The sequence below is a fragment of the Rhizobium moroccans genome (assembly GCF_057559155.1).
Map to the genome: position 1 here is coordinate 1 of NZ_JBHFJG010000013.1, position 54950 is coordinate 54950.

Annotated in this window: 60 protein-coding genes, 1 tRNA gene and 1 pseudogene; 30 read left to right on the forward strand and 32 right to left on the reverse strand. The window is 62.0% G+C overall.

Annotated elements, in window-relative coordinates:
* Positions 1–91: 91 nt before the first annotated feature.
* Together ACE04I_RS09630 and ACE04I_RS09635 are read left to right on the forward strand one after the other, a co-directional pair.
* On the forward strand, positions 92–922 hold the full coding sequence (locus tag ACE04I_RS09630) for a carbohydrate ABC transporter permease (RefSeq protein WP_046792238.1): 831 nt from the start codon (positions 92–94) through the stop codon (positions 920–922).
* Positions 923–926: 4 nt separating this feature from the next.
* Positions 927–1985 (forward strand): ABC transporter ATP-binding protein, encoded by a 1059-nt coding sequence (locus ACE04I_RS09635; RefSeq protein ID WP_046792239.1) that lies wholly within the window; start codon positions 927–929, stop codon positions 1983–1985.
* A gap of 17 nt (positions 1986–2002) precedes the next feature.
* On the opposite strand, the gene ACE04I_RS09640 is transcribed toward ACE04I_RS09635, so the two are convergent.
* The 3 genes from ACE04I_RS09640 to ACE04I_RS09650 all read right to left on the reverse strand — a co-directional run bounded on the left by ACE04I_RS09640 (position 2003) and on the right by ACE04I_RS09650 (position 4378).
* A complete protein-coding gene (locus ACE04I_RS09640; RefSeq protein ID WP_046792240.1) occupies positions 2003–2614 on the reverse strand; it encodes a transglutaminase-like cysteine peptidase in 612 nt (203 codons plus the stop codon).
* Between the two features lie 498 nt (positions 2615–3112).
* On the reverse strand, positions 3113–3724 hold the full coding sequence (locus ACE04I_RS09645; RefSeq protein ID WP_046792241.1) for a PilZ domain-containing protein: 612 nt from the start codon (positions 3722–3724) through the stop codon (positions 3113–3115).
* 78 nt (positions 3725–3802) lie between these two features.
* Positions 3803–4378 (reverse strand): PAS domain-containing protein, encoded by a 576-nt coding sequence (locus ACE04I_RS09650; RefSeq protein WP_052760313.1) that lies wholly within the window; start codon positions 4376–4378, stop codon positions 3803–3805.
* A 228-nt stretch (positions 4379–4606) separates the two neighbouring features.
* On the opposite strand from ACE04I_RS09650, the gene ACE04I_RS09655 reads away from it, so the two are divergent.
* Together ACE04I_RS09655 and ACE04I_RS09660 are read left to right on the forward strand one after the other, a co-directional pair.
* Entirely contained in the window at positions 4607–5365 is a 759-nt protein-coding gene (locus ACE04I_RS09655) for a rhomboid family intramembrane serine protease (protein ID WP_052760314.1), read from the forward strand.
* Between the two features lie 93 nt (positions 5366–5458).
* The gene (locus tag ACE04I_RS09660; RefSeq protein WP_046792242.1) at positions 5459–5893 is read left to right on the forward strand and encodes a CBS domain-containing protein; all 435 of its coding nucleotides are present in this window, start codon (positions 5459–5461) and stop codon (positions 5891–5893) included.
* Between the two features lie 4 nt (positions 5894–5897).
* On the opposite strand, the gene ACE04I_RS09665 is transcribed toward ACE04I_RS09660, so the two are convergent.
* The 3 genes from ACE04I_RS09665 to folE all read right to left on the reverse strand — a co-directional run bounded on the left by ACE04I_RS09665 (position 5898) and on the right by folE (position 8056).
* Positions 5898–6857, reverse strand: a complete 960-nt coding sequence (locus ACE04I_RS09665; RefSeq protein WP_046792243.1) for a patatin-like phospholipase family protein — start codon at positions 6855–6857, stop codon at positions 5898–5900.
* A 107-nt stretch (positions 6858–6964) separates the two neighbouring features.
* Positions 6965–7426 (reverse strand): phosphoribosyl-AMP cyclohydrolase, encoded by a 462-nt coding sequence (gene hisI / locus ACE04I_RS09670; protein ID WP_046792244.1) that lies wholly within the window; start codon positions 7424–7426, stop codon positions 6965–6967.
* Positions 7427–7441: 15 nt separating this feature from the next.
* Entirely contained in the window at positions 7442–8056 is a 615-nt protein-coding gene (gene folE / locus ACE04I_RS09675; protein WP_046792245.1) for a GTP cyclohydrolase I FolE, read from the reverse strand.
* A gap of 296 nt (positions 8057–8352) precedes the next feature.
* Here folE and ACE04I_RS09680 point away from each other — a divergent pair, with 296 nt between their 5' ends.
* From ACE04I_RS09680 to thrS, 5 genes are all read left to right on the forward strand, one after another.
* Positions 8353–8796: an iron-sulfur cluster assembly scaffold protein gene (locus tag ACE04I_RS09680; protein WP_046792246.1), complete on the forward strand. Its 444-nt coding sequence runs from the start codon at positions 8353–8355 to the stop codon at positions 8794–8796.
* A gap of 4 nt (positions 8797–8800) precedes the next feature.
* Complete coding sequence (gene yidD / locus ACE04I_RS09685; RefSeq protein WP_046792247.1) at positions 8801–9157, forward strand: membrane protein insertion efficiency factor YidD; 357 nt, start codon at positions 8801–8803, stop codon at positions 9155–9157.
* A 3-nt stretch (positions 9158–9160) separates the two neighbouring features.
* Positions 9161–9580 carry a DUF2267 domain-containing protein gene (locus tag ACE04I_RS09690; RefSeq protein WP_487207001.1) on the forward strand — a complete coding sequence of 140 codons (420 nt, stop codon included), beginning with the start codon at positions 9161–9163 and terminating at the stop codon, positions 9578–9580.
* Between the two features lie 4 nt (positions 9581–9584).
* Entirely contained in the window at positions 9585–10106 is a 522-nt protein-coding gene (locus ACE04I_RS09695; RefSeq protein ID WP_487207002.1) for a DUF1697 domain-containing protein, read from the forward strand.
* Positions 10107–10231: 125 nt separating this feature from the next.
* Positions 10232–12235 (forward strand): threonine--tRNA ligase, encoded by a 2004-nt coding sequence (thrS, locus tag ACE04I_RS09700; RefSeq protein WP_046792250.1) that lies wholly within the window; start codon positions 10232–10234, stop codon positions 12233–12235.
* Positions 12236–12344: 109 nt separating this feature from the next.
* Here the strand turns inward: thrS and ACE04I_RS09705 are convergent, their stop codons facing one another.
* The gene (locus ACE04I_RS09705) at positions 12345–13337 is read right to left on the reverse strand and encodes a hypothetical protein (RefSeq protein ID WP_046792251.1); all 993 of its coding nucleotides are present in this window, start codon (positions 13335–13337) and stop codon (positions 12345–12347) included.
* Positions 13338–13444: 107 nt separating this feature from the next.
* Here ACE04I_RS09705 and ACE04I_RS09710 point away from each other — a divergent pair, with 107 nt between their 5' ends.
* The 3 genes from ACE04I_RS09710 (at position 13445) to ACE04I_RS09720 (ending at position 15865) form a co-directional block, all read left to right on the forward strand.
* Complete coding sequence (locus ACE04I_RS09710) at positions 13445–14032, forward strand: nitroreductase family protein (protein WP_046792968.1); 588 nt, start codon at positions 13445–13447, stop codon at positions 14030–14032.
* Positions 14032–14640, forward strand: a complete 609-nt coding sequence (locus ACE04I_RS09715) for a flavin reductase family protein (RefSeq protein ID WP_046792252.1) — start codon at positions 14032–14034, stop codon at positions 14638–14640. The genes ACE04I_RS09710 and ACE04I_RS09715 overlap by 1 nt, the downstream gene beginning before the upstream one ends.
* A 94-nt stretch (positions 14641–14734) precedes the next feature.
* A complete protein-coding gene (locus ACE04I_RS09720) occupies positions 14735–15865 on the forward strand; it encodes a DUF2336 domain-containing protein (RefSeq protein WP_137326813.1) in 1131 nt (376 codons plus the stop codon).
* A gap of 47 nt (positions 15866–15912) precedes the next feature.
* Here the strand turns inward: ACE04I_RS09720 and ACE04I_RS09725 are convergent, their stop codons facing one another.
* Positions 15913–16317, reverse strand: a complete 405-nt coding sequence (locus ACE04I_RS09725; RefSeq protein WP_046792254.1) for a hypothetical protein — start codon at positions 16315–16317, stop codon at positions 15913–15915.
* 121 nt (positions 16318–16438) lie between these two features.
* On the opposite strand from ACE04I_RS09725, the gene ACE04I_RS09730 reads away from it, so the two are divergent.
* Positions 16439–16897: a GNAT family N-acetyltransferase gene (locus tag ACE04I_RS09730; protein ID WP_046792969.1), complete on the forward strand. Its 459-nt coding sequence runs from the start codon at positions 16439–16441 to the stop codon at positions 16895–16897.
* Here the strand turns inward: ACE04I_RS09730 and ACE04I_RS09735 are convergent.
* Positions 16875–18095, reverse strand: coding sequence for an AI-2E family transporter (locus ACE04I_RS09735; protein ID WP_046792255.1), 1221 nt, complete (start codon positions 18093–18095; stop codon positions 16875–16877). The genes ACE04I_RS09730 and ACE04I_RS09735 overlap by 23 nt on opposite strands.
* Before the next feature lie 191 nt (positions 18096–18286).
* Positions 18287–20341, reverse strand: coding sequence for a DNA topoisomerase IV subunit B (gene parE, locus ACE04I_RS09740; RefSeq protein WP_046792970.1), 2055 nt, complete (start codon positions 20339–20341; stop codon positions 18287–18289).
* Positions 20342–20536: 195 nt separating this feature from the next.
* Between parE and ACE04I_RS09745 the strand changes: the two genes are divergently transcribed.
* The 4 genes from ACE04I_RS09745 (at position 20537) to pyrG (ending at position 24687) form a co-directional block, all read left to right on the forward strand.
* Entirely contained in the window at positions 20537–21421 is an 885-nt protein-coding gene (locus ACE04I_RS09745) for an alpha/beta hydrolase (RefSeq protein ID WP_046792256.1), read from the forward strand.
* 153 nt (positions 21422–21574) lie between these two features.
* Entirely contained in the window at positions 21575–22348 is a 774-nt protein-coding gene (gene tpiA, locus ACE04I_RS09750) for a triose-phosphate isomerase (RefSeq protein WP_046792257.1), read from the forward strand.
* Between the two features lie 102 nt (positions 22349–22450).
* The gene (secG, locus tag ACE04I_RS09755) at positions 22451–22921 is read left to right on the forward strand and encodes a preprotein translocase subunit SecG (protein WP_082118200.1); all 471 of its coding nucleotides are present in this window, start codon (positions 22451–22453) and stop codon (positions 22919–22921) included.
* Between the two features lie 128 nt (positions 22922–23049).
* Complete coding sequence (pyrG, locus tag ACE04I_RS09760) at positions 23050–24687, forward strand: CTP synthase (protein WP_082118201.1); 1638 nt, start codon at positions 23050–23052, stop codon at positions 24685–24687.
* 36 nt (positions 24688–24723) lie between these two features.
* On the opposite strand, the gene ACE04I_RS09765 is transcribed toward pyrG, so the two are convergent.
* Positions 24724–25815: a citrate synthase/methylcitrate synthase gene (locus ACE04I_RS09765; RefSeq protein WP_046792260.1), complete on the reverse strand. Its 1092-nt coding sequence runs from the start codon at positions 25813–25815 to the stop codon at positions 24724–24726.
* 63 nt (positions 25816–25878) lie between these two features.
* On the opposite strand from ACE04I_RS09765, the gene ACE04I_RS09770 reads away from it, so the two are divergent.
* A complete protein-coding gene (locus ACE04I_RS09770; RefSeq protein ID WP_245282023.1) occupies positions 25879–27033 on the forward strand; it encodes a citrate synthase in 1155 nt (384 codons plus the stop codon).
* Positions 27034–27052: 19 nt separating this feature from the next.
* On the opposite strand, the gene ACE04I_RS09775 is transcribed toward ACE04I_RS09770, so the two are convergent.
* The 10 genes from ACE04I_RS09775 to ACE04I_RS09820 form a co-directional block, all read right to left on the reverse strand.
* The gene (locus tag ACE04I_RS09775) at positions 27053–28267 is read right to left on the reverse strand and encodes a molybdopterin molybdotransferase MoeA (RefSeq protein WP_046792261.1); all 1215 of its coding nucleotides are present in this window, start codon (positions 28265–28267) and stop codon (positions 27053–27055) included.
* A 3-nt stretch (positions 28268–28270) separates the two neighbouring features.
* Positions 28271–28762: a cyclic pyranopterin monophosphate synthase MoaC gene (gene moaC / locus ACE04I_RS09780; RefSeq protein WP_046792262.1), complete on the reverse strand. Its 492-nt coding sequence runs from the start codon at positions 28760–28762 to the stop codon at positions 28271–28273.
* On the reverse strand, positions 28762–29577 hold the full coding sequence (gene trpC, locus ACE04I_RS09785; protein WP_046792263.1) for an indole-3-glycerol phosphate synthase TrpC: 816 nt from the start codon (positions 29575–29577) through the stop codon (positions 28762–28764). The genes moaC and trpC overlap by 1 nt, the downstream gene beginning before the upstream one ends.
* 7 nt (positions 29578–29584) lie before the next feature.
* Positions 29585–30601, reverse strand: a complete 1017-nt coding sequence (trpD, locus tag ACE04I_RS09790; RefSeq protein ID WP_046792264.1) for an anthranilate phosphoribosyltransferase — start codon at positions 30599–30601, stop codon at positions 29585–29587.
* A gap of 12 nt (positions 30602–30613) precedes the next feature.
* Positions 30614–32503 (reverse strand): peptidylprolyl isomerase, encoded by a 1890-nt coding sequence (locus tag ACE04I_RS09795; RefSeq protein ID WP_046792265.1) that lies wholly within the window; start codon positions 32501–32503, stop codon positions 30614–30616.
* Between the two features lie 115 nt (positions 32504–32618).
* Entirely contained in the window at positions 32619–33533 is a 915-nt protein-coding gene (locus ACE04I_RS09800; protein ID WP_046792266.1) for a DUF72 domain-containing protein, read from the reverse strand.
* Positions 33534–33595: 62 nt separating this feature from the next.
* Positions 33596–33943, reverse strand: coding sequence for a DMT family protein (locus ACE04I_RS09805; protein WP_046792267.1), 348 nt, complete (start codon positions 33941–33943; stop codon positions 33596–33598).
* A 90-nt stretch (positions 33944–34033) separates the two neighbouring features.
* Positions 34034–34756 carry an endonuclease III domain-containing protein gene (locus ACE04I_RS09810; protein WP_046792268.1) on the reverse strand — a complete coding sequence of 241 codons (723 nt, stop codon included), beginning with the start codon at positions 34754–34756 and terminating at the stop codon, positions 34034–34036.
* Positions 34757–34802: 46 nt separating this feature from the next.
* Positions 34803–34961: a hypothetical protein gene (locus ACE04I_RS09815; RefSeq protein WP_170986349.1), complete on the reverse strand. Its 159-nt coding sequence runs from the start codon at positions 34959–34961 to the stop codon at positions 34803–34805.
* Between the two features lie 168 nt (positions 34962–35129).
* Positions 35130–35291 (reverse strand): hypothetical protein, encoded by a 162-nt coding sequence (locus tag ACE04I_RS09820; RefSeq protein WP_170986348.1) that lies wholly within the window; start codon positions 35289–35291, stop codon positions 35130–35132.
* Between the two features lie 235 nt (positions 35292–35526).
* Between ACE04I_RS09820 and ACE04I_RS09825 the strand changes: the two genes are divergently transcribed.
* Entirely contained in the window at positions 35527–35700 is a 174-nt protein-coding gene (locus ACE04I_RS09825; protein ID WP_046792269.1) for a DUF1328 domain-containing protein, read from the forward strand.
* 84 nt (positions 35701–35784) lie between these two features.
* Here ACE04I_RS09825 and ACE04I_RS09830 read toward each other — a convergent pair whose 3' ends face one another.
* Both ACE04I_RS09830 and ACE04I_RS09835 read right to left on the reverse strand, forming a co-directional pair.
* Positions 35785–36192: a GFA family protein gene (locus ACE04I_RS09830; RefSeq protein WP_487207003.1), complete on the reverse strand. Its 408-nt coding sequence runs from the start codon at positions 36190–36192 to the stop codon at positions 35785–35787.
* Between the two features lie 215 nt (positions 36193–36407).
* Positions 36408–37061 carry an alpha/beta hydrolase gene (locus tag ACE04I_RS09835; protein ID WP_046792270.1) on the reverse strand — a complete coding sequence of 218 codons (654 nt, stop codon included), beginning with the start codon at positions 37059–37061 and terminating at the stop codon, positions 36408–36410.
* 204 nt (positions 37062–37265) lie between these two features.
* Here ACE04I_RS09835 and ACE04I_RS09840 point away from each other — a divergent pair, with 204 nt between their 5' ends.
* The gene (locus ACE04I_RS09840; RefSeq protein WP_046792271.1) at positions 37266–37874 is read left to right on the forward strand and encodes a gamma carbonic anhydrase family protein; all 609 of its coding nucleotides are present in this window, start codon (positions 37266–37268) and stop codon (positions 37872–37874) included.
* A gap of 260 nt (positions 37875–38134) precedes the next feature.
* A complete protein-coding gene (locus tag ACE04I_RS09845; RefSeq protein ID WP_046792272.1) occupies positions 38135–39070 on the forward strand; it encodes a hypothetical protein in 936 nt (311 codons plus the stop codon).
* Between the two features lie 120 nt (positions 39071–39190).
* Here the strand turns inward: ACE04I_RS09845 and ACE04I_RS09850 are convergent.
* Positions 39191–39280, reverse strand: a tRNA-Ser gene (locus tag ACE04I_RS09850).
* Positions 39281–39614: 334 nt separating this feature from the next.
* Positions 39615–40358: a DUF1236 domain-containing protein gene (locus ACE04I_RS09855; protein ID WP_137326811.1), complete on the reverse strand. Its 744-nt coding sequence runs from the start codon at positions 40356–40358 to the stop codon at positions 39615–39617.
* Positions 40359–40893: 535 nt separating this feature from the next.
* Here ACE04I_RS09855 and ACE04I_RS09860 point away from each other — a divergent pair.
* The 8 genes from ACE04I_RS09860 to ACE04I_RS09895 all read left to right on the forward strand — a co-directional run bounded on the left by ACE04I_RS09860 (position 40894) and on the right by ACE04I_RS09895 (position 48938).
* Positions 40894–41874: a septal ring lytic transglycosylase RlpA family protein gene (locus ACE04I_RS09860; RefSeq protein WP_046792273.1), complete on the forward strand. Its 981-nt coding sequence runs from the start codon at positions 40894–40896 to the stop codon at positions 41872–41874.
* Between the two features lie 67 nt (positions 41875–41941).
* On the forward strand, positions 41942–43114 hold the full coding sequence (locus ACE04I_RS09865) for a D-alanyl-D-alanine carboxypeptidase family protein (RefSeq protein ID WP_082118231.1): 1173 nt from the start codon (positions 41942–41944) through the stop codon (positions 43112–43114).
* Between the two features lie 75 nt (positions 43115–43189).
* On the forward strand, positions 43190–43867 hold the full coding sequence (gene tmk, locus ACE04I_RS09870; RefSeq protein WP_046792275.1) for a dTMP kinase: 678 nt from the start codon (positions 43190–43192) through the stop codon (positions 43865–43867).
* Positions 43864–44892, forward strand: coding sequence for a DNA polymerase III subunit delta' (locus tag ACE04I_RS09875; RefSeq protein ID WP_046792276.1), 1029 nt, complete (start codon positions 43864–43866; stop codon positions 44890–44892). Before tmk ends, ACE04I_RS09875 begins: the two co-directional genes overlap by 4 nt.
* Before the next feature lie 107 nt (positions 44893–44999).
* On the forward strand, positions 45000–46559 hold the full coding sequence (gene metG / locus ACE04I_RS09880; RefSeq protein ID WP_046792277.1) for a methionine--tRNA ligase: 1560 nt from the start codon (positions 45000–45002) through the stop codon (positions 46557–46559).
* Between the two features lie 7 nt (positions 46560–46566).
* A complete protein-coding gene (locus ACE04I_RS09885; RefSeq protein ID WP_046792278.1) occupies positions 46567–47349 on the forward strand; it encodes a TatD family hydrolase in 783 nt (260 codons plus the stop codon).
* Positions 47350–47352: 3 nt separating this feature from the next.
* Complete coding sequence (locus ACE04I_RS09890) at positions 47353–48180, forward strand: MBL fold metallo-hydrolase (RefSeq protein WP_487207004.1); 828 nt, start codon at positions 47353–47355, stop codon at positions 48178–48180.
* A gap of 350 nt (positions 48181–48530) precedes the next feature.
* Positions 48531–48938, forward strand: a complete 408-nt coding sequence (locus ACE04I_RS09895; protein WP_046792280.1) for a hypothetical protein — start codon at positions 48531–48533, stop codon at positions 48936–48938.
* 69 nt (positions 48939–49007) lie between these two features.
* Here the strand turns inward: ACE04I_RS09895 and ACE04I_RS09900 are convergent, their stop codons facing one another.
* Positions 49008–49592 carry a J domain-containing protein gene (locus ACE04I_RS09900; RefSeq protein ID WP_046792281.1) on the reverse strand — a complete coding sequence of 195 codons (585 nt, stop codon included), beginning with the start codon at positions 49590–49592 and terminating at the stop codon, positions 49008–49010.
* A gap of 120 nt (positions 49593–49712) precedes the next feature.
* Positions 49713–50867, reverse strand: coding sequence for an MFS transporter (locus tag ACE04I_RS09905; RefSeq protein ID WP_170986294.1), 1155 nt, complete (start codon positions 50865–50867; stop codon positions 49713–49715).
* A gap of 140 nt (positions 50868–51007) precedes the next feature.
* Between ACE04I_RS09905 and ACE04I_RS09910 the strand changes: the two genes are divergently transcribed.
* A complete protein-coding gene (locus ACE04I_RS09910; protein WP_046792283.1) occupies positions 51008–51433 on the forward strand; it encodes a DUF4864 domain-containing protein in 426 nt (141 codons plus the stop codon).
* Between the two features lie 21 nt (positions 51434–51454).
* Here the strand turns inward: ACE04I_RS09910 and tgt are convergent, their stop codons facing one another.
* The 5 genes and pseudogenes from tgt to ACE04I_RS09935 all read right to left on the reverse strand — a co-directional run.
* Positions 51455–52576, reverse strand: coding sequence for a tRNA guanosine(34) transglycosylase Tgt (tgt, locus tag ACE04I_RS09915; protein ID WP_046792284.1), 1122 nt, complete (start codon positions 52574–52576; stop codon positions 51455–51457).
* Positions 52573–53658, reverse strand: coding sequence for a tRNA preQ1(34) S-adenosylmethionine ribosyltransferase-isomerase QueA (gene queA, locus ACE04I_RS09920; protein WP_487207005.1), 1086 nt, complete (start codon positions 53656–53658; stop codon positions 52573–52575). The genes tgt and queA overlap by 4 nt, the downstream gene beginning before the upstream one ends.
* Before the next feature lie 70 nt (positions 53659–53728).
* Positions 53729–54238, reverse strand: coding sequence for a peptidylprolyl isomerase (locus tag ACE04I_RS09925; RefSeq protein WP_046792286.1), 510 nt, complete (start codon positions 54236–54238; stop codon positions 53729–53731).
* A gap of 44 nt (positions 54239–54282) precedes the next feature.
* Positions 54283–54849: a peptidylprolyl isomerase gene (locus ACE04I_RS09930; RefSeq protein WP_046792287.1), complete on the reverse strand. Its 567-nt coding sequence runs from the start codon at positions 54847–54849 to the stop codon at positions 54283–54285.
* Positions 54850–54876: 27 nt separating this feature from the next.
* Positions 54877–54950: pseudogene (locus tag ACE04I_RS09935) on the reverse strand (pantetheine-phosphate adenylyltransferase); the annotation flags it as partial.

Below are 54950 nucleotides of genomic sequence, written 5' to 3' on the forward strand. Positions count from 1 at the left end.
GCCATCGCGCTGGTGCTGCTCGTGCTGCTGCTCGCCTATTCGATGCTGATCATCCTGCTGCGGCAGACGCTGTTGAACAAGGATTGAGACCATGAAGCGATCCGTCCTCCCGACCATCGCGCATAGGCTGGCGATCCTCTGCTACATCGCCTTCGCGCTCTTCCCGCTCTTCTGGCTTCTCAAGGTTTCGGTGACGCCGAACGATCTGCTCTATTCGGAGGGCGTGCGGCTCTGGCCCACGCGCACCACCTTTGAACATTACGCGTTCGTCCTGCGGCACAGCGCCTTCCCGACCTTCTTCAAGAACAGCCTGATCGTTTCCGCCTCCACGGCGATCGCCGTGACGATCTGCGCCTCGCTTTCGGGATACGCGCTCTCGCGCTTCAGTTTCCGGGCGAAATACTGGATCGTCGCGCTGATGCTGCTGACGCAGATGTTCCCGCTGGTCATGCTGGTCGCGCCGATCTTCAAGATCCTCTCGCCGCTGGGGCTGACCAACAGCCTGACGGGTCTCATCGTCGTCTATACCGCCTTCAACGTGCCCTTCGCGACCTTCCTCATGCAATCCTTCTTCGACGGCATTCCGAAGGATCTGGAAGAGGCGGCGATGATCGACGGAGCGACCAAGTTCACGGCGTTCAGGCAGATCATTCTGCCGCTGACATTGCCAGGGATCGCTGCGACACTCGGTTTCGTGTTCACGGCCGCCTGGAGCGAACTCCTCTTCGCTCTGATGCTCATCAACGGCAACGATGCGGCGACTTTCCCGGTCGGCCTTCTCACTTTCGTCTCGAAGTTCTCCGTCGATTTCGGGCAGATGATGGCGGCCGGCATATTGGCGCTCATTCCGGCGGCGCTCTTTTTCCTTCTCATTCAGCGGTATCTCGTCCAGGGCCTCACGGCCGGTGCGGTCAAGGGGTAGTCACATGGCGTCCATTCAGATCGAGAATCTTGAAAAGTCCTACGGCCACGTCTCCGTGCTGCATGGCATCGACCTCGATATCCGCGACGGCGAGTTCATCGTGCTGGTGGGGCCGTCGGGCTGCGGGAAATCCACCCTGCTGAGGATGATCGCCGGCCTGGAGAATGTCAGCGCCGGAGAGATCCGCATCGCCGGCGGCCGGGTCAACGAGCTGCATCCGAAGGACCGGGATATCGCGATGGTGTTCCAGTCCTACGCGCTCTATCCGCATATGAGCGTCGCCGGCAACATGAGCTACAGCCTGCGTTTGCGGAAGGCGGCGAAGGAGAAGATCGAGCAGGCGGTCGGGGGAGCTGCCGCCAAGCTGGGACTGGAACCGCTTCTGGAGCGTCGGCCGAAGGCGCTATCGGGAGGGCAGCGCCAGCGTGTCGCGATGGGACGCGCGATCGTGCGCCAGCCCAAGGCCTTCCTGTTCGACGAGCCGCTCTCCAATCTCGATGCCCGGCTGCGCGAGCAGATGCGGGCGGAAATCAAGAAAATGCACGCCGATCTGAAGGCGACCTCGATCTACGTGACCCACGACCAGATCGAGGCCATGACGTTGGCGGACCGGATCGTCGCCATGCATGGCGGGATCGTGCAACAAGTCGGGAGCCCGCTCGAACTCTACGACAGGCCGGCCAATCTCTTCGTTGCCGGCTTCATCGGCTCGCCGGGAATGAACTTCCTCGATGTGTCCCATGCGGACGGGGCGGTGACGCTGAAGGACGGAACGCGCATTCCGCTCGAGGCTTCCTTGAAGGCGGAGAGCGAGGCGGGCCTGACGCTCGGCATCCGCCCGGAGCATGTCGCGATCTCGACCGACGGCGCCGGCATGGAAGCCCATGTGGAGCTGGTGGAGCCGACCGGGTTCGGCATCATCCTGCATCTTTCCCTGCATGGACTGCCGTTCAAGGTCTTCACCCTCGACCGCGAGGCGATGCAGGCCGGGCCGGAGGTTTTCGTCAGGTTCCCGCCGCAGCATCTGCATCTGTTCGGCGCTGACGGAAACCGTATCGGGTGATCCTCAGCCCTAGATGATTACTGCCCGACGCTGCCGACGGCGGTTGCGCGGCCATCCTGGAGCTTGACCCAACGGGCCGGATCATTCGAGGCCTGGCGCTTCAGATAGGTGTATTCGGTATCCGACCAGAGCAGAACCTTGTTGCGCATGTTGTCGAGCACGTAATCGCCGCGGTCGGTGCGGACGGTCAGCACCGCATGCCCTTCGCCGTTCGGCTGAAGCACGACGGTGATCAGCAGGTCGGACGGATCGAAGCCCTTCTTGATGAGCATCTTGCGCTTGAGCAGGACGAAATCCTCGCAATCGCCGACGGTGCGCGGATAGGCCCAGCGTTCCTCGACGCCATAGATTTCCTGGTCGGTCATCGGCTGGATCGAAGTGTTGACGGTATAGTTGATGTCGAGCAGCGCGCGCCACTTCTCTTCGGTCAGCCGCATCGGGCCGGCATCCTCATAGCTGGTGTCGCATTCGCTCGTGTAGGTCTGGCAGAACTCGTAATGACCGATCGGCGGGCTGGCTTCGCCGATGACGCGCATCGTGCCGACCGGCGCCGCGAAGGACGAAGATGCGCTTACGAAAGCGATGAGAGCGGCAACAAATCCGAGCTTCAGTGCCTTGCGATCGGTCATTTTCTTGTCTCCCCGTTCATGGGAAGACAATCGCAGGCAGGGTTTGAGCGAGCGCAAAATATAGTAGTAGAATCAAATCCTTATTTGAATCGAAGTTTCATAAAATTTGAATCGATCGGGTTGCGAACTGGAAAGGAATTCAAAATGGGCCCGGATGGCAGTCGGCAATTGGTGACACTGATCCGGCACGAGTGCCCTCGCTATCGCTTTGTATTCACGGGATTTTCTTCTGCTTTCGTGAGATGCGCTCGCGCGGCGGCGGCTCGTTGCGAACGCAACGGCAAGGGCGTGGGAGACCTCGAAATGGGGGCTTCATGCGGCCGCAAACCGGTTTCGGGAGAGGAAAAACCCCGAAAAAAAGTTTCGAAAAGGCACAAAAAATTTTGCTGGAGCCGTTTCGGGACAGTCAGACAGCAGTTCGACTGCCTCTAATGGAGACAGTCTATCGTCGAGCAATAGGGGGAAAAGGGGGCGCCGCGATCAGGCGGCGATCGTTCCTCAGAGGAACTGGGTGAGGGATTCGCGCGGCTGGATCGAATTGAACTCGACCGCCACGCCTTCCAGGAAATGGCGCACCACACGGCCGCGCATATTGCCGAGCTGGACCGGGGTGCCGATCGCCGGGCGGATGTCGATGTCGATCGCCGCGCCGGAAAGCGAAAGGTCCATGATGCGGCAGGAATAGCGGCGGCCGTCATCCAGCAGAAGTTCGGCCCGGCTGTTGCGGGGCGTCAGGCGATCGTGGCGGCGATCCTCAGGCAGGCCGAGCTCATGCTTGTTGGCGATCCAAGTGAGCTGGGCAGCGAGCTTCTCGCGCTTGCGCTCCGTCGCCGTGATCGACATGACGAAGCCGTTGCCCGACAGGCTCAGCACGCTGCCTTCCAGCCGGCCGATGTGATCGAGATAGGCGATCACCCGTTCGTTGACGGCGGGCCGCGCTTCGCAGGCGAAGGCGACGTCTCCCGGCGACATATCGATAACGCTGCAGGGAAATTCCTCATGATTGGAAAGCATCAACCGGCCGGCAATGTTTACGACCACCCGCTGGAACGCCCGCTGGTTCGGCATGTGGTGCGAGGGAGCGTTCTGGGCCGGCTGAAACGAATACATTCGAGAAGACTTTTCCATTCGCAACTATAACAAACTTCATACCGCGGCGCGGTTAACAGAAGGTTTTGCGGACGTGTTTCAAGTCGTTCCGTTGTCGAGCAGGCGTGTTGAAAGAAAACGCAGGAGCGCTCGGGCAGGCCCCGGATCATCGGTTGAGGATGACGCGGGCTCCCGATCTGCTTCGAGAAAATTCCAACCCTGAAGCGAGAGTCCTGAAAGCGGGCGCGTGACGGGAGGAGCAGGCGAGGCCTGCGGCAGGAACGAGCCCAACAGGCGGTCGGCCGTTTCGCCGGAACGGAGCGGCAGCAACAGGACCTCGAACCCGATTGCAGTCTCGCCGTTTCGTGTCCGGCCATCGAGGATCGCGGGCTGCTCAAGGCGCATGACATCGCGTGCGATCTCGGCCGGATCGGGGTCCCCATCCCACAAGCCGGAAAAGGCAGCGCCGCGGAGTTCGCGGCCGAAGATTTCGCAAATGCGCGTTCCGGCAAGACGGAACTCCGGCGCGCCTTCGGCACCAGGCGTCAGGATGAACAGATAGGGCAGAAGGCGGCGCAGTGCCGTGGGATCGATCTCGCTCCTCAGGGGAGCAGAACGATCGCCCTTGATGCGGAGCCAGTAATCGTAAACCTTCCGGGTTGCCTCATTGCGCATGCTTCTGCCTGTCTCGTTTCGAACCAGATCGCGGGGCGAACCGTGTCCTTTGCCGCTCGCGGAGCGAAATCCATGCCATCTGCGGCATGTGATGGTTAACCGGCGATTGCCGATGCCGGAACATACCCCGCTTCCGGAGATTTCGGCGGGCGCCGGATAGCGCCGCCGGCGCTTCCCTTTCGTCGGTGGGTCCTATATGGCTAGCGAAGTTGACGAGAAAGGGACGGAATGAGCGACAGGCCGGACATGGCCGAGGAGCCGCATGAGGAGCATGCTCCCGAGCGCGAATCGGTTCCGATATTCAACCTGCCGCGCAGCCTTGTGGTGACGATAGCGGTGCTTGCGGCGCTCTATGTCATCGAAGCCTTTTTCCTCAGCGAGGACGCCCGCACCTTTTTGCTGTTCCAGCTGGCTTTCACGCCGCTTCGCTACGTCTATCCGCTGGCCGAACAGGGGTTCCAGTGGCTCTGGACGCCGGTGACCTATTCGCTGCTGCACGGTGGCGTCGAGCACCTGGTTTTCAACGTGCTGTGGCTGACGGCCTTCGGGGCGCCCGTGGTGCGCCGCATCGGGACCTTGCGCTACATTCTCTTCTGGATGTTTTCAGCCGCCGCCGCGGCCTTCTTCCACGCCATGCTGCATTGGGGCGACCAGACGCTGCTGATCGGCGCGTCTGGCGTGGTCTCGGCGCTGATGGGCGCTGCCTGCCGCTTCGCTTTTCCAGAACGCGGCGGCTATGACCGCACCCATGGTCATCTCTATCCGCGCCAATCGATTCTCGGTGCCTTCCGCAACCGAACCGTCGTCTTCTTCACGGGGATCTGGTTCCTCGGCAATATTCTGATCGCGGCAGGGCTGCCGCTCGTGGGCGGGGACATGGGCGAGATTGCCTGGGATGCCCATATCGGCGGCTTTCTCTTCGGTTTTCTTCTCTTCGCGTTCTTCGATCCACTTCCGCAAGGCCGCCTTCCGATCACGGAACCTTGATCTCCTTCATGGAGCGATCTAGATTCCACAAAGGCGAGCGCGCTTCCTGAGGAGTGGAAACGGCTCTACCTGCAGATGCGCTAGGAGGGAACCATGTCGATTACCGTCAAGAACATGCTCGATGCCAAGGGCCGAAACGTGGTTACCGTGGGGCCGGACAAGACGCTGCAGGAGGTCGCGGAAATCCTGAACCAGAACCGCATCGGTGCGGTGGTCGTTGTCGGATCCTCGGGAAACATCACCGGCATCTTCACCGAACGCGACCTTGTCCGGGCAATCGCCGGCAAGGGGCCGACCGTGCTGCAGCAGCCCGTCAAATCGGCGATGACGGCTACCGTTCTGCGCTGTCGGGAGGATTTTACCGTCAATCAGCTCATGGAGATGATGACCGGCAAGCGCTTCCGGCATGTGCCGGTGGAAGACGGCGGCAAGCTGGTCGGCATCATTTCGATCGGCGACGTGGTGAAGTCGCGCATTCAGGAAATCGAATTCGAGGCCGAGCAGATCAAGGCCTATATCGCGGGCTAATCCACTAGCGCGCGAACACTTCCTGCATACGCTGGAGCGCGGCGATCTGCGTCATCGTTTCGGCGTAGCCGCGGTCGATCGCCTCGCCGGCGCGATGGAACTCCGAAAGCCCGACGTCGGCAAGGCGCGGATGCAGCGCCAGATCCGGCGGATCGCCGGCAAGACGCGCACGCGAAATCCGTTCCTGGATGATGTTGAAGGCCTGCACCATCACGCCGGTCATTCCCACCCGGGATTCGTCCCTGTCCCTGCGGCCGTTATCAAGCGGCTGGACGCTGGCGCTATGCTTGACTACCGCCGAGCGGCCGAAGATTTCGTAGTTGAGATTGACGCCGACCACGAGCGGCTGCTCGTAGGCGCGGCAGACCGAACTCGGCACCGGATTGACGAGCGCGCCATCGACGAGCGTGCGGTTGTTACAGCGAACGGGTTCGAATATGCCGGGAAGGGCGTAGGAAGCGCGTAGCGCCGTAATCAGGTTGCCGCTGGTGATCCAGACTTCGTGGCCGCTATTCAGTTCGGTCGCGACCGCCACGAACGGACGGTCGAGGTCCTCTATCGAAATGCCTTCCAGATGTTCCTGCATGCGCTTGGTGAGCCGCATGCCGCCGAGCAGCCCGCCACCGCCGAAGGTGAGATCGAGCAGGCCGGCGATGCGTCGCATGGTGAGCGAGCGGGCGAAGGCCTCGAGTTCGTCCAGCTTACCGGCGAGATAGCAGCCGCCGACGAGCGCGCCGATCGAAGTGCCGGCGATCATGCCGACCTCGATGCCGGCCTCGTCCAGCGCCCGCAGGACGCCGATATGCGCCCAGCCGCGCGCCGCGCCGCCACCGAGCGCCAAGGCGAGCTTGGCTTTTCTGGGTGCTTGCTGAGCAGGGGGAGGGGTGGCTTCCAGAATCGGGGTTCCGCTCGTATCGGCTGCGGCCGCGCGCGGATCTTGGCGATTCCAACTCCAGTTCAGCATAGACTTTACCACCCTTGAGGCTGAACGATCCCAGCCTCCCGATTAATCCATCGAGAGGTTTCGAAATCGTTTAACGTGCGCCGGCGTGGCAGAAAACGAGGCAGTTGTTAATTGGTTCCCCCGCCGCCATAGACGCTCTCCGGATCAAAATGGCGCTGATCGTCGGTGATTTCAAGCGTGGCGCGGCCATCCTTTTCCTGCACGACACGGTAGAAACAGGAGCGCCGACCGGTGTGGCAGGTTGCATCGTGCCCGGCGACCGAGACCTTCAGCCAGACGGCATCCTGGTCGCAATCGGTCCTGATCTCGTGGACGGTCTGGAGGTTTCCAGAGGATTCCCCCTTCTTCCAGATCTTTCGGCGCGAGCGGCTGTAATAATGGGCAATGCCGGTCTCGATGGTGAGCGCGAGCGCTTCCGCGTTCATATGCGCGACCATCAGAAGTTCGCCATCGCCTGCGTCCGTCACGACGGCGGTCACCAGCCCGCCAGCATCGAAGAGGGGCGTGAAGGGGCCAGCGGCCTCGCGCTCGGCCTTGTCGGCCGAGGGCTGTTCAAAGGTGAGCGGCATCTAAAAAATCCTGGATCAACGGCCCCGAATGAGGCTCAGGAAACGGGCCTGGTCGGCTGCATTTCCCTTGAACTCACCGGTGAAGGTGGTGGTCAGCGTATCCGAGCCCTGCTTTTCGACGCCGCGCATTTCCATGCACATATGCTTGGCTTCGAGCATCACGGCGACGCCGCGCGGCTTCAATACGTCCTGAATGACGTTGGCGATCTGCGCCGTCATGTTTTCCTGGGTTTGCAGGCGACGGGCGAAGATATCCACCACGCGGGCGATCTTCGAAAGACCGAGGACACGCCCGTTCGGCAGATAGGCGACATGCGCCTTGCCGATGATCGGCAGCATGTGGTGTTCGCAATGGGAGTGGAAGGGGATATCCCGCACCAGAACGATATCGTCGTAGCCGGAAACCTCTTCGAACGTGCGGCCCAGCACCTCTTCCGGCGACTGCTCGTATCCGCCGAACAGTTCCATATAGGCAGTGGCGACGCGCTTCGGCGTATCCAGCAGCCCCTCGCGCATCGGGTCGTCACCAGCCCAGCGGAGCAATACGCGCACCGCTTCTTCCGCCTCCTGCTGGGTCGGGCGGGCCTGGGTCTGGCTCGAGGCCGGGAAGTTCTTCACAATTGCATCCATTTAATGTCTCCTGATGCGGTTCAAGGCCGCACCCGAATGGCTCGTGACCTGAGGGCGGAATTTCACGCCGGAGGTCCACTCTTTAACGATCCGGCTGCTATCTGATCTCTGGCGGCCGGTTTTACAAGGCATCCTATCCCGATTTCGTGAGGAAAACGGCCAAAACATCCTTTCTTGATGATCGGGATGCGACATCACATATAATAGAACGAGCTTGCTAATCCTAGCCCGCGGGCGTTGACGCTTTGTTCGACGCGCGGCGCAGGACCCTAAGGCTTTTCCAACGGGCACGGAATATGGACGACATATACAACAGCAAGATCCTCGAATTCGCCGGCAACATCACCCGTTCGGGAACGCTGCCGGATGCGGATGCCGTTTCGGAAAAGCACTCCAAGCTCTGCGGCTCCAAGGTGCGTATCTACCTGAATATGCGTGACGGCACGGTGACGGACTTCGCCCACGAAGTGCGAGCCTGCGCGCTCGGGCAGGCTTCCTCCTCCATCATGGCCCGTCAGGTGATCGGCGCCACGGCCGACGAGCTTCGCAAGGCGCGGCAAGACATGCTCGCCATGCTGAAGGAAGACGGCGAAGGCCCCGAAGGACGCTTCGAGGACATGCGCTATCTGAGGCCAGTGAAGGACTACAAGGCCCGCCACGCCTCGACGATGCTGACCTTCGATGCGGTGGTCGACGCAATCGACCAGATCGAGGCGAAAGCCCGCGCCGAAGCCGTGTAAGCCAATGTGCGGCGCCTCCGAGCACAATCATACCGGAACTGCACACTCTCGAAACTGGGCAGGCCCCTTTCGGAAAACGCCGGGCCGCCTCTTCGGGACGGGGCTGATCCGGTTCTACCAGCTCACGTTGTCGGGTTTCATCGGCAATTCCTGCCGGCATATCCCGACCTGTTCCGAATACGGCTACGAAGCGATCGCCCGGCACGGGCTATGGTCGGGCGGATGGCTGACGCTATTCCGCGTCGCGCGATGCGGACCGGGCGGTACGTCCGGCCTCGATCCGGTTCCGGAAGCTCTCGCCACGCATCAGCGCTGGTGGACGCCGTGGCGCTACTGGCGCGTTTCGAGCAGGAAGGGTTGAAGCATGACCGTTCCGATGGAGTACAGGCAGGCCTCGCGTGATTTCGATGCTTTCCTGATCGAGGCCAGGGATGGCGCCATGCTTCAGACGACCAATCAAACCTATACGATGATCGACGCCGTGTTCACGACTTTCCGTAGCCGGCTTTCGATCCGCGATGCGCTTGCCTTCGCCGATGTGCTGCCGCCGGTGCTCCGGGCACTCTTCGTTTCCAACTGGGATGTCGATCAGCCCTTGCGGCCATTCGAGGACCGGGCGACCCTGACAAGGGAGGTGAAGGCGTTTCGCGGCGATCACAATGTCTCGCCGGACGATTCCATCGCCGTCGTCGCGTCGGTCCTTCGACGGCATGTGGGCGAAGTCACTTTCGATCGGGCTCTGGCAAAACTGCCGGCGGAAGCCGCAACCTTCTGGCGGACGTGAAGCGATGATCTACGTGGCGCTGCTCCACAGCATCGTGCTTGGCGGTGGCAAGCGGGTGATCATGGCCGAGCTTCGCGCCATGGCGGAGGGGCTCGGTTTTCGGAACTGCCGCACATTGGTATCGACCGGCAATCTGGTCTTCGAGGCGGAGGACTCTCCGGCCGGTGATATCGAACGGGTGTTGGAGGAGGCGTTCGAACAGCGCTTCGGCAAGCATGTCGGCATTATCGTGCGATCCGGCGCCGATTGGTTGAAGCTCGCGGCGAAAAACCCATTCCTGAGCGGGAACGGTGCGGATGTCTGCCTCCGGGTAATGCGGGCGCCGCTCGACGGGAATGCTGTCGGATTGCTGGAGAAATACCGGGATCGGGAGAAGATCGCGATCATCGATGGTGATCTCTGGATCGATTTCGGCGGCAAGCCGAGCGAGAGCCGGCTTCTTTCCGTCATGACCACGAAAAGGCTTGGCATCGGGACGTTTCGCAACGCCAATACGGTCAATGGCATTGCCGAAATGCTGCGGTAGATGGCCGTTCGCCTTTACTAGAGCGCGAAAAATCTTTATCAGCCACGCCTGCGCCGCCGGAAGGCGAAAGCGCATTCGTTCCAACACCACCCGCATTCGTTGGCGGGACTGGACAGGAGAAATACATGTCCCAATCCGTTTCCCTTACATTTCCCGATGGCTCGGTCCGCGCGTTCGACGCGGGAACGACCGGCCGTGACGTCGCTGAATCCATTTCCAAGTCGCTTGCCAAGAAGGCGGTCGCCGTTGCGATCGACGGCACGCTGCGCGATCTTGCCGATCCGATCATCGACGGCCGTATCGAAATCATCACCCGTGCCGATCCGCGCGCGCTGGAACTGATCCGCCACGACGCCGCGCATGTGATGGCCGAGGCCGTGCAGGAACTATGGCCCTCGACCCAGGTTACCATCGGCCCGGTGATCGAGAACGGATTCTATTACGATTTCGCCCGCGATACGCCCTTCACGCCGGAAGATCTGCCGAAGATCGAGGCGAAGATGAAGGAGATCATCGCGCGCAACCAGCCGTTCACCAAGGAAGTCTGGCCGCGCAACAAGGCCCGGCAGGTCTTCAAGGACAAGGGCGAGACCTACAAGGTCGAGCTGGTCGATGCGATTCCCGAGGACCAGGACGTCAAGATCTACTATCAGGGCGACTGGTTCGACCTCTGCCGCGGGCCGCACATGGCCTCCACGGGGCAGGTCGGCACCGCCTTCAAGCTGATGAAGGTGGCCGGTGCCTATTGGCGCGGCGACTCGAACAATCCCATGCTGACGCGCATCTACGGCACGGCCTGGGCCACGCAGGAAGAACTCGACCAGTACTTGCACGTGCTGGCGGAGGCGGAAAAGCGCGATCACCGCAAGCTCGGCCGGGAAATGGATCTCTACCATTTCCAGGAAGAGGGGCCGGGCGTCGTCTTCTGGCACGGCAAGGGCTGGCGGATGTTCCAGACGCTGGTTTCCTATATGCGCCGCCGGCTTGCCGGCACCTATGAGGAAGTCAACGCGCCGCAGGTGCTGGATACGTCGCTTTGGGAGACCTCCGGTCACTGGGGCTGGTACCAGGAGAACATGTTCGCGGTGAAATCGGCCTATGCGCTGACCAATCCGGACGATCCGGACGCGGACGACCGCGTCTTCGCCCTGAAGCCTATGAACTGCCCGGGCCATGTCCAGATCTTCAAGCATGGTCTCAAGTCTTACCGAGAACTGCCTATCCGTCTTGCGGAATTCGGTCTCGTGCATCGTTATGAGCCCTCGGGCGCCCTGCATGGCCTCATGCGCGTTCGCGGCTTCACGCAGGACGACGCGCATGTCTTCTGCACGGACGAGCAGATGGCCGCCGAATGCCTCAGGATCAACGAGCTGATCCTTTCGGTCTACAAGGATTTCGGCTTCGAGGAGATCACCATCAAGCTCTCCACGCGGCCGGAAAAACGTGTCGGTTCGGACGAACTCTGGGATCGCGCCGAAAGCGTGATGACGGACGTGCTGAACACCATTCAGCGGCAGTCGAACGATATCAAGACCGGCATTCTGCCGGGCGAGGGCGCATTCTACGGCCCGAAGTTCGAATATACGCTGAAGGATGCGCTCGGTCGCGAATGGCAGTGCGGCACGACGCAGGTGGATTTCAACCTGCCGGAACGCTTCGGCGCCTTCTATATCGATCATAACTCGGAGAAGCAGCAGCCGGTGATGATCCACCGCGCTATCTGCGGTTCGATGGAGCGCTTCCTCGGCATCCTGATCGAGAACTATGCGGGCCACATGCCGCTCTGGATCGCGCCGGTTCAGGCTGTCGTCGCCACGATCACCTCGGATGCGGACGACTACGGCCGTGAGGTGGCGGAAGCCCTTCGCGAGGCGGGAATGATCATCGAGACCGATTTCCGCAACGAGAAGATCAACTACAAGATCCGCGAGCACTCGGTCAGCAAGGTGCCGGTCATCATCGTCTGCGGCAGACAGGAGGCCGAGCAGCGTTCGGTCAACATCCGCCGCCTCGGCTCCCAGGCGCAGACTTCTATGAAGCTGGACGATGCGATCGCATCGCTGGCGGAGGAGGCGACCCCTCCGGATCTTCGCCGCCGCGCCGAAGCGCGCAAGGCGGCCGCTGCCTGATCGATAACCGGCGGCATCTGTAACGCAGGTGCCGTCGCCCAAAATGATGCTGAAATGAAAAAAGCGCCTGTTTCGGGCGCTTTTTTTTCGGCGTCCCAAACCGGGACCGTTATTCCTGGGATACCTGCTGACCGTCCTTGACGCCCGCCAATTGCGGATCGTAGCGCATCAGCACCTCGATATCCTTGTTCTCGCCGGATTTTACCGTGAATTCGCGCTGGTAGATCTTGTCCTTGTTGCGGGCGACGGCGGTATATTCGCCCTCCGCAAGCACCATTGTGGAGAAGGCGCTGACGCTTTCGCTGACCACGTCGCCCGAGCCCGTAAGGACGGACCAGGCCGTATCCGCGATCGCCTCGCCGCCGGGCTGCGAGACGAGCTTCAATGTGATTTCCGCCGCCTTATGCTGCAGCACCGCCTGGGTGAGCTTGCCGGCCTCCACTTGGATATCGGCGCGCACGACGGCGTTGATGTCGCCATATTCGGACACCACGTGATAGGTGCCGGCGTTGAGCCGGACGATCGTATTCGGCTTCACGTCGGCCATGACGAGGCCGCGCTCGCCATCTTCCCGCACTTCCGACGAATAGACCGAAAAGCTGAGCTTGTTCGAGGGTATGGGCGCATCGGAACCCGCCACCGCATTCAGCACGAAGCCGCCCGCATCGAGGACGAGAACCTGCTTTTCCATATCGCCTTCGGCCGGTACGGCGAGCTTCTTCGTGACGCCCGCCCGCCCGAAGGCGACGTTGACGAAATAATTGCCGGGTAGGAGTTGGAAATCGGCCGAGCCGCCTTCGGAACTCGCAACCAGGGGAAGCTTGCCGTCTTCGCCCGGAATGGGGCTGAAGACGCGCCAGGAAAGCCCTTCCTGCATGGCCGCGCCATCCGATGTGAGCCTTGCTTCCATCGTCACATCGCGCGAAGTCATGGCGTTCGGGTTGCCGGGCGTTGCGGAGAAGGCGTTGAGTTTCGGCATTTTCGCAGTGCTGTCGAGTTGCTTGAAACTCTTGAAGGCATCCTGGGCAAGACCGCCGAACGCCGGACCGAGCACGAGTGCACTCGCGAGAACCCAGCGTACCGCGATGGAAATGCCCGTCATATTTCTGTACCGATTGACTCTTGAATACCGAATGCGCCACTTGAAGACCAATGACAAGGCAATTTCAAGACCTTCCCACCGCATAAGCCTCCATGGACGCTCCTCAGATGCAAAATGACGTAAAACTGATCGATTACCTGCGCCAGCGCCATTCCACGCCTGTTGCCCAAATCAAGGACCCCGGCCCCTCGGGCGTTCAGATCGAAGCGATTCTTTCCCTGGCGTCACGCGTGCCCGATCATGGAAAGCTGGCGCCCTGGCGCTTCATCGTCTATCGGCGCGCTATCCGGGAGGAGTTCGGAGCGGAGTTCCTGCGTCTGGCTCTTGAGAATGACCCGGATCTTGGCGAAGCCGCCAGGGAGGCCGAGCGCACCCGCTTCCTGCGTGCGCCTGTCGTCATCGGCGTCGTCAGCAAGGCGGCTCCGCACGTGAAGATCCCGGAATGGGAGCAGGTCCTCTCCGCCGGCGCAGTATGCCTCAACATGCTGATGGCGGCCGAGGCGCATGGCTATGTCGCCAACTGGCGCACGGAATGGATCGCCTACGATGCCCGCGCGCTCGAACTCCTGGGCGTCGCTCCGGACGAGAAGGTGGCGGGCTTCATTCATATCGGCTCCAGCGATTTTCCGGTGCCGGATCGCCCGCGTCCCGAACTCTCCCAGATCGTCACCTATGCGGGCGAGGGCGGAGCCTGATGTTCTACACCACGGATACCAATGCCCACGGCCTCAAGCACGATCCGCTGAAGGCGATCGTCGCGCCGCGGCCGATAGGCTGGATCGGCACGAAGGGCAGGGACGGCTCCTTCAACCTCTCTCCCTATTCCTTCTTCAACCTCGTCTCCGAGCGACCGCGGCTGGTGATGTTCTCTTCCAGCGGCCGCAAGCACAGCTTGAAGAATGCGGAAGAGACCGGAGTTTTCACCGCGAGCCTCGCAAGCCGGCATCTGGCGGAGCAGATGAATGCCTCGTCGGCGGCAGTGGAATATGGCGTCAACGAGTTCGATCTGACCAAGCTGACGCCGAAAATGGGGGAGGTCGTGGATGCCCCCTATGTCGCGGACGCCTATGCGGTGCTCGAATGCAAGGTCACGGAGATCATCCAGCCGAAGACGATCGACGGTGGGCATGCCGATTCCCACATGGTGTTTGGCCAGATCCTCGGAATCCACATTCACGACGAGGTCATCCGCGACGGCCGGCTCGACATGGGCCTCATACGGCCGGTCGCGCGCATGGGCTATCTCGATTTTTCCGATGGCGGCGCGGAGGTGTTCGAGATGGTCCGTCCTTCGGTTCCCTAACGGTTAACGGGTATGGTGAACCAATAATAAACCATTTGCCGATAGCGTTAACCGCAGCCGGTCGGGTTCGACATGGCTCCGGTATCCGAGGCTGATGGTGATCGTACAGGCATTTTTTCGCTGGACTGCAACGGCAAGGGCAAGCGAGAGGGCGAAAGCCGCCGGTGCGCTCGGCCGGGCCTATCTCAGCGCCACGCTCGGTCGCGAAGAACAGCGCGCAGCAGCACTTGCGATGACCTATTTGCTCGACGACCCTTCGCCGCACGTGCGCCTTGCGCTTGCCGAGGCGCTGGCGGGCTCGCCGGAGGCACCGCGCGCCATCATTCTCGCTCTTGCCGAAGATCAGCCGGAAATCTCCTGCACCGTCATCGCCTGCTCTCCGGTGATCACCGAAGCCGATCTCATCGATCTCGCAGGCCGCGGCGACGGGTTGATCCGAGGGTTCATCGCGGCCCGTCCGCAGCTTTCACGGGGTGCGGCGGCTGCCATCGTGGAGATCGGCGAAGAGAATGATGTGACAATCCTCCTGGAGAACGAAAGCGCGGCGATCGGCCGCCAGTCGCTGAGGCGGATTGCCGAACGCTTCGGCCATAGCGCCGATATCCGGAGCCTGCTGCTGGACAGGGAATACCTGCCGGCCGATGCCCGGCACCTGCTGGTCCACCACGTCACCACCGCCTTGACGGGCTCGGACCTAGTGCGCGCCACAATGGCCGCCGCGAGGATCGAGCATGTGAGCCGCGAAGCGGGTAACGCGGCGGCGGTGGTGATTGCCGGGGGCGTTCCGCATGAGGAAATTCCCGACTTCGTGGAGCATCTGCGGGGCGCCGGCCTCCTGACCCCGGCCTTCCTGATCCATGCGCTCTGCGCCGGAAAGGTCGATTTCTTCGCCGGGGCCGTGGCTAATCTTTCAGGCCTCGAAGACCGGCGGGTGCGCGCCATCCTCGCGACCGGCCGGATGCACGCGGTGAGGGCGCTTCTCGAATCGGCGGGATTGGACCGGGATATCGCCCTCGTTTTCGTGGAGGCGATCCTTCTGCGGCGGCGGGAAGAAGTCGCGGAAACGCCGGGAAGCATTTCGGCGCTGCTGTTGGAGAGATTTCAACGGCCGGGAATGCCGGCATCCCCCGTTTCGGAGCTTCTCGACATGGTGGAGAAGCTGCAGAGGGCCGAGATGCGATCGACCGCCCGTTCCTATGCGGACGATGCTTGCCTGGCCGCTTGAGAATTCACAGCCAAGTTAATGTTTTAACGCGTTTTTAGGTGGCTCTTCTATCGCTCGAACTTGCGGGCTACCCAGGAATAGCTGCCCTCGATCAGCCGCACAGGCTTGTGCATCAGCGTGCGCACGCCTTCCGTGGTGGGAAGAACATTGCGAACGCGCTGGATGGCGCGAACAGCAAGGCTGTTTTCGCCTTGCGGGGTTACCTTGACCGGCTCTTCCGGCGTTTTCGCCGGGCCGGGAAGCGCCGTGGCGATTTCGGTATCCTCGGGTTTCTGGCAAACCGCGATGATGACCGGATAGGGGGCGTTGGCGTAGGTGACGAGATGTTTTTCCGCGACCGAGTCGCAAAGCTCGATCGTCGGCCATTTCTGCTCGGCGGTCGCGATGTAATGGCAGTCGACCCCGGTGTCGTCGCAGCCCAGAATGGTCATCACGATGATGGCGGCGTTCATGTTCGTCCTCGATTCTCTCACGCTCTTTGTGGAGACGAATCGTGACCCGAGAAAGGCGCCTTTCCGGATGGCTGCTCTTCATGTAACGCTGGGCTCAATCCGTTACAGCCAAGGGCATGCAATGACCGTCACGATCGACATCGAACCGCCTCGCCAACCCGAAATATTGCGGTTGCTGGAACTCTCGGACGCCTATGCCGCCTCGCTCTATCCGGCGGAGAGCAATCATCTGGTGGATGTGTCGACGCTGGAGAAAGACACGGTTTCGTTCCTGGTCGCGCGGAAGGACGGCTCGATCGTCGGGTGCTGCGCGCTGGTGGAGGCGGCGGACGGCACGGCGGAGATCAAGCGGATGTTCGTGGACCCGGAAGCGCGCGGGCTGAAGATCGGCAAGCTGCTGATGGATGCGCTCATCGAGCGCGGCAGGGAGCTTTCGCTTTCGGCGATCCGGCTGGAGACGGGCATCCACCAGCCGGAGGCGATCGGCCTCTATCGCCGCTACGGCTTCGTGGAAATCGAGCCCTTCGGAGCTTATAAGCCCGATCCGCTCAGCCTCTTCATGGAGAGGAGACTTTCCTGATAACCGGCACATCTGCCGGAGGAGGGGGAGGCGTTTCGGAGCCCGTGGCAAGATCGGCTCCCTCTATCTCGCCGGTATCGGCAAGCTTTATCTCGCGTATCCATTCGCGCCAGATGGAGACGATGAGCGCCATCAGGACCGGGCCGATGAAAAGGCCGAGGAAGCCCATGGTCTTCACGCCGCCGACCAGGCCGAAGAAGGTCGGCAGGAAGGGCAGCTTGATCGGGCCGCCCACAAGCCTCGGGCGCACCGTCTTATCGACGATGAAAAGCTCCACCGTGCCCCAGATGAAAAGCGCCACGCCGGCGAAATAGGAGCCGCTTGCGACGAGATAGATCGACACCAGCGTGAAGGAAAGCGGCGCGCCGCCGGGAATGAGCGCCATGATGCCGGTCAGCACGCCGAGGGTGACGGGCGAGGGGACGCCGGCGATCCAGTAGGCGATGCCGAGCACGATGCCTTCGCCGATGGCGATCAGGGTCATGCCCGTGACGGTGGAGCTGATGGTGGCCGGTACGACGCGGGACATGCGTTCCCAGCGGTTCGGCAGGATGCGCTCGCCGAGAAGATCGATCTGACGCGTGAAGGCCGCGCCGTCGCGATAGACGAAGAAAAGCGCGATCAGCATGAAGAGCAGGCTGAGCAGCAGATGGAATGCACCACCGCCCGCCGCCACCACGGCACGGTAGATATTGCCGATATTGGCGCCGCTGACGAGCTGTATCAGTTCTCCGAATGCGCCGGGAGTACCGATATAGTGGCGCCATTGCTCGCCGAGCCATGCGCCTGCCCAGGGAAGCCCGAGCATCCATTCCGGCGGCGGCGCGCCGACGCGGTTGGCCTCCACCGCCCAGCCGATCCATTCGCGGAGTTCGCCGATAGCATAGGAGACCGCGATCCCGATCGGTACGATCAGGAAGGTCAGGATGAAGAGGATGGCCAGCGACGCGCCAATCGTCGTGTTGCCGCCTATGCGGCGCAGTAGCTCACGATAGAGCGGCCAGCTCGCGAAGCCGATGACGAGGGCTGCCAGAACCGGCACGACGAAGCCGTGGAAGAAATAGATGCCGGCGATGACGACCAGCACAAGGAGCCAGCGCGCCGCCGAGATCGGCGGAATGAGGGCGATCCTGCTCGGGGCCACCGGCCCGAGCCAGCGAGGCCCTTTCGGCTGCTTGTTATCGTCAACTACGCTCACGGTTCGTTCCTGCTCCCTGTGACCGCCGGCATGTGGGCTGCCGAGGTCAATCGTACAAGTGTAGCCCCAATGGGTTTAAAATGAAGCTTACTTATAGGGCGTAGCCGGTAGATGCGATAGAAATATGAACAAAAGCGGACCGGACACTTTCGCGCACCCGGTCCGACGCGGCTTGCACTTTTCCAAGCCGGTCAAATATCGAGATTTTCCGCAAAGGCGGCGCGCTCCTGAATGAAGCGGAAACGGGCATCGGCCTTCGTGCCCATGAGATTGTCGACCGCCTCGCGGGTGCCTTCGAAATCCACGTCGTCGATCTCGACGCGCAGCAGCGTGCGCTTTTCGGGATCCATGGTGGTTTCCTTCAACTGCGAGGCCATCATCTCGCCGAGACCCTTGAAACGGCCGATCTCGACCTTCTTGCCTTTGAAGACGGTTTCCATCAGCTCGGTGCGGTGGGCATCGTCGCGGGCATAGACGGTCTTGCCGCCCTGGCGCAGGACATAGAGCGGCGGCACGGCCAGGTAGAGGTGGTTGCCGCGGATCAGCTCCGGCATCTCCTGATAGAAGAAGGTGATGAGCAGCGAGGCGATATGGGCGCCGTCGACGTCGGCGTCGGTCATGATGATGACGCGCTCGTAGCGGAGATCCTCCTCGCGGTATTTCGAGCGCGTGCCGCAGCCGAGCGCCTGAATGAGATCGGCGATCTGCTGATTGGCGGACAGCTTTTCGCGGCTGGCACTGCCGACGTTGAGGATCTTGCCGCGCAGCGGCAGGATGGCCTGATTGGCGCGGTTGCGGCCCTGCTTGGCCGAGCCGCCTGCCGAGTCACCCTCGACGATGAAGAGTTCTGCACCCTCCGCCGTGTTCTGCGAGCAATCGGCAAGCTTGCCGGGAAGGCGCAGCTTGCGCACCGCGCTCTTGCGGTTGACTTCCTTTTCCTTGCGCCGGCGCAGGCGCTCTTCGGCGCGCTCGATGACCCAGTCGAGCAGCTTGGCCGCTTCACCCGGATTGCCGGCGAGATAATGGTCGAAGGGATCGCGAAGCGCGTTCTCGACGATGCGCTGCGCCTCGACGGTTGCGAGCTTGTCCTTGGTCTGGCCGACGAATTCCGGCTCGCGGATGAAGACGGAGAGCATGCCGACGGCCGAGATCATCACGTCGTCGGTGGTGATTTCCCTGGCGCGCTTGTTCTGCGTCAGCTCGGCATAGTTCTTCAGGCCTTTTGTGAGCGCGATGCGAAGCCCTGCCTCGTGCGTGCCGCCTTCCGGTGTGGGAATCGTGTTGCAGTAGGAATGGAGTTGCGGGTCGCCGCCATACCAGGTGATCGCCCATTCCAGCGCGCCGTGGCCGCCGGTCTTCTCCGTCCGGCCGGCGAAGATTTCGCGCGTGACGGTGAATTCCTTGCCGAGCGTCGCGGAAAGATAATCCTTCAGGCCGCCGGGGAAGTGGAAGACAGCCTTTTCCGGAATTTCTCCGCCAGCGGGCACGACGCCGGGATCGCAGCTCCAGCGGATTTCGACGCCGCCGAAGAGATAGGCCTTGGAGCGGGCCATGCGGAAAATGCGGCCGGCATCGAATTTCGCATGATCGCCGAAAATCTGCGGATCGGGATGGAAGCGCACCTTCGTGCCGCGGCGGTTCTGCACGTCGCCGAGATGCTCCAGGCCGCCCTGAGGCGCCCCACGGGAGAAGCGCTGACGGTAGAGCTTGCGGTTGCGGGCGACCTCGACTTCCAGGAAATCGGAAAGCGCGTTGACCACCGAGACGCCGACACCGTGCAGGCCGCCGGAGGTCTCGTAGGCCTTGCCGTCGAACTTGCCGCCGGCATGCAGCTTGGTCATGATGACTTCGAGGGTGGACTTGCCCGGCACCTGCGGATGGTTTTCGACGGGAATGCCGCGGCCGTTGTCCGTGACGGTCAGGAAGCCTTCGGCGTCGAGATGCACTTCGATGAAATCGGCATGACCGGCGACCGCTTCGTCCATCGAATTGTCGATGACTTCCGCGAACAGGTGGTGCAGCGCCTTCTCGTCCGTGCCGCCGATATACATGCCGGGACGCATGCGGACAGGCTCGAGACCTTCGAGCACGCGGATAGAGGAAGCGCCGTAATCGTCACCGGTGCCTACCGGGGCAGGGCGCGGCGAAACGGGCTCCGGCGCGCGCGCCGAAGGTGCCGGCTCGAGGTCAACGGGCTTTGCAGCGGCTACGGGAAGTTCCGCAAAAAGGTCGTTATTGTCATCCATCGGCTGCGTCGATACTACCTGTCGGGGTGCGGAGGAAGAGGCCATACCCATCTCATGCTGTTTCGAATCACCTGCGATTGTGCCAGAAACCCGGCTTTTTCGCGATGCCGCAGGGAAACGGTTTTCCGTGACCAATGCGGCCGTGCATCGGTAATGGCAAGCAGCCAAGCCTCGAACAAGCGGTGAGAAGGCGCCATGTCCACAGTTCATTTCATCCGCGGCGCGATTTTCGCTGGCTTTGCGATATTGGCGGCAAGTCCCGCCGGTGCGCAGCAAGGGCCGATCAAGCCATTCAAGGACGAACTCTTCTCGCGCCAGACCGTTCTGGAAAGCAGGGACGGCGGCGCATACGAGGTGATCGACTACCAGGAAATGCGCGATATCAACGGGCGCGACCAGGTGCCGGAGCGCCGGGTGAAAAGCGCCTATGTCTCGACCGCGGTGAGACGCCAGCAGCAGGACAAGACGCTCGATCTCGGCGGCCGGCGTATCGATGTCACCAGGGTGGGACAGGAGAAGGGCGCTGCCTTCACGGTGATCTTCATCCATGGGCGGGGCGGCGACCGGCGTCTCGGTGTCAACGACTATTCCTTCGGCGGCAATTTCAACCGGCTGAAGAACCTGACCGCCGGCAATGGCGGCACCTATTATTCACCGAGCGTCACCTCCTTCGACGACAAGGGTATCAAGGATATCGCGGCGCTTGTCCGCTATTCCTTCGAGCAATCTGGCGGGCGGCCGGTGATCCTTGCCTGCGCGTCGATGGGCGGCATGATCTGCTCCGGCATCAGCCGTGATGCGGGGGCGGCGCGCCATCTTGCGGGAATGGTGCTGCTCGGCGGTCCTCCGGATGGCGACTACTCGGCCACTCCGGCCGCAAAGCTCCGCCTGCCGGTCTATTTCGCCCATGGCAGCGCCGACAGCGTCTATCCGGCCAAGCAGCAGGAGGCGATCTTCGGGCGGCTCCAGGCGGGCGGCTATCCCGCTCGCTTCACCCTTTTCGAAACCGGCACTCACGGCACGCCCATCCGGATGACGGACTGGCGAAAAGTGCTCAACTTCCTGCTGACGGCACGCTAGGAGGCCGAAAAATCTCCATTCATGGCGGAATCTGCCTCCCTTTGCGGACGTCCTGTCATTTTTCATGGATTTTCCGGGAGACCTGTCTAAAACCTTCCGGGAAGTTTTGGATCGGCCGTTCCCGGCGGCCGCTGGAAGGGGATATCTCGATCGATGACGCCTGATGTGCGCCCGCTGGTGGCGGGAAACTGGAAGATGAACGGCACGCGTGCCTCACTGGATCAGATCAAGGCAATTGCCGAGGGCGTTTCGAGGAGTGGGCTTCCCGACAAGATAGACGCGCTGATCTGCCCGCCGGCGACGCTGCTTTACGTCTCCACCGCGCTTGCGACCGACAGTCCGCTGATGATCGGCGCGCAGGATTGCCACCAGGAGGTTTCCGGTGCGCATACGGGCGATGTTTCGGCGGAAATGATCGCCGATTGCTTCGGAACCCATGTGATCGTCGGGCATTCCGAGCGCCGCAGCGATCACGCCGAGACGGATCATCTCATCTGCGCCAAGGCGAAGGCCGCCCATGCCGCAGAGCTTACCGCCATCATATGCATCGGAGAAACCGCGGGAGAGCGGGACGCCGGCCAGACCCTCGATATCCTGAAGCGCCAGCTCGCCGGGTCCGTTCCGGACGAAGCGACGGCGGAGAACACCGTGATCGCCTACGAGCCGGTATGGGCGATCGGCACCGGCGTCACGCCGACCGCGGCGGATGTGGAGAAGGCGCATGCCTTCATGCGCGCCGAACTCGTGAAGCGTTTCGGCGGCGAGGGGAAGAAGATGCGCATCCTCTATGGCGGCTCGGTAAAGCCGGGCAACGCCGGAGAATTGATGGGCATTGCCAATGTCGACGGCGCGCTGATCGGCGGCGCGAGCTTGAAAGCCTCGGATTTCCTCGCCATCTACGCTGCCTATGAGGGGCTTACAGTGTAATCCTTCGAAAACGTCCGGAAGGGCTTGGAATGCGCGCCGGCCTCATGTAAAGAGCCGCCAACCTCTTATTGTTGCCTCCTTCGGGGAGGCATGGATTGTATCATGCAGACCGTTCTTATCGTCATCCATCTCATGATCGTGCTTGCGCTCGTCGGCGTCGTGCTGATCCAGCGCTCGGAAGGCGGCGGGCTCGGCGTCGGCGGCGGCTCCGGCTTCATGTCGGCCCGCGGCACGGCCAATGCGCTGACCCGCACCACCGCCATCCTCGCGACGCTTTTCTTCATCACGTCGCTGACGCTCGGCATTCTGGCGCGGTACGAATCCCGGCCGACCGATATTCTCGACCGGATTCCGGCAACGCAGGGCTCCGGCAACGGCATCCTCGATTCGCTCGGCCCGGCACCGACGCAGCAGACGCCCGCACCGGCCGGCAATGGCGTACCCTCCGATTCCGGCGCGGCCGCTCCGGCTCCTGCCGCACCGAACGCGGCGGCGCCCGCAGCGCCCGCCAACGGTGCCGCACCGGCAGAGCCCGCTCCCGCGGCTCCGACGGGTGTACCGACCGGCCAGTAAGGCTGGGGTCAAAGCTTCAATCTCCGGCAGGCCAAAAGCCTGCCGGTTTTCTTTTGTGAAGATTCCACAACCGTTTTTCGTCAAACGGACGATTTGGGCTGGCGGAATCACTAATGAAAAGGTATCCGATGACTCCCATGGCGCGATATGTATTCATCACTGGCGGCGTGGTTTCCTCCCTCGGAAAAGGAATTGCGGCCGCGGCTCTCGGAGCGTTGTTGCAGGCCCGTGGTTATCGGGTGCGGCTTCGCAAGCTCGACCCCTATCTGAACGTGGACCCGGGCACCATGAGCCCGACCCAGCACGGCGAGGTCTTCGTTACCGACGACGGTGCGGAAACCGACCTCGATCTCGGTCATTACGAACGCTTCACCGGCCGTTCGGCCACCAAGACCGACAACATCACCACTGGCCGCATCTACAAGAACATCATCGACAAGGAACGCCGCGGCGACTATCTCGGCGCGACCGTGCAGGTGATCCCGCACGTCACCAACGAGATCAAGGACTTCGTCACCGAGGGCAATGAGGACTACGATTTCGTGATCTGCGAAATCGGCGGCACGGTGGGCGATATCGAGGCCATGCCTTTCCTCGAAGCGATCCGCCAGCTCGGAAACGATCTGCCGCGCGGCAGCGCCGTCTATCTTCATCTGACGCTGATGCCCTATATTCCGGCTGCGGGTGAGCTCAAGACAAAGCCGACCCAGCATTCGGTCAAGGAACTGCAGGCGCTCGGCATCGCGCCGGACATCCTGCTTGTGCGCGCCGACCGGGAAATTCCGGAAGCCGAGCGCCGCAAGCTCTCGCTTTTCTGCAACGTGCGTCCTTCCGCCGTCATCCAGGCGCTCGACGTCGCCAATATCTACGACGTGCCCATGGCCTACCACAAGGAAGGGCTGGATTCGGAAGTGCTGGCGGCCTTCGGCATCGAGCCGGCGCCCAAGCCGCGCCTCGATCCCTGGGAAGAGGTCTGCAACCGTATCCACACGCCGGAAGGCGAGGTGACAATCGCCATCGTCGGCAAATATACCGGCCTCAAGGATGCCTATAAGTCGCTGATCGAGGCGCTGCATCACGGCGGCATCGCCAACCACGTCAAGGTCAAGCTCGAGTGGATCGAGTCGGAGGTCTTCGAGAAGGAGGACCCGGCGCCTTACCTGGAAAAGGTCCACGGCATTCTCGTGCCGGGCGGCTTCGGCGAGCGCGGCGCGCAGGGCAAGATCAACGCGGCGCGCTTCGCCCGCGAGCGGAACGTGCCCTATTTCGGCATCTGCTTCGGCATGCAAATGGCGGTGCTGGAAGCGGCCCGCAATCTTGCCGGCATCGAACAGGCATCCTCGACGGAATTCGGCAAGACCCCGGAACCGGTCGTCGGCCTGATGACGGAATGGGTGAAGGGCAACGAGCTGGAGAAGCGCTCGGCCTCCGGCGATCTCGGCGGCACGATGCGTCTCGGCGCCTATAAGGCGGCGCTGAAGAAGGACACCAAGATCGCCGACATCTACGGTTCGACCGATATTTCCGAGCGCCATCGCCACCGCTACGAGGTGAACATCGACTACATGCAGCGTCTGGAGAGCTGCGGTCTGGTCTTCTCGGGCATGTCGCCGGACGGCCTCCTGCCGGAGACGATCGAGTATCCGGACCATCCGTGGTTCATCGGCGTGCAGTATCATCCGGAACTGAAGAGCCGCCCGCTCGATCCGCATCCGCTCTTTGCAAGCTTTATCGAAGCGGCGCTGGAGCAGAGCCGCCTCGTCTAAGACATTAAAAAACCCGGCCAAGGCCGGGTTTTTCTTTCAAGCAGCCGCCTGCGGCAAGGGGCCGACATAGACGGACCGGGGCCGGATCAGCCTGCCTTCGAGCGCCTGTTCGCGGGCATGGGCGATCCAGCCGACCGTACGGCCGATGGCGAACACGCCGGTAAAGGCCTCGCGCGGAAAGCCGAGTGCCTCCAGGAGCAGAGCCGTGTAGAACTCCACGTTGACGTCGAGCGGCCGGTCCGGCTTTCTCTCCTTGAGGGTCGCAAGCGCCGCCTGTTCGACGGCTTCTGCGAGCCGAATGCGGTCCCGATCGACCTGGCCGGTGGCAACGAGCGGCTTCAACGCATCCTTCAACGCATCGGCACGCGGATCGCGCACACGGTAGATGCGATGGCCGAAACCCATCAATCGCTCGCCGCGATCGAGTGCCTCGCCAAGCCAGGTCTCGGCATGTGCTTCGCTGCCCACGTCATCCAGCATATCGAGGACCGGGCCCGGCGCGCCGCCGTGCAGCGGACCCTTGAGCGCGCTGACGGCCGCGAGAACCGAGGACGTGAGGCCCGCCTTGGTGGAGGCGATCACGCGGGAGGCGAAGGTCGAGGCATTGAGCCCATGGTCGGAGATCGTCACCAGATAGGCATCGAGCGCCGCCACCTGTTCCTTGCTCGGCAGCGCGCCGTTCAGCATAGCGAGGATATCGGCCGACTGCGACAACGACGGGTTTGGCGCGATCGGGGTTTCACCCTTCCGGAGCCGCAGCACGGCGGGCAGGAACACGGCCGGCGCCGCCAGGAGACGCAATGCGGTCTCGAAATCCTCGCCATCGGCGAGCCGGGCAGTCAGCGCGCGCATGGCATCCACCGGCGGCAGCTTTTCCAGCATGGCGTCCATGGCCTGGACATTCGCGAAGACCTCGGCGCGGGCCCGGCCGAGCTGCACCTTCAGCTCCGAGACAGAGATCGGGCGATCGAAAAAGCCGTCCAGCAGCAGCGCGGCCGTGTCCTCATAGGTCGCGTGCGTCACGAGATGATCGAGCGATACGCCGCGGATGATCAGGCGGCCCGCTTCGCCATCCACGTCCGAGAGCCGAGTTTCGGCGGCAATGACGTCTTCAAGTCCGTTGTTCATGGTGTTTCTCCTTTACGGAAGGGATGATCGAACCTACAAGCATTGACGTCAATCTTGATGTAAATGATCAATATGAATACGCTCTGGATCACCGCCGAAGAGGCACTTGCGCTGCTGCGAACCAAACCGCAGACGCTCTATGCCAATGTCAGCCGAGGGCGCATCCGCGCCAAACCCGATCCGGCGGAGCCGCGCCGCAGCCTCTATCTGGTCGATGACGTGAAGCGGCTGGCGGAACGCCATGCGGGGCGACGAAAATCATCGGCCGTTGCCGCTGAGGCGATTCGCTGGGGCGATCCGGTTCTGCCGACGACGATTTCCTCCATTGCCAACGAGCGGCTTTCCTATCGCGGCAAGAACGCCGTCGAACTTTCGGCGCATGCAAGCCTCGAGGAGGTGGCGGCTCTTCTCTGGGAGGCGGCGGAGGTGCGCGTGGAAGCGGGCATGGCGGAAGGGGAAGCCTCACGCATGGAAGCCGCCTTCGGCAGGCTCGCGGCACGCGTGATGACCGATCTGCCGGCGCTCAGGCGCAAACCCTTCGTTCTGCGGGCGGAGGCGGCAGATGTATTGTCGAGCGTTGCCGCCGCACTTGCGCCCTGGCCGGAACCTCTGCCTCTGCATGAACGACTGGCGTATGGCTGGCAGAGGCCCGAGGCGGCCGAGCCGATCCGCAAGGCGCTTGTGCTCTTAGCCGAGCACGAACTCAACGTCTCTGCCTTCGCAGCCCGCGTGACGGCTTCCTCGGGAGCTGCCCTTTCGGCTGCAACGCTTTCGGGCCTTGCGACGCTCACGGGGCCGCGGCATGGCGGCGCCTGGATCAGCGTGACGGTGCTGATGGAAAAGGCCGCTTCCGTCGGCGTTCGGGAGGCAATACGCGGGACGCTTTCTTCCGAGGGTGTCGTCAGAGCCTTCGGTCACCGGCTCTATCCGCACGGCGATCCGCGCGCCAAGGCGTTGATGGCGAGTTTCGAGGCGCCGCCGCTTTACGCGGCGCTGGCGGAAGCCGGAGAAGAACTGCTGGGCGAGCCGGTCAACATCGATTTCGCGCTGGCGACGCTCGCCGATACGTTCAAGCTTCCGGATGATGCACCGCTCGTCATCTTCGCGCTTGCGCGTACAGTCGGATGGCTTGCGCATGCGATAGAGCAGGTGGAGAGCGGTCAGATGATACGGCCGCGGGCCCGCTATGCCAGCCCTGTCGCCGAGGAAGGACTATAAGCGCGTCCCGCAGACCGGATCAGGGCCGTATCAACAAGATAGGGCAGGGCGATCCGGCCGGCAGTTCCGGGGCATGCGGAGGGCGGATGATGAGCGCATCGGAATGGGCGAAGATCTTCATCATCGATGAATCCTGCTTTCGGAAGGGCTCGACCATGAGGTTGCCGTCACGATCGCTCGTGAGCCTGGAGCGCAGATAATCCTGCCGCTGGTCGTTGGCCGAAAGTGCGGCGGCGGTGATGGCCTGGGCCTCGCGCCGGCGTTTCGGCAGACGGGCAAGTTTTCGAAGCAGCGGCTCGAGGAAGAGTATTCCGGTGACGAGGCTCGCGACCGGATTGCCGGGAAGGCCAAGCACCTGCATTTCCCCGAGCCTGCCGACCATCAGCGGCTTGCCGGGGCGCATGGCGATGCGCCAGAAATCCAGCGCCATGCCGGCATCCTTCAACGTTGCCTGCACGAGATCGTGGTCGCCGACGGAAGCCCCGCCGAGCGTGACCAGCGCATCGACCCCAGCGGCGCGCGCCTGCCGGATCGCCTCGGCAATCGCCTCCTGCCGGTCCGGCACGATGCCGAGATCGAGCACCTCGCCGCCGTTGTCGCGCACCAGGGCCGCAATGCCGAAGGTGTTGGAGGCGATGATCTGCGCCTCGCCGGGCTCGCCTCCGGGCTGGATCAGCTCGTCGCCGGTGGCAAGAAGCGCGATCCTGGGACGGCGGAAGACGGGAAGGCTCGCATGGTTCATGGCGGCGGCAACCGTCAGATGCGAGAAGTCGAGGAGCGTGCCTGCCGGCAGAACGGTTTCGCCTTCGGTGAAATCCTGACCGCGGGGGCGGACATGGCGTCCCTTGACGACTTGGATCTTCGCGCGGATGCGGTCTCCGTCGAGCTTTTCGGCATCCTCCTGGATGAGGATGGAATCGGCGCCTTCCGGCACCGGCGCGCCGGTGAAGATGCGCACGGCCTCTCCCTTGCCGACGCTGCCAGCAAAGGTGTGACCCGCGGCGGCGGTGCCGATGACGGTCAGTTCAGCGCCGGGATGCGGAGCATCCTCTGACCGGAGCGCATAGCCGTCCATGGCGGAGGCATCGAAAGGCGGCTGGGTAAGGCGGGCGAGCACGTCTTCGGCAAGCACGCGGCCGTTCGCCTCGGAAAGCGGCACTAGCTCGGTTCCGGTAATGGGTCCGGCATTATCGAGCAAGCGGTTCCTTGCTTCCGAAACAGGCACCAGCGCCATGGCTCAATCCTCCTCGCGGCGATAGCTGCCCGACTTTCCGCCGGTCTTTTCCAGGAGGCGGATACCGCCGATCTCCATGCCTTTGTCGGCGGCCTTGGCCATGTCATAGATCGTAAGGCAAGCCACCGAAACGGCGGTCAGCGCCTCCATCTCGACGCCGGTCTTGCCGGTGAGTTTGGCGGTCGCGGTCACCCGCAGGCCCGGCAAGGTCTCGTCCTCCGTGATTTCCACCGACACTTTGGTCAGCATCAGCGGATGGCAGAGGGGAATGAGATCGGAGGTCTTCTTGGCGGCCATGATGCCGGCAAGACGCGCCGTGCCGATCACATCGCCCTTCTTCGCATTGCCCTCCCGGATGAGCTTCAGCGTGTCCGGCTGCATACGCACATATCCCTCGGCGGTCGCCGAGCGGCTGGTCTCGGCCTTGTCGCCGACATCGACCATATGCGCCTCGCCGGAAGCGCCGATATGGGTGAGGCGTGGCGCTTGCGCCATCACTCGGCCGCCACGTTCGCCGCTTCGCCGGTCAGAAGCGTGCGTGTCGCGGCAGCGACGTCTTCCTTGCGCATCAGGCTTTCCCCGACGAGGAAGGTGGTGATGCTGGATTTTTCGAGGCGACGGCAATCGTCATGGGTGAAGATGCCGCTTTCGCCGACCAGGAGGCGGTCAGACGGAACCATGGCGGCGAGCTTCTCGCTGGTTTCGAGGCTGACTTCGAAAGTGCGCAGATTGCGGTTGTTGATGCCGATCAGCGGCGAGGAGAGCTTCAAAGCCCGTTCCATCTCTTCCGCATCGTGGACCTCGACAAGCACATCCATGCCGAGTTCGAAAGCCTCGTCCTGCAATTCCTTCGCCTCGTCGTCTGTCAGCGAAGCCATGATGAGCAGGATGCAATCCGCACCCCAGGCGCGGGCTTCATGCACCTGGTAGGTGTCGAACATGAAATCCTTGCGAAGCGCGGGCAGCGAGCACGCATTTCGGGCCGCCGTCAGGAATTCCGGCGCGCCCTGGAAACTCGGCGCATCGGTGAGCACCGAAAGGCAGGCAGCGCCGCCAGCCTCATAGGCAACGGCAAGCGCAGGCGGATCGAAATCCGGGCGGATCAGGCCCTTGGAGGGGCTCGCCTTCTTGATCTCGGCGATCAGCCCGAAGATGCTAGCCTGCTGCCTGGCCTTCAATGCCTCGTAGAAGCCGCGCACAGGCGTCTGATCGGCGGCGCGCGCCTTGAGCTCGGCCAGAGGCACGCGCGATTTCGCCGCTGCGATTTCCTCGCGCTTGTAGGTCTCGATCTTTTTCAGGATATCGGTCATGACGGTCTCAATCCTCGTCATTGGAGACGGCGACCAAACGGTCGAGTGCGGCCGCGGCGTTGCCGCCGTCGAGCGACTGCGTGGCGAGCCTCATGCCGTCCATGATCGTCTCCGCCTTGCCTGCAACGATCAGCGCGGCTGCGGCGTTGCAGAGCGAAATATCGCGATAGGCATTTTTCGCACCGGAAAGCACCTTGCGCAAGGCGGCCGCGTTGGCAACGCCATCGCCACCCTTCAGGTCGGCAAGGGTGGCGGGAGCGACGCCGAAATCGGCGGGCGTCAGGTCGAAGCTGCGGATCTTGCCGTCTTCGAGCGCGACGACATTGGTGGTGCCGGTGGTGGTGATCTCGTCCATGCCGTCGCCATAGACGACCCAGATCGTCTCGGAACCCAGATCGCGGAGCACTTCGGCGATCGGCTGCAGCCAGCGGGGGGAGAAGACGCCGAGAAGCTGGCGTTTCGCACCGGCCGGATTGGAGAGCGGGCCGAGGATGTTGAAGATCGTGCGGGTGCCGAGTTCGACGCGGCTCGGGCCGACATGGCGCATGGCCGAGTGGTGCTGCGAGGCGAACATGAAACCTATCCCGGCTTCGCGGATGCAGCGGGCGATGCGGGCGGGGCCGATTTCAAGATTGACGCCGAGGGCCGAAAGCGCGTCGGCTGCGCCGGATTTCGAGCTCAGCGCCCGGTTGCCGTGTTTTGCGACCGGGACGCCGCAGCCGGCGACGATCAGCGAGGCGAGGGTGGAGATGTTATAGGTTCCCGTGCCGTCGCCCCCGGTGCCGACGATATCGACGGCCTCGGGGGAAGCCTCGACCGCCAGCATCTTGGACCGCATGGTGGCGACCGCGCCGGCGATCTCGTCGACGGTTTCTCCGCGCACCCGGAGCGCCATCAGGAAACCACCGATCTGCGAGGGTGTCGCTTCACCCGACATGAGGATGTCGAAGGCCTCGCGAGCCTCCTCTCGGGTGAGGCTTTCGCCGTTGGCGACCTTGGCGATGAGGGGCTTCAATTCCGGCATCCGTTCCGCCCCTTACCGGATCATCTGGGTCGCCTGGTCGGCGGCAGCCTGGTTGATCGTTACGCCATAGTCGCTCTGAAGGCGGTTGACCATCTGGTCCAGCATGTCGTCGCCGGCGGATTCGGCGATCCGGTCGAGTTGCGGGTCGCTGGAAAGCGCGTCGGTCGGCGCCTGCTCGCTGCTGGTCACCGTCAGGAGAAGACGGCTTTCGCCATCGGCCGCAAGCGCCGTACCGGTCGCGCCGACCGGTCCCGAAAAGGCTGCGGCGATCGCTTCGTTGCCGAAGATCGCATCTTCGGCATTGCGGCGCACACCTTGCTTCGTCTCGACGGAAAGGCCGAGTTCGCCGGCGATCGCGGCAAGCGTTTCGCCCTTGTCCAGCCGGCCCTTGAGTTCGTTGGCGCGTGCCGTCAGTGCCTGGCGCTGCTGTTCAGCGGTCCAATCCGCGACGACGCGTTCGCGCACCTCGGAAAGGGTACGGTCGCGCTCGGGGATGACTTCGCGAACCTCGAACCACAGATAGCCGTCGTTGCCGAAGTTGACCGGCAGGGCGTCTGCGCCCGGTTCGGTGCGGAAGACGTCCTGCAGGAGATTGGCAACGGCGGGAAGGCCTTCGATCTTCTCACCCTGGTCGCCATTGCCGGAGGCGTCGGCCGTTACCGTGGCGGCCTTCAGATTGAGTTCCTTCGCCGCTTCCTCGAGTGTCGAACCGGCGGCCCGAAGTTCTTCGAAACGGTCATGGGCATTGGCCACTTCCTGCGAGGCGGCGGCGATCGCCAATTGCTGGCGAACCTCTTCCTTCACCTCGTCGAAGCTCTTGGTCGTTTCCGGCCGGATGTTAGTGACACGCAGGATAACTGAACCGAAAGCGCCCTGGACGGCCGGGGTGGTGCCACCCTCGGTGTTCACCGCGAAGGCCGCGTCGGCGATCGACTGGTCCGGCATCTTCTCCTTGCTGAACTCGCCGAGCATCACGTCGGCGGAGGTCTTGCCCTGATCGGCTACGAGTTGGTCGAAGGTGGCGGTGCCGTCCTTGAGCTGGGTGGCGGCGGCATCGGCCATTTCCTTGTTCGGGAATATGAGCTGCTCGATGGTGCGCGCGCCGTGCGTGGTGAAGCTGTCCTTGCGGCGCTCGTATTCGGCGCGCACCTCGTCGTCGGAAATGGAAGACGGGACGGCAATATCGGCCGGCTGCAGCGTCACGTAGGTGAAGGTGCGGAATTCCGGCGCGCGATAGCGGTTCTTGGCACCTTCGAACCAGGCGTTCAGCACGTCGTCGGCCGGAGCCTTGACCGGATCGATATTGGCGTTGGAGAGCAGGACATATTCGACGGTGCGGCTTTCGTCACGATACTGCTTCAACGCGTCGACAAGCACCTGCGGCGGCTTGAAGCCGTCCGACACCGCCTCGACGATCTGGCTGCGCACGGCGACCTTGCTGCGCTCGGTGATGTAGTCGTCTTCCCTGAGGCCGGCATTGCGCAGCCGCGTGGTGAAGAGATTGCGGTCGAACTGGCCGTTCGTGGCATGGAAGGCGGGGTCTTCGGCAATCAGCGTCGCGAGACGATCGTGCGACATGCCGAGGTTCATGTCGTCGGCGAGCTGGTCGAGCGCGGCGCCTGCCGCAAGCTGCGCGAACACCTGGCTTTCGAGGCCGAAGGCGCGTGCCTGCTCGGGCGTGAGCTGGGTGCCGAACTGGCGGCTGAGGCCGGCAATCTGGCGCTGGTAGGCGAGGGCGAATTCCTGCATGGAAATCTCCTGATCGCCCACCGACAGAACGGTGTTTGAGCCGTTCGTCAACATCGACGTTGAAACGCCCCATATGCCGAAGGAGAGGACCAGCAGCAGAAGCAGCGCCTTCGCAACCCAGGATCGGGCCGCGTTTCTGAGGGAATCAAGCATCGATCAACATACCTTGCACAACAAATCAGCCGCTCCACAGGCGGTTTGAAGGAATGTCTCTAGAACAATCCGGGGCGGAATTGAAGGCGTGGTGGAGGAAAACTAAAAGTGAAGCTCAGCCGCGTCGGGCGGCCCGCGGCCGAGCCGTTTCGGGAGCGGCGCCGAGGCGGTCGGCGAGAGAGGCGGCATCGGCCGGTGCGCGCACCTTGGCGTCGTTGTCGAAATAGACGTAAACATCGCGTCCGCCGGCACGGGGAGGAGAGGCGGGCATGACGCGCTCGGCTTCCTTCGGATCTCGCCCCTTGACCCAGCCGCGGATCAGATGTGCCCAGTTGTCGAGCGCCTTGTCGTCATAGCCGCTGACATAGAGCTGCTCCGATCCATGCAGGCGGCAGTAGACGAAATCGGCCGTCAAATCCATCAGCAGCGGCCATTCGACGGTATCCGCCACCACGAGACCGGCGCGGTAATGCCGCAGCAGTCCCATGAATTCCTCCGAGCGGAAGCTGTCGTTGCGGATCTCCAGCGCATGGCGAAGCGGGCGCTTTTCATCGGTCTCGACATAGGCGCGGTCGTCGAGCCGCGAATCGTGCTTCCTGGCGAGCGCGGCCGCCTTTTCGGTATCGGCCGGCAGCAGTTTCAGAAAAGTCTCGAAACGCTCCCGGTCGAACTTCATTCGCGGCGGAAACTGCCAGAGGATAGGTCCGAGCTTCCTGCCGAGCCGCAGCGGACCCGAGGCGAAGAAATTGGCAAGCGGCGTCTCGATCTCCTTCAGGCGCCGCATATGGGTGATGTAGCGCGATCCCTTGACGGCAAAGACGAAATCCTCGGGCGTCGCGTCATACCAGGCGGCGAAGCTCTTCGGGCGCTGCAGGCCATAAAAGGTGCCGTTGATCTCGATCGAGCGGAAATGCTCCGCCGCATAGGAAAGCTCCTGCTTCTGCGGCAGGCCTTCCGGATAGAACACGCCACGCCAGGGCTTGTAGGTCCAGCCGGATATGCCGATGCGGATTTCGCCGGTCTTCTTCATCGCGCCACCTCGTGTTCCGCCGATATCCGAACGTCACGAAGTGGCCAGAGTTCCGACGGCGGCTATTTGGTGAAGATGAAGAAGGCGCCGAGCGCGATAAAGGCAAAGCCGACGATCTGTTTCCAGTGGACGGGCTCGCCAAGATAGAAGACCGAAAACAGCACGAAGACGGAAAGGGTAATGACTTCCTGGATGGTCTTGAGCTGCGCTGCGTTGAAATACCCATAGCCGATGCGGTTGGCGGGTACCTGGAAGCAGTATTCGAAAAAGGCGATTCCCCAGCTCACGAGGACCACCGCATAGAGCGCCTCGGTCTTGAACTTGAGGTGGCCGTACCAGGCGAATGTCATGAATATGTTTGAAAGCAGCAGCAAGCCGATGGTCAGGAAGGGAACGCCGGTGGTGGGCATGGGGGAATCCGTGAAAGGCGGGAGGAATTGCGTATCGCAACCATGTTCCTGCAGCAAATACAAGCGGCGGATTTGGGGCGCGGAAGGTGATCAATGACGGGAACTCGTCCGAGGTGAGCCCACATGCCGGGAATGGACCGCCTTGCAACGGGAGCGGAGAGGGCAGGCTGTGCAAACCGGATTGTGCAGGTGGCAGATCTTCTGGCCGTGAACCTTGATCATGATGTGCAGGTTCATGAAGTCCTCGGCGGTCCAATCCTCCATGGCTGCCACCACTATTTCGGTTGCCGCCCAGGCGGTGCTTTTGGGACCGATAATGCCGAAACGCTCGAACACCCTCAGGACATGCGTATCCGCCACGAAGAGCTCGGCATTCAGATTACTGAAGTTCAATGTTGCAGCCGCAACCTTCGGCCCGACACCATCGAGGGACTCGAGCCATGCCATCGCGTGGTTTCTTGAAAACCTCTCCAGGAAGGAAAGGTCGAAATCCGGATGTTCCGCCGCAATCGCCCGGAGAGCCTTCTGAAGGTGGCCCGCCTTGTCGCCGGCGAACCGGACTTCGCAGATCAGGTCATGAATATCCTCGACCGAAGCGGCCAGGAGATCCAGCAATTTCGGGTAGACGGTCGTAAGCTGGTCGAAAGCCTGCTGCGAAACCGGATCGCGCGTCCTGCTGCTGATGAGGGATTTCACCAATTGACCGGCAGGTGAGAGTGGCGGCAGAAGCCGCACGAAATTGAGGATCGGCAGGAGCTGCGCGCGAATCCACCCGATATCCTGCCTTATGCCGAAATCCAGAGCGGTCTGCATTCCTCATTTAAGAACAAATGAGGAACAAAATCAAGCGCCGCCGTGCTCAGTGCACCGTATTGTAGATTTCGTCTTCCATGATTCGGAACGCTTCATGGAGCGATTCGACCAGAATATCGGTCAGCTCATCGGCGCCGCGCTCCTCTAAAAGCAGCGCAATCGTGGCATCCGGGATATCCGTGTTCAGATCAACTTCGTTCGACATGTCATTCGTCCTCGTCCTCGCCGTATCACATCACGGCCGATAAGGCGACATACGAACCGGTGCTTGCGCCGAGCTTGAGACCTGACGGCTCCGAATGCTGGCCGAACCAGCCAGGGGGCAAGGGCAGGGCATCCCGCCGCACGCGGGACGCCCTTTCCGCGCGAAGGATTATTGCGAAGGAGCGGGCGTTGTCGGCGCCGGCTGTGTCGTTGCCGGAGGCGTTGCGGGGGATTCTCCGGTCGGCTGGTTTGTACCCGGTATCAGGAAGAGCACTGCGAGGATGATAACGACGACGACCACGATGCCGATGATCATGTTTCTGTTGTTCATGGGCTTCCTCCATTTCAGCGGTGATCCTGGATTGCAGGACGGTCACCTTTGCGATGTGGAGCCATGCAAGGGTTTTTCAAGCCGGTGCGGGCCTGGGAAATGTCGAAGGTAGAGAATGCCATCCGCCGGACGGCCTTCCAAACTAGCGCTGAGAGATAGCACGAGAGCGTAACTGCGCCTGGAACCTTCGGCAGCCGGTTCACGTTGTGCGGACCGGAAACAGAAGGAGAATCACATGCTGAAATGGGCTCTCATCTTTCTGGTGATTTCGCTGATCTCGGGCTTCCTGGGCTTCTCCGGAGTTTCGGCCGCAACCGCGACGATCGCCAAGATCCTGTTCTTCATCTTCCTGATCGGTTTCGTCATTTTCCTGGTCCTCGCCCTGATGGCCGGAAGCCTGGCGTTCTGAAGTAAAGCCTGAGGTTTTCGATGGAAGCCACTGTTCCGGCGTGTCCGGTGGCTTTCGGTTCCTTGTCGGTGGCGGCAGCCTCGGCTATCCGGCGGGCGGCATACGCCGGAACCGTTCCACCGCTTCGTCTAGCTGCACCCACGTATGTTTCGATTGCTCGAATACCGACATGACAGGTGGCGTGAAGGCCGGATCGGCAAGTGAACCGACCGCCACCCCGATTATGAAAGGCGAGGCATCGGGCTTCCAGTAGACGGTCGAGCCGCAAGCCGGGCAGAAATGCATCCGGACCTTGCGACCGCTCTCGGCATTACGAATGAATTCCGTGGATGCTCCCGAAATCTCGACACTGTCTATCGAATAGAATGCGTTGGCGCTGAACGGCGCACCTGTTCTTCGCTGGCAAGCGAAACAGTGACACACCGCGGTCAATCGTGGCGGCTCGTTCAGCGTCAATCTAAGAGCGCCGCAGGCGCATTGGGCATTGGCCATGGAAACTCCTCCCGCTTGTAGGGTGAGATACGTGGATTTCGAATGAGGGCTGAAGTGCAAGCCGAACCGCAAATTCAGTGCGGCGGGCAATGCGGAGGGGCGGGGACCTGAAACATTTCAGGCTCGCGGTAGTGTCAATATAGACCGGGAAATCTCGAAATCCAGGGGGAACAATGCGGGCGGGAAGCGGCGGTTTGGGCGCAGTCGTCGGTTGGTCAAACCTGAGCCAACAATATTTCGGCCAGAGCCTCAGGATTCAGCCGTGCTACATTATGCCCACAGTCGAGGGCCAACGTCGACCACTCCGGCTCGTTGCTTAGGCGCTGATAAAGGTCAAGGAACGGACTTCCTTCCCATCCATGGGCGCCGACGAAGGTCTTGCGCGGCACTTCAAGCCAACGTCCGCTGAGATTGATGGATTGGAGAAACGTCCCGATCGGATGGGGCCGGCACCGCGGATCAAGATTGGGAGGCGGCGCGCAGTTCAGTCCGTCAGCCTTTGTGCCCGCGACGAACATATCCCGGAAACGAGGCGTCGTCAGTGACCAGACGGAGTCGCCGGATTCAGGCACATAGGCGTCTACATAGACCAATGCTCGGATTCGCGATGGCTCGGCGTCGGCCGCGCCGCTCACGACCATCCCGCCGTAGGACTGTCCAACGAGGACGAGGTCGCCGCGATGCGACCTCACAACATCAACGACCTCGCCTATGTGAGTTTCAAGATTGGCCGTCGGGGCGGGAGCATCGCCGAGCCCCGAGAGAGTGATCGGCAAGGCCTTGTGCCCGTGCGCAGTGAGTATATCTGCTACCTTCTGGTAGACCCAGCCGCCCTGCCAGCCTCCGGGAATCAGGATGAAAGTGGCCATATTATTCACCCCTGACTTCGGGGTTTGCCGAGCTTCGGCACGTCTTTGGCCGAAATCAAGGTCGCTGTGCCCGGCTGACTGCGCTGGTTGAAGTCGTATGACCGTGCTGAGTGCCTGTAAAGGGTCGAATCTCGGTGCGGCGGAACTTGCATTGGCCGAGGCTGTTAGATTCCTTCAGTGAGTGCTCTCCACTGGAGGTTTGCCATGCTTATCGAGCATCAGAGCAAGCGGCCGGACATAGATCCCTCCGCCTACGTGGCCCCGACAGCCGTGATCTGCGGCGATGTGACGATCGGTCCACGCACGCATGTCGCGTTCGGTGCGGTCATTGAGGCGCATGGCGCGCCGGTGCGGATTGGTGCCCAGTGCGTGATCCGCGAGAACCTCAATATCCGGAGCACCAGCCGGAACGCCGTCGAGATCGGCGACTATGTCCTGATTGGCCCGCACTCTTCGCTCAAAGGCTGCCTCGTTGAAGACGAGTGCTTTCTGGCGACGGGCGTTAGAATCTATCAAGGCGCGGTCGTTGGCCGGCGCACAGAGGTTCGCATCGATGGTGTGGTCCATGTGCGCAGCGTCCTGCCGCCGAATTCGCTTGTACCTATCAAATGGGTTGCAGTCGGCGATCCCGCCAAGCTGTTCCCGCCCGACAAGCACAAGGACGTCGACGCGATCCTCGCCAGGATGAACTTTGCAGATCAAGTCTACGGGCTGGAGCGCCGGTCCGGCAGTGGAGTCGACATGGACATGAAAGAACTCACCCGACGTGTCACCAGCGAGCTCACCGACCATCGCGACGATCGGGAGCTGTAGCGGTGCAGCCGCCACAATAATCGTGCACGAAAGGCGCGGCCATGCCTGAGCTCCGGTACGTCGAAGTGAACGGCGTCCGCATTGCTTATGACGATTTCGGCGAAGGTCCAGCCCGACGCGGGTCATCTGCCTCCCCTTGAGAACCCTGCGGCGGTCATTTCCAGGCTTCGTGTCTTTCTCGATGGGCTCAGGTGCAACACCCCGGGTCAACTCGCATTCGCCCAAAGCAGAGAGAGTAGAGCAAGGCTTTAGAGACTGTCATGGAGAACAAAAAATCGCTCGATGCGGCGGACACGGCCACTCTAGAAAACGCTGCGCAGCTCGCGTTGACGGCCTTCTGTTGGTGGCGCGCCGATCTCCCGCGCGAAATTTGCGAGGACTATTGGCGCGACGTGCACGGGATCATGTTTGCCCGCGCTCCGGGCCTGTGGCAGTACCGACAGCTTCGCCTTGCACCCAATCGTCCCGATCTTGGATTGTCGGTCGAGGGCATCTCGATCAACGCGCCGGCCGCCGCGCAGCCTCAGGGCATGCCGCACGCGCTCTTCCTGTCCGAGGCACACCTCAAGGCGTTCGCAAGCAGCCCGCTCCCAAAGGAGTACATTCCGAACGATGCAAAGAACTTCATCGGCCGTATCGGCGCCTTGCCGTCACCCGGCGGCCGCACGCTCGTTGACCGTATCAATGATCCGGCCATGCAGGGCGCTCCCTTGGCGCCGACCTTCGTCCTCTGCTTCGTTCCGAGGGCGGGAGCCCCGTCGGTCGAAATCATCCATCGCTACCTAGCCGAGCAGGTCGCACGCTCGTGGAGCGGGCATCCTGGCGTGCTGCGTTTGCGCGTCGAGCCACTTCCCCCTTACGAGCAGTCGGCAATGGCCTCGCCCAGCGTGCCGCATCAATGGCCTACCGGCGAGACTTACCTCGGCTGGATGGAACTGGCGGTGAGCCGCGAAGGCATAGTCGGCGATCTTTTAGCGGGCGCAACCGGACTGGCCGAACACGTCGGGATCGTCCACGCCTATCCGGTCCGGGAGATCTACACGATCATTTCGGCGGGACGGCCGACGGACGTCGGCCTGCGCGGCTATGCGGCGGCGCGGACGATCATCGCCGCGGGCGCCGACAATCAGCGCAGCGAGTCCCTCCTGGAGATACTTTTCGGTGATGCTATTCGTGGACGGGATCAGCCCATGTGACGAATCTAAAACGTCAAGTTCACCACTGGTGCCCGTGCGGTAATCGGCGATGATTTGATAGGGATCTCGCGGAATATCGCCCAATCGGCGGCGATTGGGGTGCCCAGAGGCGGGTTGAAATGGCGGATGGGGTGGGATTCGAACCCACGGTAGGCTCTCACCTACGCCGGTTTTCAAGACCGGTGCCTTAAACCGCTCGGCCACCCATCCGCATGAGTCTTTTCAACTGGTTCTTCCAAGTGGCTGAGATGCTTAGAAATCCGTCACCGGATATCTCATTATTCGGCGTTTCCGGCCGATTTGCCACCCATTCACTCAGGGGCTGGCTTTTAAGCAGCTTTGATCGCAGCGTCAACTTGCTCTGCGGTGTTCGCGTATCCCGGTGATTGCCATCCGCGGGATCCGGTTGGTGCGAGAATGGTGGAGGTGATGGAAGCGGAGCCGGGTAGGGCCGTCACTCGCCGCGCCGTCGCACACACGCCTCCGGATATGTTCGCATATATCCGGAAGGCGGTTCTTTTGCGCGGCCTTCGTTCGATGTGCGTTACGCGATAATGTAGACGATCTTGTGGGTCGAAGGCTCGACGATGACGATCCTACCGTCCGGAAGGACGAAATAGACGTAGTTTCGGTAGGCCGGCACCAGTTCGATGATGCGAGGCGGCAGCGGGTGCAGCGTCACGGTTTCGGGGATGGCAACCCCAACGTCGATATCGAAATCCACCGATACCGGCTCGGTATCACTCTCCACAATGACGTTGCGTATCTCGGTCTTCTGCTCCGTGGTAATTTCCACGCTTCCGCTTGTATCGGTAGAAGTGGAGCCGGAGCTGGTCTGCCCCGATTGGGATGAAGATCCGGTCGTGCCTTGCTGGCTGTCCCGCGTCGAGTCTGTCGAAGGTTGCTGGCCGGTCGTGCCGGTCGAACCCGCACCCGAACCGGAGCCGGAGGTCGAACCACCGCCGCTGCCCGTCGTCGATCCAGGTTGCTGCTGGTCCTGGGTGGATTGAGTGTTGTCGCTCCCACCGGACTGGGGCATGCCTGTCTGGGGCGTTGTGGACTGGGGCGTAGTGGATTGATCCTGTGCGCTGCCGCCCGTTTGACCCTGCGGCTGCGGTGCGGCTGGAGCGTCCTGCGATGTCCCGCTCTGTCCCTGTCTCGGAAGAACCGTCGTTCCCGTGCCGCCTTGTTGGCCACCGGAAGACGCGCCCTGCGCCAAGGCCGGAGGGGTTGAAAGCGCCGAGCCGGCAAGCAGCAGAGCGGCAAAGGCAGTGTTCGCGATTTTCATTTCATTTCTCCTCGATGTTTCCAAAACGTTCGCGACTTGCCAGCCGCAAACCTGAGTTTGGAACATTGCCTGCCGATTACTGTTCCCGCCCGGGCACCTTGTGACGGGCTTCTGGGACCTATGCTTTTTGCTGTTGAGACCTTGGTCGCAAGCGCGGCATGCGAAGGTCCCTGGCGGGAGAATATCTGCCCTCAAGATCGCCAGGAGACTGAGTGGAGTTGGAGTTTTTACGCAGCTCTCAGGTGTCTGGCTGCAATATTTGGTTAACCATAATCCATTGAATTCTAATTATATCTGTGGATTTTAATCGCATTTTTGCCACGTTCCGAGCAAAAGTCAGGCTTGCTGTCCCGCGCGTGACGAACACTGTCGCCTGTTGAGACAATGGTGCGGGAAAGCGGTTCCTGCAGCGGAAATTGATCGCCAGGTCTGTCGCTTTCACGGGGCGGGTGCGGCAGGGTGGCAAGAAAATGGACGGGGTTCGGGTTTGAGTGGCGGCAAGCTTTCGCTCGCAGCGAGATGGCTGGGAATATCGATGATCTGCGTCGGGATGGCTTCCTGTGCCACCACCGAGGCGCCGAAGAAGAAATCCCGCAGCAAGGAATATTTTTCCGAGAAGGAATACGGCGTCAAGGCGAGCCCTCGGGTCGTTTCCGATGGCAAGCCGGTGCCGAAAGGCGGCGGCCGCTTCATGGTCGGTAAACCCTATCAGGTAAAGGGAAAGACCTATGTCCCGCAGGAAGACGCGAACTATAACAAGAGCGGGCTCGCTTCCTGGTACGGTTCGGCGTTCCACGGTCGCCTGACTGCAAACGGCGAAGTCTATGACAGCTCGCATCTGTCGGCCGCGCATCCGACCTTTCCCCTGCCGAGCTATGCGCGGGTGACCAATCTGGAAAACGGCACGTCCGTCGTCGTCCGCGTCAACGATCGCGGCCCCTATCATCCCGGCCGGATCATCGACGTTTCCGACAAGACCGCAGAACTGCTGGACATGAAACGCACCGGCACCGCCAAGGTGAACGTGCAATATGTGGGGCGCGCCCGGATGGACGGCCGCGATATGCCGTTCCTGATGGCTTCCTATATCCGCAAGGGCGACCGCTTCCCGTCGGTCAATCCGGAAGGCCAGATCGCATCAGGCGTCATGGTCGCTTCCAACGCTCCGCTCGGCGATCAGTTGCAGAGCTACGGATCGGCGGTTCCCACGCCGATCGCAATGAACGGGTCGACGCCCAGCGGACCGGCGCCTGCCTCCGCTCCGGCTTCCGCCCATGCGTTCCAGGCTTTCGAGCAATTCGCGTCCCTGCCGGAACTCGGCCCCATGCCGGTCCAGCGGCCGCTCGAGCACATCCTGCAGCTTCCTTCCGGCAGCGCGGCTTCCGCCTATATCGCCGAGCCGGTCCGGACCGTGGACATCGCTTTCGATGCGGTGACGGTCCGCAATGACGGCCTGACGGAACAGTCCATTCTCTCCCATGCCGCCCGGCAGAAGGCGCATAATCCCCGACGTTGAACGAAGGGCGACGGTTGCCGGTTCCGGTGACCGCTGTTACCGATAGAACGAACGTTGATGGATGACCATGCGATACCGGCTGCTTTGCCTTTGCCTGACGATGATCCTGCAGGCGCTTTGCCTGACGGTCGTTGCGCGCGCCCAGGAAGCGCCGGCGCTTGCCTTTCCGACGAAGGCCAAGCAGGTCTACATGGTGGAAGCCAAGACCGGCACCGTGCTTCTCGCCTCCAACGAGAACCAGTCCTTTGCGGCGGCCTCGCTTGCCAAGCTGATGACCATGGAGGTCGTTTTCGACGCCCTCAAGCGGGGAGATGTCACGCCCGATACGCTGTTTCCGGTCAGCGAACATGCCTGGCGCAGCGGTGGCGCGCCCTCCGGCACCACCACGATGTTCGCGGCGCTCAAATCGCAGATACGCGTCGACGATCTGATCAAGGGCGTCATCGTCCAGAACGCCAATGACGGCTGCATCATCCTGGCGGAAGGGCTCTCGGGCTCGGAAGGCGAATTTGCCGCGCGCATGACGGCGCGGGCGAAAGATCTCGGCCTTTCGCGGTCGGTTTTCGGCAATTCGACGGGCCTGCCGGGTGCAGAGAGCAGGACGACCGCGCGCGATCTCGTGGAACTCGCCCGCCATACCTATCGCAACCACCCGGAATTCTACCCGATCTACTCGCAGCCTGATTTCGAATGGAACAAGATCTTCCAGCGCAACAAGAACCCGCTCCTGTCGCTGAACATGGGCATAGACGGGCTGGGGGCGGGGTTTGCGGAAGGATCGGGCTTTGCCTTCGTCGCCTCGGCTGAACGCGACGGTACGCGGCTTTTCCTCGCGATGGGTGGGCTTGCAAGCGACAAGGAACGCCTCGATGAGGCGAGGCGGGTGCTGGAATGGGGGCTCTCCTCGTTCGAGACCAAAGTGCTCTTCAAGCGTGGCGAGGTCGTCGGCCAGGCGAGCGTTTACGGCGGCTCCGCGCGCCATGTCGATCTTGTCGCGACGGAGCCGGTCGACATCTATCTGGCAACCAAGAACCCGGAGCGGCTGACGGGGCGGATCGTCTATCGCTGGCCGCTGCGCGCACCCGTGGCGGAAGGGCAGGAGGTGGGGACCCTTCGGATATTCTCCGGCGACAAGCTGGTGCGGGAGGTGCCGCTCGTGACTGCCTCGACAGTGGCGACGGGAAGCCTCGCCTCACGCGCGACGGATGCGCTCCTGGAGCTGATGTTCTTCTGGCTTTGAAAAGGTTTCCGTTTCGCATGTGCGGCAACATGCGTTAAACAGAGCCAATATTCGAATGAGGAAGCGTGGAAGAGCGTGTCGAGGCAATCCGGATTGTTCGTGACTTTCGAAGGCGGGGAGGGGGCCGGTAAATCCACCCAGATTCGCCGGTTGGCCGATTCGTTGCGCCGACGCGGTCACGACGTGCTGGTGACCCGTGAGCCGGGCGGTTCGCCGGGTGCCGAAGCGGTGCGCCATGTCCTGCTTTCGGGTGCCGCGGAAGAATTCGGCGTGCGCATGGAAGCGATCCTCTTTGCCGCCGCCCGCAACGATCATGTGGAGGAAGTGATCCGTCCGGCGCTCGAAAGCGGCGCAGTCGTGCTTTGCGACCGCTTCATGGATTCCTCGCGGGTCTACCAGGGCGTTACCGGCAATCTGGAGGCAGAGTTCATCGAAACGCTGCAGCGGATCGCAGTCAACGGCGTGGTGCCGGACTGCACGGTGATCCTCGACCTGCCGGCGGAAAAGGGGCTTGGCCGCGCGCGCAAGCGGGGCGCCGACAATGCGCCCGACCGGTTCGAGCGCGAGGAAATCGAAACCCACGAGAAGCGCCGGGAAGCCTATCTGGAGATCGCCGCGGCGGAGCCCGAGCGCTGCCACGTGGTGGATGCGGACCGGGCCGAGGACGAGATCGCCGGCGAGATATTCGCAATCGTCGAGCCGCTCGCGCGCGAACTGAGCTTCGGGCACCCGAATACGGAAACGGTCGGATGAGCGAAGAGAACCCCCATGTGCTCGACGGCGCGATGCCGCCGGCGCGCAATCCGAACCTGTTCGGGCACAAGGCGGCCGAGGATTTCCTGGCTCGCAGCTATCGTTCCGGCAAGGGCCATCACGCCATCCTGATCGAGGGGCCGGAAGGCATCGGCAAGGCGACGCTTGCATTTCGTTTCGCCAATCACGTTCTTTCCCATCCGGACCCTGCGACGGCGCCGGAACAGCTCGCCGCACCGGACCTTGGTTCATCCGTCAGCCGGCAGATCGCCTCCGGCGCCTCGCATAATCTTCTGCACCTGGCGCGGCCGGTCGACGAGAAGACCGGCAAGGCGAAGACCGCGATCACCGTGGACGAGGTGCGGCGCGCGGGGCACTTCTTTTCGCAGACCTCTGGCACGGGCAATTGGCGGATCGTCATCATCGACCCCGCCGACGATCTCAACCGCAATGCCGCCAACGCCATCCTGAAAATACTCGAGGAACCGCCGCGCCGCGCGCTCTTTCTGGTGCTCTCGCATGCGCCCGGCAAGCTGCTGCCCACCATTCGTTCCCGTTGCCAGCCGCTGAAGCTGTCACCGCTCGGAGACGATGACCTTATGCGGGCGCTAGGCGCGCTGGGGCTCCGTCTCGACGGCGGAAAGACGGAAGAAACGATCCGCGCCATGTCGAAGGGCAGCGTCGCCCGCGCATTGAAGCTCATGAACTATGGCGGAGCCGATATCATCGCCGCCTTCGACGAGGTGATGGTCGCCGACGGGCCGGCCGCGCGCAAGAACATGCACAGGCTGGCGGACGTGCTGTCGGCCAAGGACAGCGACGTGATCTTCGGCTTCTTCCTGGAGCATCTCGGCGACCATCTGATGGAAAGGGCGCGGCAGGCGGCGTTGAGCGGCAATCTGCAGGGGGCGGAACGGCAGGCAAAGCTCGTCAGCGACATCACCGAACAGATCACGGTGGCGCAGGCCTATAATCTCGACCGCAAGCAGACCATCCTTTCCATCCTGGAGGCGGCCAGGGCATAGCCGACGAGGGCAGGGGACGGAACAAGGCGCGGAACTTTGGGTTTCGTTCCCGCCAAACATGCGCTAAGAGCGGCATGAATTTCCTTCCATGTGCCCGAGTGCCGTCCATGCCGAACAAGACGCCCTTTTATATCACCACCGCGATTTCCTATCCCAACGGCAAGCCGCATATCGGCCACGCCTACGAATTGATCGCGACGGATGCCATGGCGCGCTTCCAGCGCCTCGATGGGCGGGACGTCTTCTTCCTGACCGGTACGGACGAGCACGGCCAGAAGATGCAGCAGACGGCCCGCGCCGAGGGTATCGCGCCTGAGGCGCTGGCCGAGCGCAATTCCAACGAATTCCTGGCCATGGGCAAGCTTCTGAACTCGTCGAACGACGATTTCATCCGCACCACTGAGCCGCGCCACCACGAGGCCTCGAAGGATATCTGGAACCGGATGGCCGATGCCGGCGACATCTACAAGGATACCTATGCCGGCTGGTATTCGGTGCGTGACGAAGCCTATTATGCTGAGGACGAGACCGAGGTTCGCGCGGACGGCGTTCGCTACGGACCCCAGGGCACGCCGGTCGAATGGGTGGAGGAATCCAGCTATTTCTTCAAGCTTTCGGCCTATGGCGAGAAGCTTCTCGAATTTTATGAGAAAAACCCGGATTTCATCGGTCCGGCCGAGCGCCGCAACGAGGTGGTCTCCTTCGTGAAATCCGGGCTCAGGGATCTCTCGGTGTCACGCACGACCTTCGATTGGGGCATCAAGGTTCCGAACGATCCGGCTCACGTGATGTATGTCTGGGTGGACGCACTCACCAATTATCTTACCGCGACCGGCTATCTGGAGGACCCGAACGGTCCGCGCGCAAAATACTGGCCGGCGGACGTGCACATCATCGGCAAGGACATCATCCGCTTCCATGCGATCTATTGGCCGGCCTTCCTGATGTCGGCGAAGCTGCCGCTGCCGAAGCGCGTCTACGCCCATGGCTTCGTGCTGAACAAGGGCGAGAAGATGTCGAAGTCGCTCGGCAACGTGGTCGATCCGTTCGAACTTCTCGAAAAGTTCGGGCTCGATTACGTGCGCTATTTCCTCTGCCGCGAGATTTCCTTCGGCCAGGACGGCAACTGCAACGATGAGCTGATCGCGACCCGCGTCAATGCCGATCTCGCGAACGGCATCGGCAATCTGGCGAGCCGCTCGCTCTCGATGATCGTCAAGAACTGCGACGGAAAAGTGCCCGAACCCGGTGAACTCACCGATGCCGATCGCGCCATGCTGGCTTCCGTGGATGCGCTTCTCGACATCTGCCGCGAGGAAATGGGCAAGCAGGCCATCCACAAGTCGCTCGCGGCAATCATTGCCGTCGTTTCTGAGACGGACCGGTATTTCGCCGGACAGGAGCCCTGGGCGCTGAAGAAGACCGATCCCGAGCGCATGGGCACCGTGCTCTACGTGACGGCCGAGGTGGTCCGCCAGATCGGAATTCTGCTTCAGCCGTTCATGCCGGATTCGTCCGCAAAGCTGCTGGACCTCGTGGCCGCGCCGGCCGACAGGCGCGATTTCGAGGCGCTCGGAGAGGCTGGCCGACTTGTTCCCGGTACGCCGCTGGAAGCGCCGAAGCCGGTTTTCCCACGCTATGTGGCGCCGGAAACGACCGGCGTGTGAGTTTGCTATGCTGATCGATACCCATTGCCACCTGGATTTTGCCGATTTCGCGGAAGAGCGCGACGCGATCATATCGCGCGCCCACGAAGCCGGCGTGCAGCAGATGGTGACCATCTGTACGCGGGTTCGCAAACTCGAGAACATTCTGGCGATTGCGGACAAGTATCCGTCGGTTTTTGCCTCCGTCGGCACGCATCCGAACAATGCGGGCGAAGAACTCGATATCCAGGCGGATGATCTCGTAAGGCTTGCGGAAAGCCACGAGAAGATCGTGGCGATCGGCGAAGCCGGCCTCGATTATTTCTATGACACGCAGACGCCGGCTGACCAGAAGATGGGTTTCCTGCGCCATATCGAAGCCGCACGGCAGACACAGCTTCCGCTCGTGATCCACAGCCGCAGCGCCGACGAGGACATGGCGGCAATCCTGACGGAAGAAAGCGGGAAGGGGGCTTTCCCCTTCATTTTGCACTGCTTTTCCTCCGGGGCCGACCTCGCCCGCACCGGCGTGGAACTCGGCGGCTATGTCTCGTTTTCCGGCATCCTGACCTTTCCGAAATCCGAGGAGCTTCGGGAAATCGCGAAAACCGTGCCGCTCGATCGGCTTCTGGTGGAAACGGACGCGCCGTATCTGGCCCCGAAACGCTGGCGCGGCAAGCGCAACGAGCCTTCCTATGTGGTCAATACGGCCGAAGTGCTCGCCGAATGCAAGGATGTGAGCTACGAGGAGATCGCGCGGGCTACCACGGACAATGCATTCCGCGTCTTCTCCAGGATGCCGAGGCTCTGACACGTGGCCTATCGCCGGCGCTTCACCATACTCGGTTGTTCGTCGTCTCCCGGCGTTCCGCGCATCAATGGCGATTGGGGTGCCTGCGATCCTGAAAACCCGCGCAACCGGCGGACGCGCGCCGCCTTCATGGTCGAGCAGATTGCGCCTGACGGCGGCCGTACGACGGTGGTGATCGACACGGGTCCGGATTTCCGCGAGCAGATGATCGCGGCGCGCGTCGAACGGATCGATGCGGTGCTCTATACTCACGCGCATGCGGACCATCTGCATGGCATCGATGACCTGCGCGGCTATTTCATCATGCAACGCCGGCGCATTCCGATCTATGCCGATGCGTTGACCATGGAGCGCATTCGCCAGGGCTTCGGCTATTGCCTGGAGACGCCGCCCGGCGGCAATTATCCGCCGATCGTCGAGCCGACGCTGATCGAGAACATGGAAGAGCCGATCGTCATCGACGGTCCAGGCGGGCCGATCCGGCTCATGCCGTACATGCAGGTACATGGCGATATCCATTCTCTGGGCTTCCGGATCGGTGGCGTGGCTTATTCCAGCGACGTCAGCGACTTTCCGCCCGAGACGATTCCAAGGCTTGGCGGATTGGACATGCTCGTCATCGACGCTCTGCAGTATCATTACCATCCAAGCCATCTGTCGCTGGAACAGGCACTCGACTGGATCGCTCGGCTTGCGCCGAAGCAGGCGGTTCTCACACATATGCACACACCGCTGGATTACGAGACGGTCCGCACTGAGACGCCGCCGAATGTCGAACCCGCTTATGACGGGATGACGTTCGAGTTCGAGCTGGCCGAGGACGCGCTCTGACTTATATGAGCGGATTAGAGAACTTGCATAAGCCTTTTGCCGCTCTTGCATATCCAATAGTTCCATAATCTATCTTATGTGATTTTGGGATGTAGCCGGGCACATTTTATTTCCAACCGCGACCTGCCGGGCGAAAGCCCCTATTCGTCTGCCAGGACATGTATTGACACCAAGCGGTCGCCGGTGCTGCATCTTGCCGATGAGCACCGGCAGCTCCGCGGGCACAGACGGAAAGCGTGTCCTCGGCTAGCGAGCCAGTTTACTATCAGTTGCAATAATTTGTCCTGCTGTGCTCCAATGGGCTGGCGATCACACTAGCTCGGTACCATTCGCGCAATCGGAGGGATATAATGCTGAAATTCAAGATGAGATTTTTGTTGATCGCGATTGTGCCGCTGGCACTTGCCGGCTGCGTCAGTGCCAAAGATCAGCGCACATCGGATCAAGATAAATGCGCTTCATATGGTTACCGGCCGGGAACTAACGGCTTTGCTAATTGCATGATGTCCCGTGACGAGCAGCGCAGCGACGACCAGCAGCGCACAATGGAATCACTAGAACAGCAGGATCGAAGAGACCGAAGGCGCTTGCAAGATCTCGAGTCCACAGCCGGCGTTACTGGCGTTACTGGCGGCACTGATGTCATCGGCAACAGGCCTCAGTACGACAAAGATGGCAATCCCAACTTCGATACGCAAGGCAACTACCAAGGCTGCCACGGAATCGGCTGCCAAGTCGACAATCCCGACGATCAATAGCCTGATGACAAAAATCACGGCACAAACACAGCCAGCCCCGGCAAGGTGCCCTCTCCCGGCACCTGCCCCCTATTCGGCCGCCGTCCGCATTTCCTCGATTTCGATTTCGTAGGAATAGCCTTCCAGCATGGCATAGGCCTGCTCGATGGCCTTTATATCGGCTTCCGCCTTGATCATCGCCTCGCCGATCGTATCGCAGCGCGACCTCAGCATGCGGCCGAGCACGTCGGTTCCGGGCTTTCTGCCGATACGGTCGATATGATTGCGGATGCGCGCGCGGTGGCGCTCCATTTCGAGAATGTGAAACCGTGCCTGAACGATCTTGTCGGTGAGTTTTCGGCGCATGGCCGCGACCGGATCGAAACTTCCCGGCTCGCGCTCGTCGAGAATGACCTCGTTAACGAGCATTTCCAGCACCAGCACCCCTTGCAGATCCATGGGATCGGCGAGCGCCGGATCGTAGCCGGTATCGTCATAAACCTTGCGGCGTACGGGATCGTTGAGCAGTTCGTAAGATGTCGTGAGCTTGCCGAAGGCCTCCGCATCGCCGCCGGAATCGGGATGCGCCTTCTTCACCCGACGGCGATAGGCAAGCTTGATGGCTGCGGCATCAGCGTCGCGTGAAACACCAAGCGTTTCGTAAGGATCGATCACCGCTTCACCTGTCTCCGGGGAAATGAATCCAGCTTCGTCGCCGTCCTAACGGGTCCGGCTCCCGGTCTCAACCCCTTACGGAATCTTGTGGCCAATTAGCGGCAATGGCAAGGCTGCAATTCATCGGCGCGTAAATCCGAGCCACGGCCGGCGCCCTTCCGCCACGGGCGCCATGAGGAAGCTCAGCAGGATGAAGGGCAGCAGAACCAGGAAGCTGGCGATCAGGCCGACATGTTCCGCGATGAAGCCGAGCAGCGGCGGAACGCCGATCGTACCGAGCATCAAGGTAAGCGCAAGGGCCGCAAGGCTTTCGGATGCCTGACCCTTGCCGCGCTCGATCGCGGTGGAGACCGCCAGAGGAAATGCAAGTGCTACGCCACAGCCGATGAGGAAAAGCGCAAAGCCGCCGACAATCAGTCCCGGCGCGGAAACGAGCAGGATGACGCCCGCTCCCACCGAGACAGCCGAGGCGCGCAGGAGTGTCGCCGCGCCGAACTTCTCGCGCAGCATATCTCCGCTGAGCCGTGTCAGGCCCATACCGATCGTGAAGGTGGCGTAGAGCATTCCGGCGGCTACGGGACCGGCGCCCAGCACCTCGCGGATGAAGAATATGCCCCAGTCATAGACCGCGCCTTCGACGATGCAGAGGCCGAAGACCATGACGCAGATCAACAGGATCGTCCTGTCGGGAAGCACATAGACCGGCCTCCTGCGATCCGGCTGGATCACCGGCGCCACCTCCCGGGGCATCATCCGCAAGGCGATGAGGCAGGAGAGGATCACAAAGGCAGCGGCCATCGCCTGGTGGAAGAAGGGCGTCACTCCCCTGCCCGCCAGGAAGCCGGAAACCAGCGAGCCTGCAAGCAGGCCGATCGACCAGAAACCGTGGCTGCGCGAGAGAATCTTCCTGCCGGTGCGGTGCTCGATGCCGGTGGCGATCATATTGGCGGCGACATCGAAAATGGTTCGAAAGAAGCCGAAGAGGAAAAAACAGAGCAGGAAACCGCTGAACGGAACGATGGTAAGCAATGGCGTGAGCAGAGCCGTAATCGACAAGGTTGCGACCGCCGTCAGACGGGGCGTCAGCCGGTCGGTCACGCGGCCGGCGATGGGCAGCGCCAGGAAGGTTCCCAGGGGAGCGCTGAGCAAGGTGAATCCCAGGATCGCCTTGTCGACGCCGAGCGAAAGCTGGATGGCCGGCAAGCGCGTGAACAGGGAAACGAAGAGGATGGCATTGCAGAAATAGAGCAGCGCGGAAGGCGCGAGCGTAGACATGAAGGAATCCGGCGAATCGCAATTTGCGCCATTCGTCGCATTCGCCATGCGCGGCCACAAGATTTCATTGCGAAAGGCTGCGTTGTTCAGCACGCAGGCTTTCCATGATAGGCTTCCCGCGTCACGCTTGGAGAACGCCTATGTCGGTTCGCTTCGCCTCCGCTTTCGTGTTTCTTATTCTCCTTTCCGCCCCGCCCTCGAGAGCCCAAGATCCGGTTCTGGAAGCCCAGGCCGTCATCTCGGAACAAATCGCCGCGCTGATGGCGGATGATGCGGAAAAGGCTTATTCCCACGCCTCTCCCGGTATCCGCAGCCTCTACCCCGACAAGGAACGGTTTCTCGACATGGTCCGCAAGAGCTACGAGCCGGTCTATCAGGCCGGCAGCTACGCCTTCGGCCGTTCCAAGCTCGTGGGCGGTGGCGAGATGGTGCTGCAGGAAGTCCTGATTACCGATCCGAAAGGCAAGGACTGGACCGCCATCTACGAGCTTCGGCTGATGGATGACGGCAGCTACAAGGTCAACGGCGTGCGGATGCTTCCAAACAGCACCAGCACCGGCATCTGAAGGCAGAGCCGGCGAGCGAGATCAGACGTCTCCCCTCGCCCAGACCTCCTGCGTTTCGGCATAGAAGTCGGCGAAGCGCCCCTCGGCGATCGCCTTGCGGATGCCTTTCATCAGATCCTGGTAGTAGGAAAGATTGTTCCAGGACAGCAGCATGCCGCCGAGCGCTTCGTCGGAGCGGACGAGGTGATGCAGGTAGGCGCGGGAATAATCGCGCGCCGCCGGGCAGCTCGACTCCTCATCCAGAGGACGCAGGTCTTCGGCATGCTTGGCGTTGCGGATGTTGATGCGGCCACGGCGGGTGAAGGCCAGGCCATGCCGTCCGGAGCGGGTGGGCATCACGCAATCGAACATATCGATCCCGCGCGCCACCGATTTCAGAATGTCATCGGGCGTGCCGACGCCCATCAGATAGCGCGGCTTTTCGCTCGGCAGAACCGGAAGCGTCGTTTCCAGCATCTGCAGCATCACTTCCTGCGGCTCGCCGACCGCAAGGCCGCCAACCGCATAGCCCTTGAGATCGAGTTCCTTCAGGCCCTCGGCGGAGCGAATGCGCAGGTTGGGCTGATCGCCGCCCTGGACGATACCGAACATGGCCTTCCCGGGCTGGTTGCCGAAGGCGACCTTGCAACGCTCCGCCCAGCGAAGCGACAGTTCCATGGCCCGCTCGATCTCCTTCGGCTCAGCCGGCAGCGCCACGCATTCGTCGAGCTGCATCTGGATATCGGAGCCGAGCAGTCCCTGTATCTCGATGGAGCGCTCCGGGGACATGTGGTGCAGGCTGCCGTCCACATGGCTCTTGAAGGTGACGCCCTTCTCGTCGAGCTTGCGCAAGCCGGCCAGCGACATGACCTGGAAGCCGCCGCTATCGGTGAGGATAGGATGCGGCCAGCGGATGAGCTCATGCAATCCGCCGAGGCGGGCCACCCGTTCGGCGCCCGGCCGGAGCATCAGGTGGTAGGTATTGCCGAGAATGATATCGGCGCCGGTCTCACGCACCTGGTCGAGATACATGGCCTTGACCGTGCCGACCGTGCCGACCGGCATGAAGGCCGGCGTGCGGATCGTGCCGCGCGGCATCGAAACTTCACCAAGCCGGGCGCCGCCATCGGTGGCCTTGAGGGTGAACTGAAAGTTCTCGGTCATTTGTCTTTCCGGAAAAGCAGGCTCGCGTCTCCATAGGAGTAGAAGCGGTAGCCTGTCGAGATCGCATGGGCATAGGCCGAGCGCATGGTCTCGAGCCCTGAAAAGGCCGAGACCAGCATGAACAGCGTCGATCGTGGCAGATGGAAGTTGGTCATCAGCATGTCGACCGCCTTGAAGCGATAGCCCGGCGTGATGAATATGCCGGTTGCTCCACTCAAGGGCGCTATCACGCCGTCATCGGTGGCGGTGCTTTCGACGAGACGAAGCGAGGTCGTGCCGACGCAGACGATCCGGCCGCCTCTTGCCTTGACGGCATTCAGCCGCGCAGCGGTATCGGCACTAACGTAGCCGATCTCCTGATGCATCTTGTGATCGGCGGTATCGTCGGCCTTGACCGGCAGGAAGGTCCCGGCCCCCACATGCAAGGTGACGAAGTGCCGTTCGATGCCGGCTGCATCGAGGGCGGCGAAGAGTTGCGGCGTGAAGTGCAGGCCGGCCGTCGGAGCTGCGACCGCGCCTTCCTCGCGGGCGTAGATGGTCTGGTAATCCTGCCGATCCTTGTCGTCTTCGGCCCGCTTGGCGGCGATATAAGGCGGCAGGGGAATGTGTCCCACCGCCATGATGGCCTCGTCCAGCATCGGGCCTGAGAGATCGAAGCGCAGAGTGACTTCGCCGCCCTCGCCCTTCTCTTCCACGGTGGCGGCGAGCGAGCCGATCATGCAGGCATTACCGCCGTGACCGAACTCTATCCGATCGCCTACCTTGATGCGCTTGCCGGGCTTGGCGAATGCCTTCCAGGCATCCGGCGCGGTGCGCATGTGAAGGGTGGCGGAGACCTGCTGACCGCCCGCTCCTTCCCTGTGGCGAATGCCTTCGAGCTGAGCCGGGATGACCTTGGTATCGTTGAAGACCAGCGCATCGCCCGGTTTCAGGAAGCTCGGCAGTTCCGAAACGCGGTGATCGGCGAGCTCGGGCTCATCGCCCGGCCGTACGACGAGCAGCCGGGCGCTGTCGCGCGGGCTTGCGGGCCTCAGCGCAATGCTTTCTTCGGGCAGATCGAAATCGAACAGATCGACGCGCATGTGTCAGTTTCCGAACAAGCAAAGCCCGCTCCGACGACGACCGGCGGAGCGGGCTTTCATTGAATGACGATCAGACGTCGGCGGCAACCCGCATGGAGACGATCGAGTCCGGGTCGCTGACCGGCTCGCCCTTCTTGATCGTGTCGACGACGTCCATGCCCTCGATGACCTGGCCCCAGACGGAATATTGCTTGTTCAGCCAGGGTGCATCGGTAAAGCAGATGAAGAACTGGCTGTTTGCCGAGTTCGGGTTCTGCGAACGCGCCATCGAGCAGGTGCCGCGCACGTGCGGCGTTGCCGAGAACTCGGCCTTCAGGTCCGGCTTCGCCGAGCCGCCCATGCCGGCGCGAGCCGGGTTAAAGCTCTCGCCGCCCTTCTTGCCGTACTGAACGTCGCCGGTCTGCGCCATGAAATCGGAAATGACGCGGTGGAAGACGACGCCGTCATAGGCCTTCTCGCGGGAAAGTTCCTTGATGCGGGCGACATGCTCCGGCGCCACCTGCGGCAGAAGCTGAATGACAACCTTGCCCTTGGTGGTTTCCAGGATGACAGTGTTTTCCGGATCCTTGATCTCGGCCATGGCCTTCTCCTTTATGTTTGGCGCATAGGCGATGCGCTTGGAACTTACTTGCCGACGGTGACCTTGATCATCCGGTCGGGGTCGGAAACCTCTCCGTTGCCGCCCTCGCCGCGCTTGATCTTGTCGACGTTCTCCATGCCCGAAACCACCTTGCCGATGACGGTGTACTGGCCGTTCAGGAACGAGCCTTCGTCGAACATGATGAAGAACTGCGAGTTGGCGGAATTCGGGTCCTGGCTGCGTGCCATGCCGACGGTGCCGCGCTCGAAGGGAACCTTGGAGAATTCAGCCGGAAGGTCCGGCAGGTCGGAGCCGCCGGTGCCGGCGCGCGAGGCATTGAAGCCATCCTCCATATCGCCGAACTGGACGTCACCTGTCTGGGCCATGAAGCCCTGGATGACGCGGTGGAATGCGACATTGTCATATTCGCCCTTGGCGGCCAGAGCCTTGACCTGCGCAACATGCTTCGGCGCGACTTCCGGCATGAGCTGAACGACCACCGGGCCATCCTTGAGCTGGATGGTCAGGAAATCGTCCTCGGCGGCGAGCGCCGGCATGACGAAGGAAGCCAGGGCAAAGGCGCCGGCAATGGCGAGACGAAGCAGTTTCATGCGGAACTCCGATGAGTGAAGGACGGATCAGCGTTTCAGCTTGGCATTCAGGGCGTTCAGGACCGCGGCCGGCACGAAAGCGCTGACATCGCCGCCCCAGG

Coding starts and splice junctions, on each gene's coding strand:
- ACE04I_RS09860 (WP_046792273.1), top strand. CDS start 40,894: ATGATCTGCGTCGGGATGGCTTCCTGTGCCACCACCGAGGCGCCGAAG.
- thrS (WP_046792250.1), top strand. CDS start 10,232: ATGTCCCAATCCGTTTCCCTTACATTTCCCGATGGCTCGGTCCGCGCG.
- ACE04I_RS09885 (WP_046792278.1), top strand. CDS start 46,567: ATGCTGATCGATACCCATTGCCACCTGGATTTTGCCGATTTCGCGGAA.
- ACE04I_RS09805 (WP_046792267.1), bottom strand. CDS start 33,943: ATGCCCACCACCGGCGTTCCCTTCCTGACCATCGGCTTGCTGCTGCTT.
- ACE04I_RS09630 (WP_046792238.1), top strand. CDS start 92: ATGAAGCGATCCGTCCTCCCGACCATCGCGCATAGGCTGGCGATCCTC.
- ACE04I_RS09925 (WP_046792286.1), bottom strand. CDS start 54,238: ATGGCCGAGATCAAGGATCCGGAAAACACTGTCATCCTGGAAACCACC.
- ACE04I_RS09795 (WP_046792265.1), bottom strand. CDS start 32,503: ATGCTTGATTCCCTCAGAAACGCGGCCCGATCCTGGGTTGCGAAGGCG.
- parE (WP_046792970.1), bottom strand. CDS start 20,341: ATGGATGACAATAACGACCTTTTTGCGGAACTTCCCGTAGCCGCTGCA.
- ACE04I_RS09655 (WP_052760314.1), top strand. CDS start 4,607: ATGAGCGACAGGCCGGACATGGCCGAGGAGCCGCATGAGGAGCATGCT.
- ACE04I_RS09930 (WP_046792287.1), bottom strand. CDS start 54,849: ATGAAACTGCTTCGTCTCGCCATTGCCGGCGCCTTTGCCCTGGCTTCC.
- ACE04I_RS09810 (WP_046792268.1), bottom strand. CDS start 34,756: ATGCAGACCGCTCTGGATTTCGGCATAAGGCAGGATATCGGGTGGATT.
- ACE04I_RS09910 (WP_046792283.1), top strand. CDS start 51,008: ATGTCGGTTCGCTTCGCCTCCGCTTTCGTGTTTCTTATTCTCCTTTCC.
- queA (WP_487207005.1), bottom strand. CDS start 53,658: ATGCGCGTCGATCTGTTCGATTTCGATCTGCCCGAAGAAAGCATTGCG.
- ACE04I_RS09665 (WP_046792243.1), bottom strand. CDS start 6,857: ATGCTGAACTGGAGTTGGAATCGCCAAGATCCGCGCGCGGCCGCAGCC.
- yidD (WP_046792247.1), top strand. CDS start 8,801: ATGTGCGGCGCCTCCGAGCACAATCATACCGGAACTGCACACTCTCGA.
- ACE04I_RS09835 (WP_046792270.1), bottom strand. CDS start 37,061: ATGGCCACTTTCATCCTGATTCCCGGAGGCTGGCAGGGCGGCTGGGTC.
- ACE04I_RS09875 (WP_046792276.1), top strand. CDS start 43,864: ATGAGCGAAGAGAACCCCCATGTGCTCGACGGCGCGATGCCGCCGGCG.
- ACE04I_RS09775 (WP_046792261.1), bottom strand. CDS start 28,267: ATGGCGCTGGTGCCTGTTTCGGAAGCAAGGAACCGCTTGCTCGATAAT.
- ACE04I_RS09745 (WP_046792256.1), top strand. CDS start 20,537: ATGTCCACAGTTCATTTCATCCGCGGCGCGATTTTCGCTGGCTTTGCG.
- ACE04I_RS09820 (WP_170986348.1), bottom strand. CDS start 35,291: ATGAACAACAGAAACATGATCATCGGCATCGTGGTCGTCGTCGTTATC.
- ACE04I_RS09715 (WP_046792252.1), top strand. CDS start 14,032: ATGTTCTACACCACGGATACCAATGCCCACGGCCTCAAGCACGATCCG.
- pyrG (WP_082118201.1), top strand. CDS start 23,050: ATGACTCCCATGGCGCGATATGTATTCATCACTGGCGGCGTGGTTTCC.
- ACE04I_RS09840 (WP_046792271.1), top strand. CDS start 37,266: ATGCTTATCGAGCATCAGAGCAAGCGGCCGGACATAGATCCCTCCGCC.
- ACE04I_RS09705 (WP_046792251.1), bottom strand. CDS start 13,337: ATGACGGGCATTTCCATCGCGGTACGCTGGGTTCTCGCGAGTGCACTC.
- ACE04I_RS09635 (WP_046792239.1), top strand. CDS start 927: ATGGCGTCCATTCAGATCGAGAATCTTGAAAAGTCCTACGGCCACGTC.
- ACE04I_RS09695 (WP_487207002.1), top strand. CDS start 9,585: ATGATCTACGTGGCGCTGCTCCACAGCATCGTGCTTGGCGGTGGCAAG.
- ACE04I_RS09725 (WP_046792254.1), bottom strand. CDS start 16,317: ATGAACGCCGCCATCATCGTGATGACCATTCTGGGCTGCGACGACACC.
- ACE04I_RS09690 (WP_487207001.1), top strand. CDS start 9,161: ATGACCGTTCCGATGGAGTACAGGCAGGCCTCGCGTGATTTCGATGCT.
- ACE04I_RS09710 (WP_046792968.1), top strand. CDS start 13,445: ATGCAAAATGACGTAAAACTGATCGATTACCTGCGCCAGCGCCATTCC.
- ACE04I_RS09730 (WP_046792969.1), top strand. CDS start 16,439: ATGACCGTCACGATCGACATCGAACCGCCTCGCCAACCCGAAATATTG.
- hisI (WP_046792244.1), bottom strand. CDS start 7,426: ATGCCGCTCACCTTTGAACAGCCCTCGGCCGACAAGGCCGAGCGCGAG.
- ACE04I_RS09895 (WP_046792280.1), top strand. CDS start 48,531: ATGCTGAAATTCAAGATGAGATTTTTGTTGATCGCGATTGTGCCGCTG.
- ACE04I_RS09845 (WP_046792272.1), top strand. CDS start 38,135: ATGGAGAACAAAAAATCGCTCGATGCGGCGGACACGGCCACTCTAGAA.
- ACE04I_RS09855 (WP_137326811.1), bottom strand. CDS start 40,358: ATGAAAATCGCGAACACTGCCTTTGCCGCTCTGCTGCTTGCCGGCTCG.
- ACE04I_RS09815 (WP_170986349.1), bottom strand. CDS start 34,961: ATGTCGAACGAAGTTGATCTGAACACGGATATCCCGGATGCCACGATT.
- ACE04I_RS09640 (WP_046792240.1), bottom strand. CDS start 2,614: ATGACCGATCGCAAGGCACTGAAGCTCGGATTTGTTGCCGCTCTCATC.
- secG (WP_082118200.1), top strand. CDS start 22,451: ATGCAGACCGTTCTTATCGTCATCCATCTCATGATCGTGCTTGCGCTC.
- ACE04I_RS09865 (WP_082118231.1), top strand. CDS start 41,942: ATGCGATACCGGCTGCTTTGCCTTTGCCTGACGATGATCCTGCAGGCG.
- ACE04I_RS09650 (WP_052760313.1), bottom strand. CDS start 4,378: ATGCGCAATGAGGCAACCCGGAAGGTTTACGATTACTGGCTCCGCATC.
- ACE04I_RS09660 (WP_046792242.1), top strand. CDS start 5,459: ATGTCGATTACCGTCAAGAACATGCTCGATGCCAAGGGCCGAAACGTG.
- ACE04I_RS09680 (WP_046792246.1), top strand. CDS start 8,353: ATGGACGACATATACAACAGCAAGATCCTCGAATTCGCCGGCAACATC.
- ACE04I_RS09800 (WP_046792266.1), bottom strand. CDS start 33,533: ATGAAGAAGACCGGCGAAATCCGCATCGGCATATCCGGCTGGACCTAC.
- folE (WP_046792245.1), bottom strand. CDS start 8,056: ATGGATGCAATTGTGAAGAACTTCCCGGCCTCGAGCCAGACCCAGGCC.
- trpC (WP_046792263.1), bottom strand. CDS start 29,577: ATGACCGATATCCTGAAAAAGATCGAGACCTACAAGCGCGAGGAAATC.
- ACE04I_RS09720 (WP_137326813.1), top strand. CDS start 14,735: ATGGTGATCGTACAGGCATTTTTTCGCTGGACTGCAACGGCAAGGGCA.
- moaC (WP_046792262.1), bottom strand. CDS start 28,762: ATGGCGCAAGCGCCACGCCTCACCCATATCGGCGCTTCCGGCGAGGCG.
- ACE04I_RS09765 (WP_046792260.1), bottom strand. CDS start 25,815: ATGAACAACGGACTTGAAGACGTCATTGCCGCCGAAACTCGGCTCTCG.
- ACE04I_RS09645 (WP_046792241.1), bottom strand. CDS start 3,724: ATGTATTCGTTTCAGCCGGCCCAGAACGCTCCCTCGCACCACATGCCG.
- ACE04I_RS09905 (WP_170986294.1), bottom strand. CDS start 50,867: ATGTCTACGCTCGCGCCTTCCGCGCTGCTCTATTTCTGCAATGCCATC.
- trpD (WP_046792264.1), bottom strand. CDS start 30,601: ATGCCGGAATTGAAGCCCCTCATCGCCAAGGTCGCCAACGGCGAAAGC.
- metG (WP_046792277.1), top strand. CDS start 45,000: ATGCCGAACAAGACGCCCTTTTATATCACCACCGCGATTTCCTATCCC.
- ACE04I_RS09770 (WP_245282023.1), top strand. CDS start 25,879: ATGATCAATATGAATACGCTCTGGATCACCGCCGAAGAGGCACTTGCG.
- tgt (WP_046792284.1), bottom strand. CDS start 52,576: ATGACCGAGAACTTTCAGTTCACCCTCAAGGCCACCGATGGCGGCGCC.
- ACE04I_RS09825 (WP_046792269.1), top strand. CDS start 35,527: ATGCTGAAATGGGCTCTCATCTTTCTGGTGATTTCGCTGATCTCGGGC.
- tpiA (WP_046792257.1), top strand. CDS start 21,575: ATGACGCCTGATGTGCGCCCGCTGGTGGCGGGAAACTGGAAGATGAAC.
- ACE04I_RS09830 (WP_487207003.1), bottom strand. CDS start 36,192: ATGGCCAATGCCCAATGCGCCTGCGGCGCTCTTAGATTGACGCTGAAC.